The sequence below is a fragment of the Hydrogenophaga sp. RAC07 genome, from assembly GCF_001713375.1.
In the GTDB taxonomy this organism is placed as follows: Bacteria; Pseudomonadota; Gammaproteobacteria; order Burkholderiales; family Burkholderiaceae_C; genus Hydrogenophaga.
The window spans coordinates 57,672-114,407 of the sequence record NZ_CP016449.1 but is presented as its reverse complement, the minus strand read 5'-3'; the positions used below and the strand labels follow the sequence as shown (position 1 = coordinate 114,407).

Sequence of the window (56,736 nt, the reverse complement as noted above, 5' to 3'; positions counted from 1 at the left end):
TCGATGGCGTGCTCCGGCGCGCTGCCGTGTGCGCCCATCATGGACTCGTAGATGCGGTCGGTGCAGACCACGCCACCCAGCGGGAACACGCCGTTGGTCACGGCCTTGGCGAAGTTCAACATGTCGGGCTGCACGCCGTAGTAGTCCGACGCGAAGGCCGTGCCCAGACGGCCGAAGCCGGTGATGACCTCGTCGAAGATCAGCAGGATGCCGTGCTTGTCGCAGATCTCGCGCAGCCGTTTCAGGTAGCCCTGCGGCGGCACGTACCAGCCCGCGCTGCCGGCCACCGGCTCGACGATCACGGCCGCGATGTTGCTCGGATCGTGCAGCGGCAGGATGCGGTTCTCCAGCTCCAGCAGCAGGTCTTCGTCCCACACCGGTTCGGTGTTGTGGATGTAGGCGTGCTTGACCGGGTCGTGGATGAAACGCAGGTGGTCCACGCGCGGCAGCAGGCTGGTGCCGTAGACCTTGCGGTTGGCCGGAATGCCCCCCACCGACATGCCGCCGAAGCCCACACCGTGGTAGCCGCGCTCGCGGCCGATGAAGATGTTGCGGTGGCCTTCGCCGCGCGCGCGGTGGTAGGCCAGAGCCACCTTCATCGAGGTGTCGGCCGCCTCCGAGCCCGAATTGCAGAACAGCACCTTGTTGAGGTCGCCCGGCGCCATGGCGGCGATCATTTCAGCCGCGCGAAAGGCCTTGTCGTTGCTCACGCTGAAGGCGGTGGCGTAGTCCAGCGTGTCGAGCTGCTTCTTGATCGCTTCGTTGATGGGCTTGCGGTTGTGGCCCGCGCCCACGCACCACAGGCTGGAAATGCCGTCGATGACCTGGCGGCCGTCGTGCGTGGTGAAGTGCATGCCGTCGGCCGCCACGAAGATGCGTGGATCCTTGGCGAAGCTGCGGTTGGGGGTGAAGGGCAACCACTGGTTGTCCATGCGAAGGTCGTTGTAGGCCATGGCGGCATCTCCGGCACTGATGAGAAGCCGGAATTGTGGCACCGGCTTCGTCCCGCAGGGGCTCCACTGCCAAGGCCCCGCGCAGGCCCACCGCTGCCCTTGCTGCGACAATCGCCCGGCCATGAACCACACCTATGTCCTCACCCTGTCCTGCCAGGACCGCCCCGGCATCGTGCACGCCGTCTCCGGTTTCTTGTTCGAGCACGGCGGCAACATCGAAGAAGCCGCGCAGTACAACGACCACGACACCGGCCTGTTCTTCATGCGCGTGCAGTTCGCCTGCGCCCAGCTCACACAAGACGATCTGCGGCTGCGCCTGAAGCTGTTTGCCGAGCCCTTCGGCATGCAGTGGAGCCTGCACCCGCTGGCCGAGCCGGTGCGCACCGTGATCTTCGTCAGCAAGGAAGGCCACTGCCTCAACGATCTGATGTTCCGCTGGAAAAGCGGCCTGCTGCCGCTGGACATCCGCGCCATCATCAGCAACCACCGCGAGTTCTACCAACTCGCCGCCAGCTACAACGTGCCGTTCCACCACATCCCGGTGACCGCGTCCACCAAGGCGCAGGCCGAAGCGAAGCAGCTCGACATCATCCGCAGCGAAGGCGCCGAACTCGTGGTGCTGGCGCGCTACATGCAGGTGCTGAGCAACGAGCTGTGCCGCGAACTCGCGGGCAAGGCGATCAACATCCACCACAGCTTCCTGCCCAGCTTCAAGGGCGCCAAGCCCTACTACCAGGCGCACGACCGTGGCGTGAAACTGATCGGCGCCACCGCCCACTACGTCACGGCCGACCTCGACGAAGGTCCGATCATCGAACAGGACGTGGCCCGCGTGGACCACACCGACACGGTGGAAGACCTCACCGCGCGCGGCCGCGACACCGAGAGCCAGGTGCTGGCGCGGGCGGTGAAGTGGCACAGCGAGCACCGGGTTTTGCTCAACGGACACAAGACCGTCGTCTTCAAATGAACATGGCCCCCACGCTCCGCCGCTGCGCGGGTCGCTGCCCCCCGGGGGGGCTGAGCCGCCTTGGGAGCGGCCCGGCGGCGTCTCGCCCGTCTCGCCGCCTGCAGCGTCGACGCACATGACCATCCGGATCCCGCCGATCCAGTGCCTGCTCACCTTCGAGGCGCTGGCGCGCCTGCGCAGCGTGACGCAGACGGCGGACGAATTGAATGTGACGCCCAGCGCGGTGAGCCACCGCATCAAGCAGCTGGAGCAGATCCTGGGCACCAAGCTCTTCGGGCGAGCCGATTTTTCCCTCACCACCGAAGGCAGTGAGTACCTGGCCCATGTGCGCGACGGCCTGGCCACACTTCAGAAGTTTCCAAGCAACGCCGCCACGCCCGGGCGGCGCAAGCTGCGGGTGGCGGTCACGCCCACGTTTGCGCGCTCGGTGTTGCTGCCGCGCCTCAAGCAGTTCAGCGATGCCTATCCCGAGATCGACCTCACGCTGCAGGTGAGCATTCCGCTGCTGGACGTGGTGGCCGAAGATGCCGAACTCATGGTGCGTTTCGGCACCGGGCGCTACGCCGACGTGGAACACGTCTGCCTCATGAAAGACGAGGTGACGCCGCTGGCCTCACCGGCCTTCGTGCGCGAGCATGGGCCGTTCGACACGGCGCAAGACCTCGAAGGCGTGCCGCTGCTGCGCAGCCCGCTCGAACCCTGGCGCACCTGGTTCGCAGCGCACGACCTCGACTGGCCCGAACCCAACGAGGGCTCGCAGTTCAACGACATCGGCCTCATGTGCGACGGCGCCGCCGCCGGCATGGGCGTGGCCCTGGTGCGGCTCAAGCTGGCCGCACCGTGGCTGGAACACGGCACGCTCGTGCCGCTGTACAGCCGCCACGTGCCCAGCCCGCACGCGCACTACCTGTGCTGGCGCACCGGCACCATGGACCGCTGGGAGTGCGCGGCGTTCACCGAGTGGCTCAAGAAGGCCGTCAGTTGATCACTCGATGGTCAAGCGCTGGCCTGCAGCCGGCAGTTTTTTCGGCAGTGTCAGCTGCAACACACCGTTCTCGTACTTCGCCTTCGACGTCGCGTTGTCGATGTCCTGCGGCAGCTGGAAGCTGCGCGACACGGCGCCGTAGTAGCGCTCGCTGCGCAGCAGCTTTTCGCCCTCGGACTGGCTGTCCTGCTGGCGAATCTCGGCGCGCAGAGTGACCACCGGGCCGTCGATGGTGACCTCGATGTCCTCACGCGACACGCCTGGCACCTCGGCTTCCACCGCATAAGCCTCGGGCGTTTCCTTCACGTCGATCCTGATCTGCGCGGGCAAGCCCTCGCCGTGCAGGGGCTTGACGTAAAAGCCGGGCGCGACGTCCTTGAAAAAGTCATCGAACAGGTTGCTGCGGGCAATCAAACGGTTCATGGCAGATGCTCCTGAAAAGGGATTGAACAGGTCCGCCGCTGGGCGGTTCCGGGTACGCATCAATTGATGTTGGCCGCCGGAAATTTCAAGGGGGCTGCAAGTTTCTTCAAACCACCCGGGGAGCGTTGTCCTAAACTGGACCTGCCACCTTGCAGACACCCCGAGCCCGCCATGAACGCACCCTCCTCCCCCGCCCAGGTCACCCAGCTCCAGCGCGCAACACGCCAGGCCGAGGTGGTGCGCGCCCTGCAGGCCGTGGTGCCGGCCCACGCGCTGCTCTGGCAGGCGGAAGACACGGTGCCCTACGAATGCGACGGCCTCACGGCCTACCGCGAGCGCCCGCTGGTGGTCGTCTTGCCCGAGACCGAAGCGCAGGTGGCCGCCGTGCTCAGGGCCTGCCATGCGCTCGATGTGCCGGTGGTGGCGCGTGGCGCTGGCACGGGTTTGTCGGGGGGCGCCATGCCGCACGCGCTGGGTGTGACGATGTCGCTGGCCAAGTTCAACCGCATCCTCGACATCGACCCGCGCTCCCGCACCGCCGTCGTTCAGGCCGGTGTGCGCAACCTCGCCATTTCCGAAGCTGCCGCGCCGCACGGCCTGTACTACGCGCCCGACCCGAGCAGCCAGATCGCCTGCACCATCGGCGGCAACGTGGCGGAAAACTCCGGCGGTGTGCACTGCCTGAAATACGGCCTGACGGTGCACAACGTGCTGCAGGTGCGCGGCTTCACCGTGGAAGGTGAGCCCGTCACCTTTGGTGGCGAGGCGCTCGATGTGCCCGGCTTCGACCTGCTCTCGCTCGTCATCGGCAGCGAAGGCATGCTGGCCGTGACCACCGAAGTCACGGTGAAGCTGGTACCCAAGCCGCTGCTGGCGCGCTGCATCATGGCCAGCTTCGACGACATCCGCAAAGCCGGCGACGCGGTGGCGAGTGTCATTGCCGCCGGCATCATCCCGGCCGGCCTGGAAATGATGGACAAACCCATGACCGCTGCGGTGGAAGACTTCGTGCACGCGGGCTACGACCTCAACGCCGAGGCCATCCTGCTCTGCGAGAGCGATGGCACACCCGAGGAGGTGGAAGAAGAAATCGGCCGCATGAGCGACGTGCTGCGGCGCTGCGGCGCCACCGCCATCGCCGTGAGCCAGAACGAAGCCGAGCGCCTGCGGTTCTGGAGCGGGCGCAAGAACGCGTTTCCGGCCAGCGGGCGCATCAGCCCGGACTACATGTGCATGGACTCGACCATCCCGCGCAAGCGCCTGGCCGACATCCTGCTGGCGATTGCCGAAATGGAAAAGAAGTACGGCCTGCGCTGCGCCAACGTGTTCCACGCGGGCGACGGCAACCTGCACCCGCTGATCCTGTTTGACGCCAACGACGCCGACCAGCTCCACCGCTGCGAACTCTTCGGCGCCGACATCCTGGAGACCAGCGTGGCCATGGGCGGCACGGTCACGGGCGAGCATGGCGTGGGTGTGGAGAAGCTCAACAGCATGTGCGTGCAGTTCTCGCCTGAGGAAAACGAGCAGATGTTCAGCGTCAAGCGGGCTTTTGATACCAAATCGCTACTCAACCCTGGCAAGGTCATTCCCACCCTGCAACGTTGTGCTGAGTACGGAAAAATGCTGGTGCGCGGAGGGCAATTGGCGCACCCGGAACTGCCACGGTTCTGAGGGGCAAATATCACGGTCAACACAGTGCCCCCTAGGGTACAGTTGATCGATGAGCGCTCTCTTCCCTCCGAAAGACAGCCGTCTTGAAGCCAACCGACCCGAGGCAACGATCTCGGCTCGCGAACGGGCGCTGCTGTTGGAGATCGAGACCCTCAAGGCCGAAAACCTGCACCTGCGACGCAACTACGCCCAGCACATGGGTGGCAGCCTGCACGAGGGCTCTTCCAGCGATCTGAATTTTCACGCCGAGCTGCCGCTCTCGCTCGAGCTGGCGCTTGAAGCCGACCGAGGCTCACCGGTGGCCGCGGCGCAACTCGAATACGAGGCGCTGTTCGCAGCGCTGGGCAGCGCATTTCCCATCGGCATCTTCCGCACCGACCAGGCCGGCCTGCTCACGCACGTGGACACCCGGCTGCAAGAGATCTTCGGGCTCGACAAACGCGAATTTCCCAACTTCGGCTGGCTCGACCGCGTACACCCCGACGACCTGCCCCGCGTGCAGGAGCATTGGATCCGCGGCATCGCCACCGGCGAGAGCCTGAGCGTGGAGTTCCGGCTGGTCCGGCCAGGCAACGAGATCGTGCATGTGCTCGCGCGCAATTCCCCGCTGCGCGACAAGGACGGCAACGTCACCAGCCAACTCGGCTTCATCCAGGACATCACGCCCATGCGCGTGCTGGAAGCCGAGGCGCGCATCAAGGACGAGCTCAACCGCCAGATCATCGCCAGCAGCCCCGACTGCACCAAGGTGCTGGATCTTGAAGGTCGCGTGGTGCAGATGACGGCACAAGGTTGCCGCCTGGTGGAGGTGGACGATTTCGAACAGGTGCGCCTGGGCGCGTGGACCGACTGGTGGCCCGACGATGGCGTGCAGCTGGCCGTGAGCGCGATCGCCTCGGCCCGGCGAGGGGAAAGCGCGCGCTTCGTGGCCTATGGCCCCACCTTCAAGGGCACCCCAAAGTGGTGGGACACCATGGTGACGCCCATCTGCGACACCCATGGCCAACCGGTGATGCTGCTGGCGGTTTCGCGCGACATCACCGAGCATCACCAGCAGCAGGAAAGCATCCAGCGCTTCAATGCCGAACTGGAAAGCGCCGTGCAACAACGCACCGAAGAACTGGCCGAAGCCAAGAACCGGATTCAATCCGCCTTGCGTGAAGCCCAGATCGCCTACAACCAGGCGCCTTGCGGCTACCACTCGGTGGATGCCAGCGGCCTGTATGTGCTGATCAACCAGACCGAACTCACCTGGCTGGGCTACGAGAACCGCAACGAAGTGGTCGGCAAAAAACACTTCCGCGACCACGTGCAGCCGGCCTACCTGGACGAGGTCCTGCAGCGCCTGCAGCGTCTGAAGCGTGGCGAGACGCTGGAGGCGGCGGAGATCGGCATGCTGCGGCGCGACGGGACCGGCTTCATCGGCCTGCTCAACACCACCGCGGTGCTGGACGACCAGGGCCGGTTCCTGCGCACGAACAACACGCTGGTCGACATCACCGGGCGCAAGGCGGCCGAGGTGGCCCTGGCGGCGCAACGCAATTTCCTTCAGACCATCACCAGCAGCGTGCCGGTGCAACTGGCGTTCTTCGACACCCAACTGATCTGCCGCTTTGCCAACGCGAGCTACGCACGTTGGCTCAACGGCACGCCGGAGCAGCTCGTGGGCCTGCACCTGAGCCAGATCGCGCGCCCGCAGGACTTTGAAGCCGCGCGCCCGCGCCTGGAAGGTGCGCTGGCCGGTGTGGCCCAGCGTTTCGAGGGCGAACGTGTGTTCCCCGACGGCACGGCGTTCTACGCCAGCATCGACTACACCCCTTACCGGCTCAACGGCGAGGTCACCGGACTGTTCATCCAGATGCTGGACATCACCGAGCGCAAAGCCTCGGAAGACCTGGTCAGCCATGCCAACGGCCAACTCAACGAAGCCCTGAGTCAGGCGCGGGCGCTCTACAACCAGGCGCCTTGCGGCTACCACTCGCTGGACATCAACGGTATCTTTGTGTCGGTCAACGACACCGAGCTGGGGTGGTTGGGTTACAGCCGTGACGAGGTCGTGGGCAAGCTGAGCTTTCGCGACGTCATTCCGGCCGCCGACATCCCCCTGCTTGAAGGCCGCATGCGCAAGATCCTGCAGGACGATGCGCTGGAGGGTGTGGAATACCGCATGCGCCGGCGCGATGGCAGCACCTTCCATGCGCTGCTCTCTTCGTCGGCGGTTCGCGACGCGGACGGGCAATTTCTGCGCAGCAACACCACGGTGGTGGACATCACGCGCCGCAAGGCGGCCGAGATTTCCCTGCGCGACAACCAGCGTTTTCTGCAGACCATCACCGACCATGTGCCGGGCCTGATCGCCTACCTCGACGCCGGCCTGCGCTTCCGGTTTGCCAACGCCGAACACCTGCGTGTCTACGACATGGACCCGGTGCGCATCATGGGCCAGCACATCAGCCAGTGCGTGCGGCCCGAGGTCTGGAACGACATCCAGCCGCGCATGGCCGCGGCCCTGGCCGGTGAAGAGCAGAACTTCACCACCTGGCGGCCCGCCGTGGGTGGCAAGCACATTTTTGTGAGCGCGCGCTACCTGCCCGATGTGCAGGACGGCCAGGTCAAGGGCCTGTTCGTCCAGATCATCGACATCACCGAACGCAAGCTGATCGAAGAACGCGTGAGCAACCTCAACGAAGAGCTGGAGGAACGCATCCGCGAGCGTTCGGCCGAGTTGCTGGAGGCAGAACAGCGCTTCCGCCTGATGGTGGACAACCTGCGCGACTACTGCATCTTCTTCATGGATGCCGACGGCCTGATCACCGACTGGACCGACAGCGCCCAACGCATGGACGGCTACTCGCCCACGCAGATGCTGGGCCGCCACTACGGTGTGCTGTTCGACCCGGCCAACCCGGAACACGGCAAGGTGCGTGCCGACCAGATGCTGCGCCTGGCCGCATCACGCGGTCAGCACGAGCTGCACAACTGGCACATGCGCAAGGACGGCACGCAGTACTGGTCGCACTCGGTGCTGATCGCCTTGCGCGACGACAGCGGCGAGCTGCGCGGCTTTGCCAAGATCAACCGCGACATGACCGACGCCAAGCGGCTCGACGACCTGATGCGCAACATCAACGACGAGCTGGAAAACCGGGTCGTGGAGCGCACCGAACAACTGCTCGCCGCCAACAAGGACCTGGAGTCCTTTTCGTATTCGGTCTCGCACGACCTGCGCTCGCCGCTGCGCCACATCTCCAGCTTTGTGAGCCTGCTCGAAGAACACATGGGCAGCCAGTGCGACGAGGTGAGTGCGCGCTACCTCAACACCATTGGCAATTCGGCCCGCCACATGAGCCAGCTCATCGACGGCCTGCTGGCGTTCTCGCGCCTGGGCCGGGCCGCGGTCAATGTGACGCCGGTGGACTTTCAACTGCTGGTGGAAGCGGTGGTGGCCCAGATCGGCCACGACACCGAAGGCCGCGTGGTGGACTGGGTGGTCGCCTCCGACCTGCCGGTGGTGCAGGGCGACGCCCTGTTGCTGCGCGAGGTGTGGGCCAACCTGTTGGGGAATGCCTACAAATACAGCCGGCCACGTGAACGATCGCGCATCGAGGTGGGCTGGAGCGTCGACCCGGTGGTGGGCTACACCTTCTTTGTCCGTGACAATGGTGTGGGTTTCGACACAAAATACGCGCAGAAGCTGTTTGGCGTGTTCCAGCGATTGCACCGGGCCTCGGAATTTGAAGGCACAGGCATCGGACTTGCACTCACACGGCGCATCATCGAGCGGCACAGCGGCAGCATCTGGGCCGAAAGCGAACTCGGTATCGGCAGCGTTTTCTACTTCTCCCTACCTTTTGAGGGCCCTGGTTTTTCGGACGCCACCCTGGATTCGATGCCTGCCCCCCTGGAATCATGAGCAAAAATGCCGACGCGATTCTCCTGGTCGAAGACAACCCCGACGACGCCGAGCTGACAAAACTGGCGCTCTCGCGCCACGGGCTGGACGGCCGCGTCACCCACGTGTCCGACGGCATGCAGGCGCTGGACTACCTGCACCGGCGCAACGGTTTCACCAACCGCTCCGGCAGCAACCCCGTGCTGGTCCTGCTTGATCTCAAAATGCCTTTGCTCGACGGCATCGGTGTGCTCAAGGAAATCAAGGGCAGCGATCTGCTGCACAACATTCCGGTGGTGGTGCTCACCTCGTCCACCGAGCCCAGCGACCTGCTGCGCGCCTACGACGCCGGCACCAACGCCTACATCGCGAAGCCCACCGAGTTCTCGCAGTTCCTCAGCGCCATGAAGCACGTGTGCGAGTTCTGGATCAACATCAACCAGACCGCGCCACAGACCGTCAACGCCACGGTGCGCAACACCGGCTTCGGCGACCTCATCTGAGGCGACCGCCGACCCTGTTCACCACGTGTCGATGAAGCGGGTGGCCGATGGCTCACCCAGCTTCGCGCCCGCCAGCCCCTGCACCAGCCAATGCCGCGTGTGAGCCGGGTCGATCACCGCGTCGATCTCCAGCGTCGTGGCCATCTGCTCGGCCGATCCTTTGGCGTATTGCTCGGCCAGCAGGCCGTCAAACAGCGCATCGCGCTCCGCACCTTCGGCAGCCGCCTGCAACTCCTTGCGATAGCCCAGGCGCACCGCGCCCTCCAGGCCCATGGCACCAAACTCTCCGGTGGGCCAGGCCACGGTGAACACAGGCGCATGAAACCCACCGGCCGTCATGCCCATGGCGCCCAGTCCATAGCCCTTGCGCAGCACCACGGCGAAGAACGGCACGCGCAGTTTTGCGGCCGTCACGAACAGGCGGCTCACATGCCGCACCTGCGCTTGCGCCTCGGCCGCCGGCCCCACCATGAAACCGGGGGTGTCCACGAGGCTCACGATGGGCAGGCCATGGGCATTGCACAGCTGCATGAAGCGCGCCGCCTTGTCGGCCGCGTCGGCATCGATGGCACCACCCAGGTGCAGCGGGTTGTTGGCCATCACCCCGACCGCGCGCCCCTCGATGCGTGCCAGTGCGGTGTGGATGCCCAGGCCAAAGCCGGTGCGCAGTGGCAGCAGGCTGCCCTCGTCCACAAGACCCTGCATGACAGTGCGTGTGTCGTAGCTGCGCAGGCGGTTCTCTGGCACGGCGTCTCGCAGTGCGGCGTTGTCGGGTGCCGTCCAGGTGGCCAGCCGCCCCTGGAAAAACGACAAGCAGTGCCGGGCGGCCGCAACGGCCTGGGCTTCGTCGTCCACCAGCACGTCGATCACCCCGTTGGCGTGCTGCACATCGCCCGGACCGATGTCCTCGGGCCGGAAGGTCCCCAGCCCCCCTCCCTCGACCATGGCCGGGCCACCCATGCCGATGTTGCTGCCGCGCGTGGCGATGATCACGTCGCTGCAGCCCAGCAACGCGGCATTGCCCGCAAAGCAGCGCCCGGCCGCGATGCCCACCACCGGCACCTCGCCCGAGAGCCGGGCCAGGGCGGCGAAGGTGCCCACGTGCAGTCCCGCCACGATGGGCATGTCGGTGTCGCCCGGCCGACCACCTCCTCCTTCGGCCAACAGGATCACCGGCAGCTTTTGCGCCAGCGCAATGCCCAGCAGGCGATCGGTCTTCTGGTGGTTGCGCATGCCTTGCGTGCCGGCCAGCACCGTTGCATCGTAGGCCAGCACCACAGTACGCGCCCGCTCGGGACCGAAGAGCGCGCCATTGACGGAGCCGATGCCGGTGACCATTCCATCGGCGGGCGTGTTCGTGATCAGATCCTGTTCGCTGCGGCGGCTGCGCTGCGCTGCCACCGCGAGGGCACCGTATTCAAGGTAGCTGTCCGGGTCGCACAGGTCGGCGATGTTCTCGCGCGCCGTTCGCAGACCCAGCGCATGGCGGCGTGCCACGGCCTCCGGCCGGGCCGCGTCCCGGGTGAACGCCTGTCGCTCCCGCATGGCCTGCAGATCGGGACGCACCTCGGCGCTGCTGCGCTCCGAGGCCACAGTGGGTGCAGCGCTGGCATCAACAGAATGCGCCAGCGGCGCCAGATGCAGCAACCCTTCGTTCAGCTGCACAGGCTCGCCCGAGGCCAGCAGCAGTTCCAGAACGCGCCCGTCGGCTTCAGCGCGCAGCTCGTGTTCCATCTTCATGGCTTCGAGCACCACCAGCACATCGCCCCGGCGCACCACATCGCCAGGGGCCACCAGCCATTCAACAATTCGGGCCTGCAAAGGAGCGCGCAAGGTGTTCATGGCCGGATTCTGCGCCGCGTGGGTCTCGATCACGGTCGATGGCGCGACAGGTCGGCACCCAAAAAAACAGGCCCTGAAAAGGGCCTGCGCGGGGGAAGGGAAAAGCCTTCAGTAGATGTCGGAGTCGGCCCATTGGGACGAAGGACCGAAATCATCGGCCGTCACCGGGGTGTTGAGGTTCAGCACAAAGACGACCTCGCCGCCAAAACGGCCCACTCCGAGGCTCTTCATGAGCAGCTGCTCCTGTTCAGGGCGCTCCATGCGAAGAAAGCAGATGGCCTGCTTCGTGCCTTCGTGCATGGCGGTCAGGATGTCCAGGCGCGTGATGCGACCGAACTCGCTGCACAGCTGGTGCAGCGCGGATTTCAAGCTCGGCACATCGTTGTGTTGCCTGAGTTCTGCAAGTGTGCTCACAATCGACTCTCCCAGTTCGTTTCCATCATCGCCTTCCTGCACCGCGGCGGGCATGGGATCCCCGCAACGGAACGCCATGGTAGAACAGAAGTAACCAGATTCCAGCGCTTTGTTACAAATTCACGGACTCACCGCCGCTCTCGTGATCTTGATCACAAGTCAAGAGTGAAGCATGCCCGCACAGTGTGTGCATTGCGTGACAACACGCCCTTTTGCCGACCACCCAACCACCGGGCCCGACCTCCATGCGAAACGGAACTCCCACACCGCGCAGCGCGCTGATCAAAGAAACCGACTTCGAGGCCACAGGCACGTGGTCGAGCTCCAGGGACTTCTCGGGCTTCCATCAGCTGGCGCAACTCGCCGCCCAATGCGGCGGCTGCGCCGCAGCCCTGGTGCTGGACACCACCCAATGGCCACCGGTGGTGCTGGGCACCCACGGCGTCTCGGGCGAGACCGCGGCCAGTGCGGCCCACTACAGCGCCACGGCGTTCGCGGACCGCAGCCGTGAAGCGCTGGTGGACAACCTGAGCGCGCAGCACGGGTGCGGCGCCATGGCAGGTACCGAGTGGGAAAGCATGCAACGCGCACACTGGTTGCCGGTGTCCTTGTCGAGCGGTCAGGCCGGCGTCGCCCTGCTGTTGCTGGACACCTCGGTTCAAGCCCACAGGCCCCCGGCCGACGCCACGCTGCAGCTGTTGACCGCACACGCGGCCGAGGTGCTGGCGCTGTGGCGCCGCTGCGAAGTGAGCGAGCAGTACAACGTGAACGTGCTGCGCGAAAGCGAAAGCCGCCTCAACCTCACCGAGCACACGGCGGGCGCGGGCAGCTGGTCGATGCAGGTGTCCAGCGGCCTGGTCACGCACTCGGACGAGTTCGCCACCATCCTGGGCCTGCCGGACCACCGACATGTGGTCTCGCTCGACACCATGGTGCAGCGCTACAACCCGGAATGGCGCAGCGGCATCCGCCAGCGCCTGGAGCGTTGCGCGGTCAGCGGCGAGGGTTTCGACGAAGAGATCCAGATCATGGTGGAGGGCGGCACGCCCAAATGGGTGCGCACGGTGGGCACGGCGGTGCGCAACTCGGCCGGCGACATCTTGCGCATCCAGGGCGCGATTCAGGACATCTCGGCGCAGAAACAGGCGCAACAGGACACGCTGCGCCTGGCGATGCGCCTGACCACCACGCTGGCCAGCATCACCGAAGCCTTCGTCACGCTGGACCGGCAGTGCTGCTTCACCTACCTCAACCAGGAGAGTGAACGCCTGCTGCAGAAGACCACCGCCGACCTGCTGGGCGAAGAGGTCTGGAAAGATTTCAGTGGCGGCCTGGCCGAGCGCCTCAAGGACAAGCTCACCCGCTCGCTCAACACCAACCGCCGGGTGGAACTGGAGGACTTTTTCCCGTCGCTGGGCAAGTGGCTGGAGGTGCGCGCCTACCCGTTTGCCGAGGGCCTGGCGGTCTACTTCCGCGACGTGACCGAGCGCCGGCGCTCGCAAGAACAGCTGATGCTGCTGGAGACCAGCGTGTCCCGGCTCAACGACATCGTGGCCATCGCCGAGACCGGCGCCAACGCGCAGGAGCCGCGCATCGTCTTCGTCAATGACGCCTTCGAGCAGCACACCGGCTACACGCGCGCCGAGGTGCTGGGCCAGACGCCGCGGATGCTGCTCGAACTCGACCCGGCCATCACCAAGCTCAAGGCCCTGGCCGCGGGCCTGCAGCAAAACCAGCAGGCGCGAACCGAGCTGATGGTGCGGCGCAAGAACGGCGCGCTGTTCTGGGTCGAGCTGGAGGTGGTGTCGGTGCAGGCCAACGCCGAAGAGGTGACGCACTGGGTGGCGGTGGGGCGCGACATCACGCAGCGCAAGACCGCCGAAGACATGATCCGCCACCTGGCCTTCTACGACGCGCTGACCGACCTGCCCAACCGCCAGCTGCTGCTGGACCGGCTGCAGCAGGCGCTGGCGGCCAGTGCGCGCTCCGGCCAGCACGGCGCGCTGATGTTCATCGACCTGGACAACTTCAAGGTGCTCAACGACACGCTGGGGCACCACATGGGCGACCAGCTGCTGCAAAAGGTGGCTTCGCGCCTCACGCGCAGCGTGCGCAAGACCGACATGGTCGCGCGCCTGGGCGGAGACGAATTCGTGGTGATGGTGGACGACCTGAGCACCGACCCCGAAGCCGCCGCCTACAAGGCGCGTGCGCTGGCCGAGAAGGTGCTGCACACACTGCGCGAACCGTTCCAGCTCACCGGGCACCAGCAGTTCGCCACCCCGAGCATCGGTGTGACCTCGTTCAACGGTGACCACAACGACGTGGGCGAGTTGCTCAAGCAGGCCGACCTGGCGATGTACCAGGCCAAGTCGCTGGGCCGCAACACCGTGTGTTTTTTCGACCCCGGCATGCAGGCCACGGTCAGCGCCAATGCCACGGTGAGCTCCGACCTGCGCGTGGCGTTGCGCGAGGCGCAGTTCGTGGTGCACTACCAGCCACAGGTGGACCGGGTCGGTGTGATCACCGGCGTGGAGGCCCTGGTGCGCTGGCAGCACCCGGAGCGCGGTCTGGTGTTTCCGGCCGACTTCATTCCCGTGGCCGAGGACACCGGCCTCATCCTGCCGCTGGGGCAGTGGGTGCTGGAGACCGCCTGCGAACAACTCGCGGCCTGGGCGGACCGGCCACAGACCGCCAGCCTGAGCATCGCGGTGAACGTGAGCGTGCGCCAGTTCCGCCACCCCGATTTTGTGGACATGGTGATGGCCGCCATCCAGCGCACCGGCATCCGGCCGCACCGCCTCAAGCTGGAACTCACCGAGAGCCTGCTGGCCGACCGCATGGAAATCACGATCGGCAAGATGGGCATGCTCAAGGCACTGGGCGTCACGCTGTCGCTCGACGACTTCGGCGTGGGCTACTCCTCACTCTCGGTTCTCAAGCGCCTGCCGCTGGACCAGCTCAAGATCGACAAGGGCTTTGTGGCCGACGTGCTGACCGACCCCAACGACGCCGCCATCTCGCGCGCCATCATCTCGCTGGCCCAGAGTTTGAGCCTGCAGGTGGTGGCCGAAGGTGTGGAAACGCAGGAGCAGCGCGACTTTCTGGCCTACCAGGGCTGCGACCAGTTCCAGGGGCACCTGTTCTCGAAACCGCTGCCCATCGAGGCGCTGGACGCGATGCTGGAGAACCCGACCTCCGGCATGCTGGTGCTGAGTTGACACCTCCCGCGTCGCCTTCGGCGCCTCCCCCCTCTCTCGCCTTCGGCGGGAGGGGGGGGCGACAGCTGGGGCCGGCGGAGCCGGACCCTCGCTGTCCCTGAGTTGGCGTCCGCGCTCTCGATGCGCGTCTACACATGCAGGAGCAGAAAGCGCCGCTCCCACGGACTGATCACGTCGAAGAACTCGCGGTACTCGGTTTCCTTGATCGCGCTGTAGGTCTGGATGAAGTGTTCGCCGAACAGGTCCACCAGCGGCGCGCAGCCCATGAGTTTTTCGATCGCGTCGTCCAGGTGGCGCGGCAGCTGGTGGGGTTGTTCGTAGGCGCTGCCCTTGAGCGGCTCGCTCGGCTTCAAGCCCTGCTTCATGCCCAGGTAACCGCAGGCCAGGCTGGCCGCAATCGCCAGGTAGGGGTTCACGTCCACGCCGGCCAGGCGGTTTTCCACGCGCCGGTCTTGCGGGCCGGAGTGCGGCACGCGCAGGCCGCAGGTGCGGTTGTCATAACCCCAGCTCAGGTTGATCGGCGCCGACGTGAAACGCGAGAGCCGGCGGTAGGAATTGACGTAGGGCGCAAAGAACGCGGTGGCCGCGGGCAGGTAGGTCTGCAGGCCGCCGATGTAGTGGAAGAACGCCTCTGACGGTTCACCGTCGGGCTTGCTGAAGATGTTCTGCCCGCCGTCGATGCCGACCACGCTCTGGTGGATGTGCATGGCGCTGCCGGGTTGGCCCTGCATGGGCTTGGCCATGAAGGTGGCGTACATCTCGTGGCGGATCGCCACCTCGCGGATGGTGCGTTTGAACAGGAACACCTGGTCGGCCAGCGGCAACGGGTCGCCGTGGTCGATGTTGATCTCCATCTGCGCCGTGCCCATCTCGTGGATCAGCGTGTCGAGCTGGATGCCCTCGGCCTCGCACCAGTCGTACATCACATCGAAGATGTCGTCATACTCGTTGATCGCATCCATCGAGAAGCTCTGCATGCCGGCCTCGGTGCGCTTGGTGCGGCCCACCGGCGGCTTGAGCGGAATGTCCTCGTTCGGCTCCACCTGCACCAGGTAGAACTCCATCTCGGGCGCCACCACCGGCTTCCAGCCTTCGTCTTCGTAGAGCTTGAGCACGCGGCGCAACACGTTGCGCGGCGACAGTGCAAACGGCGTGCCGTCAAAGGCAAAACAGTAGTGGATGATCTGCGCCGTGGGCTCCTTGGCCCAGGGCACGGGACGCAGTGTGTTCGGGTCGGGCTTGAGCAGCATGTCCGGGTCGGCCACCGAAGTGAAGTCCTTCTCGGGATAGTCGCCGGTCACGGTCATGGCCAGCACCGCTTCGGGCAGGCGCAGGCCCACGGCCGGGTTGTACTTGTGGCGCGGCACGATCTTGCCGCGCGCCTGGCCCGCCATGTCGGGAATCAGGCATTCGACTTCGGTGATGCGGTGTTCGTCCAGCCATTGCTGGATGCGTTGGGCGTCGGCGGGGGAGGTGAGGTCGGCCATGGGCGTGCAGGAGTAGCAAAGGTGGCGCCACTGTAAGCCCGCGCCACGCCCACGCCCAGGCCGCTTCTCAAGCGGTGAACAGCGCCACGTTGCCGCCGGCGGCGGTGGTGTTGATGGTCAGGGTCTGCTCGGCACAGAAGCGCAGCAGGTAGTGGGGCCCCCCGGCCTTGGGGCCGGTGCCGCTCAGGCCTTCACCGCCGAAGGGCTGTACGCCCACGACGGCGCCGATCATGTTGCGGTTCACATAGACGTTGCCCACGCGCGCGGCGCCGGCCAGCGCGAGGGCGCGGCTGTCGATGCGGGTCTGGATGCCCAGCGTGAGGCCGTAGCCCAGTGCGTTGATCTGTTGCATGACGGCCATCGGGTCGCCGCCCCAACGCACCACCTGCAGCACCGGGCCGAAGATTTCCTGCGCCACCGCGCTGATCGAAGGCACTTCAAACATCTGCGGCGCGATCACATGCGGCAGGGCGGCTGCGGTGCGCTGATCACCCAGCAGGGGCCTGGCGTCGTTGTGCAGGCGCTGCACGTGGCGGCTGATGCCGTCAAACGCCTCGGCGTCGATCACCGGACCGAGGTCGGTCGCCAGATCGGACGGGTCACCAGCGACCAGTTCTTTCGCGGCGCCTTCGATCATTTCGATCACACCGTCGGCAATGGCTTCGTGCACACACAGCAGGCGCAGCGCCGAGCAGCGCTGGCCGGCACTGCGGAAGGCGCTCTGCACCACCGCGTCGGCCACCTGCTCGGGCAGCGCCGTGCTGTCCACCAGCATGGCGTTGATGCCGCCGGTCTCGGCGATCAGCGGGATGATGGGACCGTCCTTGGCGGCGAGTGCGCGCTGGATGATCTTGGCCACCTGGGTGGAGCCGGTGAACACCACACCGGCGATGCCGGGCTGGGCCACCAGCGACGCGCCCACGGTCTCGCCCGGGCCGTGCAGCAACTGCAAGGCACCCGCCGGCACGCCGGCGGCGTGCAGCAACTTCACGGCTTCGAGCGCGATGGCGGGCGTCTGCTCGGCCGGCTTGGCCAGCACCGTGTTACCGGTGGCCAGCGCCGCGGCCACCTGGCCGGCGAAGATGGCCAGCGGAAAGTTCCACGGACTGATGCAGACCCAGGCGCCGCGGCCTTCCATGCGCAGGGTGTTGCTCTCGCCGGTGGGGCCCGGCAGCGTCTGCGGGGCCATCACGCGCTCCGCGTCGTTCGCGTAGTAGCGCAGGAAGTCGATGGCCTCGCGCACCTCGGACACGGCGTCGTTCCAGCCCTTGTGCGCCTCCTTCACCAGCAGGGCACACAGGCGGGGCAACTGCTGCTGCATCGCGTCGGCGGCGCGCCGCAGCGTGGCGGCGCGCTCGGCCACCGGCGTGTGGTTCCAGCCGGTGAAAGCCTGGCTTGCTCTGTCGACAGCGGCCTGCGCATCGGCGGCGGTGGCCTCGGGCACCGTGGGCACCACCAGCCCGGCGTGCGCGGCCAGCAGCGGATCGCGGTGCACGATCACGGCGAGGTCCAGCCCCAGGCTGTTCGGGCGCTTCGAACCGTAGAGCTCGGGCGGCAACGGCAGCGTGGAGGTCATGGCCTCGGGCCTGGATTGCGCCAGTGGCGAGAGCAGCAGCTCGTCCATGCCCACCGACTCGTCGGCGAGCTGGTGCACAAACGACGAGTTGGCGCCGTTCTCCAGCAGGCGGCGCACCAGGTAAGCCAGCAGGTCGCGGTGCGCGCCCACAGGGGCGTAAACGCGGCACGACACGGCCGGGTTCTTGAGCACCTCGCGGTAGATGCCCTCGCCCATGCCGTGCAGGCGCTGCAGTTCAAAGGGCGCGGCGCAAACGGTACCCATCTGGAGAATCGCGGCGATGGTGCCGGCGTTGTGCGTGGCGAACTGCGGGTAGATGGCATCGGATGCGTTGAACAAGGCCTGCGCACACGCCAGGTAACTCACGTCCGTGTGCGGCTTTTGCGTGAACACCGGGTAGGCGGGCAGACCCAGCTCTTGTGCTCGCTTGATCTCGGCATCCCAATAAGCGCCCTTGACCAGGCGGCACATGAACTTGAGCTGGTATTGCCGCCCCAGTGCCGCCACGTGTTCGATGAGTTCAACCGCACGCGTCTGGTACGCCTGCAGCGCCAGACCAAAACCCTGCCATTGCGGGCAATGTTGCGCCACCAACTTCGCCAGCGCTTCGAACACCTCAAGCGAGAGTTCGAGCCGGTCGACCTCTTCCGCGTCGATGGTCAGGTTCAGGTTGGCAGCGGCAGCACCTTCGCACAAGGTCCACACGCGCGGCACGAGCTCGCGCATCACGCGATCGTGCTGTGCATCTTCATAGCGCGGGTGCAGCGCGCTGAGCTTGATGGAGATGCCGTCGTTCTGGCTCGGTGCGCGCTTCGGGTCGGCCGTGCGGGCGATGGCCGCGATCGCGTTCTGATAGCTCGCCAGGTAGCGCAGCGCATCGGCATCGGTGCGTGCGCCCTCGCCCAGCATGTCGAAACTGAAGCCCAGGTTGGCCTGGCGCTTGCGCGCAGACGCCGCTTCTTTCATGCCCTCTTCAATGGTCTGGCCCAGCACGAACTGACGGCCCAGCAACTGCACCGCGCGCAGCGTGGCGGCCACCACGGTCTTCGCGCCCAGCTTGGCCATCAGACCCGGCTCGTTGCCCGCCTGGGGCAGGAAGTGCTTGGACATGGCGATCGCGGTGGACGACAGGCGCGCCAATGTCGAGTCCGCCGCACCGTCGAAGTCCGCGCGGCCGAGCTGATCGGCGGTCAAGGCGATCGCCGTCTCGGCATCGGGCACACGCAGCAGCGCTTCGGCCAGCCGCATCAGGGCCAGGCCTTCGGCGCTGGAGATCGGGTACTCCTTGAGCAGGCTCTCCATGGCCCAGAACGGTGGCGGGTTCTCGCGCACGGCGCGCACCCACGGCGCGGCTTGCGTGGCGGCGGTGGCCCAGTCCAGCACACCCTGCAACGCAGCCAGGCGCTGGGCGAGCACACCGGCCTCGGAACGGTAGGGAAAAGGCAGGCGGTCGGTGGTGCGCGGCATGGGGGATTCCAGGAGGGAGTGGGGTTGTGAATGTGCGTATGTTCTCGCCATCAAAGCTGAATTTTTCTCCAAAACCTCAGCTTTGAACTGGATAATTCACCACCATGGACCCCCACCCAGCCGCGCCCGACCGCATCGACCTCAAGATCCTCAAGCTCTTGCAGGCCGACGGCCGCATCACCAACCTCAAACTCGCCGAGGCGGTGGCGCTCTCGCCCACCGCGGTGCTCGCGCGCACCCAGCGACTGCAGCGCGACGGATTCATCCTCGGGTACGAGGCCCGGCTGAATCCCCTGAGGCTGGGGCGCGGCATGATGGTGTTCGTCGAGGTGCTGCTCGACCGCACCACGCCCAACGTGTTCAACGAGTTCAAGGCCGCGGTGCAGGTGCGCGACGAGATCATGGAATGCCACATGGTCGCCGGCGGTTTTGACTACCTGCTCAAGACCCGCATGGCCGACATGGCCGCCTACCGCGAATTCGCCGGCAGCGTGCTGTGGCAGCTCCCGGGCGTGCGCGAAACGCGCACCTACGCGGTGATGGAAGAAGTGAAGAACAGCTCCCGGCTGCCTTTGTGATCCGTTGACACGGGCGTTGACACCCGGGGCCGCGTTCGCACAATGGGCGCACCACTTTCAGGAGCCACCATGTCACGCCTCCCGACCGCCTTGTTGCTGAGCGCCCTATCCTGCATCGGCGCTGTCCATGCCCAGTCCACCAAACCCGGTCTGTGGGAAATCAACCAGAAGATGGGTGGCAGCGCCGAGATGGACCAGGCCATGGCGCAGATGCAGCAGCAGATGGCGGGCATGTCGGCCGCCGAAAAAAAGATGATGCAGGACATGCTGGCCAAGCAGGGCATGTCGATGCCCACGACGGGTGCGGGTGGCGGCATGGCCATGAAGGTCTGCATCACGCCCGAGATGGCGGCGAAGCAGGACATGCCGGTGCAGACCGAAGGCGAGTGCACGACCACCATCACTTCGCGCAGCGCCAACACCCTCAAGATGAGCTTCGTCTGCAAGAAGCCACCGTCTTCGGGTGAAGGCACCTACACCTTCAGCGGCGACACCGCCTACACCATGAAGATGCTGATGAAGAGCACGCACCAGGGCAAACCGGTGAGCACCACATTGGACGGCCAGGGCAAGTGGCTCTCATCCAGTTGCGGCGCCGTCAAGCCACTGAAGTGAGTTTTTCGGGACGGCTGCCAAAAACGCCCCGCCCCACGCGAACCATGGTCGAGCCGGCGGCCACGGCGGCTTCCAGGTCGTCACTCATGCCCATGGACAAGGTGTCGAGCGCCAGGCCTTCTGCGTTGAGTTGATCGAACAGGACTTTGGCGCGCATGAACAAATCGCGCTGGGCCTCGAACGTCGGCGCGGGTTCGGGAATGCACATGAGCCCGCGCAGCTTCAGGCGCGGCAGACGCGAAACGGCCAAGGCCAGGGCACCCAACTCGACGGGGGCCACACCCGACTTGTTGGCCCCGCCGTCCACATTGACCTGCAGGCAGATCTGCAAGTCCGGCATGTCGGCCGGGCGCTGTTCACTCAAACGTTGCGCGATCTTGAGCCGGTCGACCGATTGAACCCAATCAAAACGCTCGGCCACCGGTCGCGTTTTGTTGCTTTGCAACGGTCCGATGCAATGCCATTGCAGCGCGGCAGAAGGTCTGAGCTTGCGCAGGGCCTCGATCTTTTCCGTGCCTTCCTGCACGTAGTTTTCGCCAAAAGCATGCTGACCGGCATCGAGCGCCAGACAGACGGCATCTGCGTCAAAGGTCTTGGAAACCGCGAGCAACGCAACCGCGTTCACATCGCGTCCGACTTGGGCACATGACCGCTTCAAGCGCTCGTGAACCTGTTGGAGATTGCGTTCAATGGTCGTCATAATCTGCCGTCATACCTCAACACCGCACGGGACCCCGGGATGGATATCACCCAATTGCTTGCCTTCAGTGTCAAGAACAAAGCATCCGATCTTCACCTCTCGGCCGGTCTTCCACCCATGATACGGGTGCATGGTGATGTGAGACGCATCAACGTCGAACCGCTGGACCACAAGCAGGTCCACGGCATGGTGTACGACATCATGAACGACAGCCAGCGCAAACAGTACGAAGAGTTTCTGGAGTGCGACTTCTCGTTTGAGATCGAAGGTCTGGCCCGCTTTCGCGTCAACGCCTTCAACCACAACCGTGGCGCGGGCGCGGTGTTCCGGACCATCCCGAGCAAGATCCTCACGCTCGAGCAGCTCAACGCGCCCAAGATCTTCGGCGACCTGGCCTTGCGCCCTCGCGGTCTGGTGCTGGTGACCGGCCCCACGGGTTCGGGCAAGTCGACCACGCTGGCGGGCATGGTCAACCACCTCAATGAGACCGAATACGGGCACATCCTCACGGTGGAAGACCCGGTGGAATTCGTGCACGAGTCCAAGAAATGCCTGGTGAACCAGCGCGAAGTGGGGCCGCACACCCTGAGTTTTTCCAATGCCTTGCGTTCGGCCCTGCGCGAAGACCCGGACGCGATCCTGGTGGGCGAGATGCGCGACCTGGAGACCATCCGCCTGGCCATGACGGCGGCCGAAACAGGCCACCTGGTGTTCGGCACGCTGCACACCTCGAGCGCCGCCAAGACCATCGACCGCATCATCGACGTGTTCCCGGCCGAAGAGAAAGACATGGTTCGTGCCATGTTGTCCGAATCGCTGGTGGCCGTGATTTCCCAAACTTTGTGCAAGACCAAAGATGGTGCGGGCCGCGTGGCCGCACACGAGATCATGCTGGGCACCAGCGCCATCCGAAATTTGATCCGCGAGGCCAAGGTGGCACAGATGTACTCGGCCATCCAGACCGGCAGCAACGTGGGCATGCAGACGCTCGACCAGAACCTCTCGGAGCTGGTCAAGCGCAACGTGATCAGCCCCGCCGAGGCGCGCGGCAAAGCCAAGATCCCGGAAAACTTCCCCGGTTGAGCACAAGAAGGCAGGACACATGGAACGCGACCAGGCATCGAAATTCGTCAACGACCTGCTGCGCCTGATGCTCAGCCGCAGCGGCAGCGACCTCTTCCTCACCGCCGACTTTCCGCCGGCCATCAAGGTGGACGGCTCGGTGGTCAAGGTGTCGCCGCAACCGCTGAACGCTTCGCACACGCTGGCGCTGGCGCGCGCCATCATGAACGACAAGCAGGCAGCCGAGTTCGAGCGCACCAAGGAGTGCAACTTCGCGATCTCGCCGCCCGCCATTGGCCGTTTCCGCGTGAGCGCCTTCATTCAACAGGGCAAGGTCGGCATGGTCATGCGGACCATTCCCGCCGTGCTGCCCACCATCGACAAGCTGGGCCTGCCGCAGGTGCTCAAGGACGTGGTGCTGGCCAAGCGTGGTTTGTGCATCCTGGTGGGTGCCACGGGTTCGGGCAAATCCACGTCGCTGGCGGCCATGGTCGACTGGCGCAACGAGAACACACACGGTCACATCATCACGATCGAAGACCCGGTGGAGTTCGTGCACCCGCACAAGAACTGCGTGGTGACGCAACGCGAAGTGGGCCTGGACACCGACAGTTGGGAGGCCGCACTCAAGAACACGCTGCGGCAGGCGCCCGACGTGATCCTGATGGGCGAAATTCGCGACCGCGAGACGATGGAGCACGCGATCCAGTTCAGCGAAACCGGCCACCTGTGCCTGGCCACGCTGCACGCCAACAGCTCCAACCAGGCACTGGACCGCATCATCAACTTCTTCCCCGAAGAGCGACGCACCCAACTGCTGATGGACCTCTCGCTCAACCTGCGCGCGCTGGTGTCGCAGCGTCTGATTCCGCGCCAGGACAACAAGGGTCGCCACGCCGCGGTGGAGATCATGTTGAACTCACCGCTGATTTCCGATCTGATCTTCAAGGGCGATGTGGCCGAGATCAAGGAGATCATGAAGAAGAGCAACCAGATGGGCATGCAGACCTTCGACCAGGCGCTCTTCAACGCGTTTGAGGCCAACCTGATCACGTTTGAAGACGCGCTGCGCAACGCCGACTCGATCAACGACCTGCGCCTGCAGATCAAGCTCAACAGCCAGCGGGCAAAGACCCTCGACCTGGCTGCCGGGACCGAGCACCTTACGATCGTTTGACCTCCACGCGCGCGCCGCGCCTTGCGGCGCGTCACCCCCCAGGGGGCAATGCCTGCGGCCTGGCAAAGCCAGTTCCGCGGCATTCTTGAAAAAACCAAAGAGACCACCTCATGAGCAACATTGCAGAGAAAACCTACGAATCCGCGCCTGCCCGCAAAGTAGCCTTCATCGGCCTGGGTGTCATGGGCTATCCCATGGCGGGGCACCTGGCGCGTGCCGGGCATTCGGTGACTGTCTACAACCGGTCGAGTGCCAAGGCTGCGGCCTGGGTGGCTGAGTTTGGTGGTGCGCACCAGCCCACGCCGCGCGAGGCGGCCGCGGGTGCCGACATCGTGTTTGCCTGCGTGGGCAACGACGACGACCTGCGCTCCATCACCCAGGGTGCCGACGGTGCGTTCGCCGGCATGTCCTCTGGTGCGATCTTCGTGGACCACACCACGGCTTCGGCCGATGTGGCACGCGAGCTGTACCAGGCGGCCAAAACACGGGGGCTGTCGTTTGTGGATGCGCCGGTGTCGGGCGGTCAGGCAGGTGCGGTCAATGGTTTGCTGACCGTGATGTGTGGTGGTGACACGGCGGCCTTCGATGCGGTGAAGCCCGTGGCCATGGCGTTCTCGCGTGCCTTCACGCTGCTGGGAGAAACCGGTGCCGGCCAGCTCACCAAGATGGTCAACCAGATCTGCATCGCCGGGCTGGTGCAAGGCCTGTCGGAAGCGATTGCCTTCGGCCAGAAGGCAGGGCTGGACATGAACCAGGTGCTGGATGTGATCGGCAAGGGTGCGGCGCAGAGCTGGCAACTCGACAACCGCGGCAAGACCATGGTGGCCGACAAGTTCGATTTCGGTTTTGCGGTGGACTGGATGCGCAAGGATCTGGGCCTGGTGCTCGACGAGGCCAAGCGCAACGGCGCACGGCTGCCGGTCACCGCGCTGGTGGACCAGTTCTACGCCGACGTGCAGGCCATGGGCGGCCACCGCCTGGACACCTCCAGCCTGATCAAACGCCTGAAATAAGGCTCCCCCCGCGCCACGCCTTCGGCGTGTCACCCCCCAGGGGGCAACACCCGCGGCCTGGCAAAGCCAGTCCCGCGGTGTTCTTGCCTGAGACTGTTACCTGGCAGGCGCAGGCTGCATGTTGGCGAGTTCCTGCTCGGTGATGATCTCGAAGGTGCGCACCACACGCGACACACCCGGGATGTTGCGCGCGAGGTCGGTGACGCGGTCGGCTTCACGCTGTGTCACGCGGCCCATCAGGTACACCGTGCCGCGCTCCGTGACCACCTTGAACGCGTTGGCCGCGAGGTCCTTGGCGTCCACCAGGGAAGCCTTGAGGCGGCCGGTGATCAGCGTGTCGGTGGCGCGCTCCTTGAGCGTCGGACTGTTGGTCACATCCAGTTCGTTGATGACCTCACGCACGCTGGGCACCGCCGAGACGATCTGCGTGATCTGTGTCTTGACCGCCTCGCTGGCGGCTTCGCCGGTGAGCAAGACGCGGCGGTTGTAGCTCGTCACGGCCACGCGCGCGCGCGCATCGCCCAGCTCGTCTTTCAGGCGGTTGTTCGATCGCAATTCAATGCCCTGGTCATCCAGTTGGGCACCCGACGTGCGGCGGTCCACCGCCACCAGGGCGCCGACAGCGGCACCGCCGACCACCAGCGGAGCGCATGCGCTCAGTGTGGCGCCGAGCGCGGCCACCAGCAGAGTGGCCGTGGTGATGCGTTGCAAACGGGCAGATGAGCTTGGTTTCATGAGTCACTTTCGATGTGAGGGGTTGACACGTCGGGCAGGCCCAGCAGCTGGGCGTCCACACCGTCGCAAATGCAGTGCAACACCAGGTGGTGCACCTCCAGAATCCGGGCCGCCAGATCGTGCGGCACACAAATGTGCACATCGGTGTCGCGCAGCAGCAGCGCGAGCTGGCCGCCCCGTGCGCCGGTGAGCGCCACCACCGTCATGTCGCGTTCGTGCGCGGCCTGCACCGCAGCCAGCACGTTGGGCGAATTGCCCGAGGTGGTGAGCGCCAGCAACACGTCACCTGCCTGGCCGAGCGCGCGCACCTGGCGGGCGTAGACGGAACTCACGTCGAAGTCGTTGGCGATGCCGGTGAGCACCGCAGCGTCGGCCGAGAGCGAAAAGGCCGCCAGCTCGGGCCGCTCGCGGTCGTAGCGGCCAATGAAGCTTGCAGCGAAATGCTGCGCGGCCGCGGCCGAGGCGCCGTTGCCGCAGGTGAGCACCTTGCCGCCGCCGGTGACGCTGGCCAGCACCGCGTTGGTGGCGGCTTCGACCACCGGCGCGAGCGCTTGTGCGCACTGGTACTTCAGGTCGGCACTGTCGATGAACTGTTGCTGGATGCGTTGCAGAAGCATGGGGCGATCATAGCGGTGGGGTCTGTATCCAAATGCTCAGGATGCATCGAAGGCGGCGCGCAACCAGTCGATCTGCCCGCGGCCTCCGTCGATGAGCACCACGTCGAAGCGGCACGGAGGTTCCGAGCCGAACCGGAGCAAAAAGTGCCGCGCGGCAAACACGATGCGTCGCTGCTTGAGCCCGGTGATGCTGGCACCCGCGCCACCCTGGCGCTGGCTGGCGCGCTGTCGCACTTCAATGAAGACCAGCGTGCCGTCGGGCTCACGCATAATCAAATCGATCTCGCCGCCGCCCCGGCCGGGTGTCTTGAAATTGCGCTGGACGAGCCGCAAACCCTGGCGCTGCAGGTGCATGAGCGCGGCGTCTTCGGCCGCATCCCCCCGGGCCTTCGTGGTCGGTGCAGGCGCCACCGGCGCCCCCTGTTTTGGCGTCGCCACCGGCGCCCCTTGCTTCTTGGAACTCCACATTGTCTGCAAGCTCTCCATCCCTGTTGGCGGCCGCGCGCGACGCGGCGGCGCACCAGCATTATCCGCAGGGCGCGCTCTACATGGTCGCCACACCCATCGGCAACCTGGCCGACATCGGCCTGCGCGCGCTGCAGGTGCTCTCCATCGTGGACACCGTGGCTTGCGAAGACACGCGACACACCGCTGCTCTGCTGCAAGGCTACGGCCTGCACAAGCCGCTGCTGGCCCTGCACGAACACAACGAAGCCGAGGCCGCGCTGACCGTGGTGCAGCGGCTGCAAGCCGGCCAGCGCGTGGCCTATGTGAGCGACGCCGGCACGCCCGGCGTGAGCGACCCGGGCGCGCGCCTGGTGGCGGCCGTGAACGCTGCGGGCCTTCGATGCGTGCCGATTCCGGGCGCCAGCAGCATCACGGCCTTGCTCAGCGTCTCGGGCACAGTGGCGGGCATGGGTGGGTGGGACGGCCGTTTCGTGTTCGCCGGCTTTCTCGCCAGCAAGGCGGCCGAGCGGCAGCGCGAGGTGCAGTTGATCGGTGCCGACGTGCGGGGTTGCGTGTTGCTCGAAGCGCCGCACCGCATCGAAGCGCTGGCCAAGGACCTGGGCGCTCTTGGCGAGCGCATGTTGACCGTGGGCCGTGAGCTCACCAAACAGTTCGAGGAAGTGGCGCACCTCAAGGCGCAGGATTTCAGCGCCTGGCTGCAGGCCAACGCCAACCGCACGCGCGGTGAATTCGTGTTGCTGGTGCATCCCCAGCCGGCCATGGCGGAGGTCGAGGGGAGCGTGGACGCAGCGGCCTTGCGAACGCTGGATGTGCTGCTGAAAGAGCTGCCCCTGAAAACCGCGGTGAAGCTGTGCGCCGAGATCACCGGCCAGCCGCGCAACGCACTGTATGACGCTGCGCTGGCGCGCCGACAGGGCGTGGGCGATTCAGACGACTGAACTCAGCGGATCACGCGCGCCATCGGGTCACCACCCGAGCGGGGAGCCGCTTCGCGCGGCGTGGGTGCATCGGGCACCTCGTGCGCCTGCACATCGACCACATCACCCATGGACTGGGCAGGACCACGGCCCGGCCACACGCCTTGCGTGTAGCGCTGCGAGGTCTGGCGGAAACGGTTGAACACCACAAAAGGCGCGGGCTTGCGCCCGGTGACCAGCGCCCAGAGCGACATGCCCAGCACCACCACCAGCGTGGCCAGCAGCAGGCTGAGCACAAACACCAATGCAGCGACGCCGAGCGCCAGTTTGAGGATGCCGCGCACCAGGCGCGCAAAGAAGTCGAATAAACCGTTCATGGATGACTGAGCCCCAAGGGTCGGTGTTGGTTCCGCGGGCAGGCTGTGCACCGATCCAGCCCCCACCGGTTGTCGGGCCAAACGTTGCACACGTGGGGCCATTGTCCCCGGATGCAAGGTGGGCGGGCGCACCGACGGTCGTCACACTGCCCGGTGAGACTGACTGCTATGCTGCCCCTTGCTCGCGTGAACAGACCGCGCGAGGACCCTCCAAGGCCCCCCATGAAACCGATCACCCAGTACTTTTTCCGCGGCCTCATCACCTTCCTGCCGCTCGCCCTCACGGTCTACGTGCTCTACCTCACCGTGGCCTGGATCGAGTCGATCGCCATCTGGCTGGTCCGGCCCTTCATCGGCGACTTCTACCTGCCCGGCCTGGGCATCGTGCTGGGCGCGGGCCTCATCCTCGGGCTGGGTTTCCTGATCTCGCAGCCCAATGTGGCGCGCTGGCTCTCGTGGATCGAACTGCCCTTCACCAACCTGCCGGTGGTCAAGAGCATCTACTCCTCGCTCAAGAGTTTTGCGGACTATTTTTCGCCCCACAAGGAAGCGCAGCAGCAGGCCGTGGTGGTGTTGCGCATGCCGGGCAACGACCTGTCCATCGTCGGCCTGGTCACGCGCCAGAACATGCAGGGTCTGCCCTCCGCGCTGGCCGAGCTGGACCAGGTGGCCGTGTACCTGCCCATGGGTTACATGATCGGCGGCTACACCGTGTTTGTGCCGCGCAGCTGGATCACGCCCATCGACATGTCGGTGGAGGAGGCCATGCGCTCTTCGTTGCTGGCCTGGATGGCGGCGAACCGCACCAGCGGCGCTTCGACCGACCCCGTTCAACCCACCGAACTCAACCGCCCCATGCCATGAGCATCCGCCACCTCGACGCCCTCTTCTCGCCCGCCTCCGTGGCGGTGATCGGGGCCTCGATGCGGCCCTCCAGCGTGGGCGGCACCGTGTGGCGCAACCTGAACAACGGCAACTTCAAGGGCCAGCTCTACGCGGTCAACCCCAAACACGCCGAACTCGGTGGCGTGAAGGTCTGGGCCTCGGTGGCGGAGTTGCCTGCGGCACCCGAGCTGGCGGTGTTGTGCACGCCGGCGGCCAGCGTCGTACAGCTGATCACCGAACTCGGCGCGCGCGGCACCCGCGCGGCCATCGTGCTCACCGCCGGGCTGAGCGCCGCACACAAGCAGGCCATGCTCGAGGCCGCGCGTGTGCACACCCTGCGCATCCTCGGGCCCAACTGCATCGGCATGCTGGTGCCACATCTCGGACTCAACGCCAGTTTCGCGCACACCGGCGCGCTGCCGGGTGAGCTCGCCTTCGTGTCCCAGTCGGGCGCACTGGTCACCGCCATGCTCGACTGGGCCGGCTCGCGCGGCATCGGCTTCTCGCATTTCGTCTCGCTCGGCGAGCGCGCCGATGTGGACTTCGGCGACATGCTCGACTTTCTCGGCAGCGATTCAAGAACACGCGCCATCCTGCTCTACATCGAGAGCATCGAAGAGCCGCGCAAGTTCATGTCGGCCGCGCGCGCCGCCGCGCGCAACAAACCGGTGATCGTGGTCAAGGCCGGGCGCTCGGCCGCCGGGCAGCAGGCTGCCGCCTCGCACACCGGTGCGCTGGCCGGGTCGGACGCGGTGTTCGACGCAGCGATCGCGCGCGCCGGCATGCTGCGCGTGGGCAGCTTGCAAGACCTGTTTCTCGCGGCCGAGACGCTCTCGCGCTTCAACGGCAACCGTGCCGACCAGCTGATCGTGCTCACCAACGGCGGCGGCGCAGGCGTGATGGCGGCCGACGCCGCCGCCACCGAAGGCGTTCCCCTGACCGCACTGAGCGACGAACTGAAAGACCGGCTCGACGCGGTGCTGCCCGCCAACTGGTCGCACGCCAACCCGGTGGACATCATTGGTGACGCACCGGCCACGCGCTATGTGCAGGCGCTGGAAGCGCTGGCACACGACACCGAGAGCGCGGTGCTGTTCATCCACGCGCCCACCGCGATCGTGCCCAGCCTCGAGATTGCGCAAGCCTTGCTCCCGCTGGCCAGCGCGAGCCCGAAGCGCGTGTTGGGCTGCTGGCTCGGCGACGCTGCGGTGGCGCAGGCCCGTGCGCTGTTTCGCGGTGCGGGCGTGCCCGACTTCAACACGCCCGAAGACGCGGTGCGCGCCTTCTCGCTGCTGCGCACCTACCGCGAGCACCAGACCGAATTGCTGCAGACGCCGCCGGCACGGAGCGCGGTGCATGCGGTGGACCTGCCGCGCATCCGCGCCATCGTGAACGGCGTGCTCACCAGCGGGCGCGAATTGCTCACCGAGCCCGAGGCCAAAGACCTGCTGAAAGCCGCCGGCCTGCCGGTCGTGGCCACACGCGTCGTGGGACCCCGTGCGCAAGAAGCGCAATCAGCCGCCGATGCACTGGGCTATCCGGTGGCGCTCAAGATCCTGTCGTTCGACATCTCGCACAAGTCCGACGTGGGCGGCGTGCGGCTGAACCTGGGCAGCGCGGCCGAGGTGGGCGAGGCCTGCGCGACCATGCTGGCGCGCGTGCGCGAACAGCGGCCGGACGCCCAGGTGGAAGGCTTCACCGTGCAGACCATGGTGCGCAAGAAGCACGCGCACGAACTCATCGTGGGCGCCAGCGTGGACCCGGTGTTCGGCCCGACCCTCCTGTTCGGCCAGGGCGGTGTGGCGGTGGAGGTGCTGGCCGACACCGCGCTGGCGCTGCCACCGCTGAACACCACCCTGGCACTCGCGCAGATCGCGCGCACCCGCGTGGCGAAGCTGCTGCGCGGCTACCGCGACGAACCCGCCGCCGACCTGGACGCCATCGCGCAGGTGCTGGTGAGCGTGTCGCAGCTGCTGGCCGACGTGCCCGAACTCGCCGAGCTCGACATCAACCCCCTGCTGGCCAACCACGAAGGCGCGGTGGCGCTGGACGCGCGCGTGCGGGTTTCATCGAAGCGACCCGCAGGGGCGGCGAACTTCGCCATCCAGCCCTACCCGCAGGCGCTGGTGGAAACCTGGGAATGGCAAGGCAATGCCATCACGCTGCGCCCGATCCGCCCCGAAGACGAGGCGCAGCACCGCCGCTTTCTGGAGCAGCTCGACCCGGAAGACATCCGACTGCGCGTGTTCTACAGCCGCCGCCACATCGAACACAGCGAGCTGGCCCGGCTCACGCAGATCGACTACGCGCGCGAGATGGCCTTCATCGCCACCCGCCCGGGGCCCGACGGTGTGGAAGAAACCCTGGGCGCGGTGCGGGTGGCGATCGATCCCGACAACATCGGCGCCGAGTTCGGCGTGATCGTGCGCTCCGATCTCAAGGGCAGCGGCCTGGGCCACAAGCTCATGAGCAAGATCATCGAGCACCTGCGCGCGCGAGGCACGCAGCGCATCTTTGGCACGGTGCTGCGCATCAACCGCGGCATGCTGGAACTTGCACGGGCCCTGGGCTTCCAAGAAACGACCAACCCCAGCGATCCCGGCGACCATGAAACGCGTTTCGTCGCGCTGGACCTGCAAACGCCTGCCGGACCGCCGCCATGAAACAGCCATCCAACCGCCGCCACCTGTTGATCGCCAGCGCCGCCGCCCTCGCGGCCCCCGCCTGGTTGACCTCTGCCCTGGCGCAGACCAGGAACCTGCGCCCCACCCCCAGCCAGACCGAAGGCCCGTTCTACCCCGTGGCGCTGCCCGCCGACAGCGACGCCGACCTGCTCAAGAACGGCCAGGTGAACTACGGGAAGGGCCAGCCGGCCTGGGTCGAAGGCACGGTGGTCGATCTGGCCGGTGTGCCGGTGTCGGGCGCGGTGGTCGAGATCTGGCAGTGCGACCACGCGGGCCACTACCACCACCCCGGCGACGGCGGCCGCGCCGACCCGGCGTTCCAGGGTTTCGGCAAGGTGACCGTGGGGCGCGACGGGCGCTACCGCTTCCGCACCATCCGACCGGTGCAGTACAGCGGGCGCACGCCGCACATCCATGTGAAGGTGCGGCTGGACCGCATGGAGTTGCTGACCACGCAGCTCTACGTGGCGGGCGATCCGGGCAACGAGCGCGACTTCCTGTGGCGCCGGCTCGATGAAGGGAGTCGAGCCGCGCTCACGGTGCCATTCACCGCGGGCAACGACGGCATCAAGGCCAGTTTCCCCATCGTTGTTCAAGCCTAGATTCAGGCCTGGAAAGACCGGAGGCATCCGGGGGTTCTGGCTGCACGCTTAAGCTCGCGCCCATGGATTCACTCTCTCAAATTGCCCTGGGCTCCGCCGTCGGCGTGGCCGTGATGGGCCGGCGCACGGCGGTGTGGAAAGCCGCGCTGTGGGGCGCCATCGGCGGCACCCTGCCCGACTTGGACGCCTTCGTCGACCACGGCGACGCCATCCTCAACATGACGCGCCACCGCGCCGAGACCCACGCGCTGTTCATCCTCACGCTGGCCGCGCCAGTGATGGCGTGGATCGTCTCGCGCATCCACGGCGAAGCTGCACTGTTCAAACGCTGGTGGCTGGCCCTGTGGCTGGTGCTCATCACGCACCCGCTGCTCGACACCATGACGGTCTATGGCACGCAGCTGCTGCAGCCCTTCACCGACCACCCCTTCGGCGTGGGCAGCATCTTCATCATCGATCCGCTCTACACCCTGCCGCTGATCGTGGGTGTGGTCGCTGCGCTGCGGCTGAAAAACCCGCGAGGTTTGAACTGGAACCTGGCGGGTCTGGTGCTCAGCACGCTCTACCTCGCCTGGGGCGTGGGGGCCCAGCAGCACGCCACGCAGGTGGCGCGCGCGTCGCTGGAACAAGAGGGCATGGCCACCTCGGGCCTGCTGGTGACACCTTCGCCGTTCAACACCGTGCTGTGGCGCCTGGTGGCCACCACGCCCACGCACTACCTGGAAGGCCACTACTCGCTGTTCGATGACGACCGGCCGATCACCTGGACACGCCACGAGCGCGGCGCCGGCCTGCTGGAGCGCCACGCCGACGAGCCCTCGGTGGCGCGCATGGCGGCGTTCACCCACGGCTTCTACAGCGTGTCGGAAACCGGCGGGCGGCTGTTCGTGACCGACCTGCGCATGGGTCAGGAACCGAGCTACACCTTCCACTTCAACCTGGGCACCGAAGCGGCGCGCGCCAACGGCGGGCACCGTCCCACGCTCGAAGGCCGGCGGCCCGACATCGGCGCATCGCTCGGCTGGTTGTGGCGGCGCATGTGGGGCGAGCGCGTTCCCGCGCCCGGGGTCTGATCAGGAGCCCAGCTGGGCCAGCAGGTCCGGCTGCACGATCTCGATCCAGTAGCCGTCCGGGTCCTTGATGAAGGCCACGTTTTTCATCTTGCCCTGGTCGGGCCGCTTCACGTAGGGCACCTGGTTCTCGTCGAACCACGCCACGGCCGCGGCCAGGTCGGGCACCGAAAAACAGATGTGGCCAAAACCCTGTGGCTGGGCGTTGCCGTCGTGGTACTTGAAATCGGCCTGGGTCTCGGTGCCCCAGTTGTGCGTGAGTTCGAGCACGCCGCGCTGGCTGAAGGTCCAGCTGGTGCGAGCCCCCACGTCGTCGGGTGCGGCGCCGTCTTCGGGCCGCGCCAGGAAATACAGCGAGAAGGACATCTCGGGAAAGTCGAGCTTGCGCAGCAGGCGCATGCCCATGACGCGGGTGTAGAAGTCCAGCGCCACGGCCGGGTCTTTCACGCGCAGCATGCTGTGGTTGAACACGAAACCACGCGAAGCGTCGCTGGGCTGGGCGCAGACGCCGGGTTGGTGCTCGGTGGTGAAGCTCATCAAGGGTCCTTGGAAAAAACAAAAAGTTTCAACGGGCGCGGATCGGCGAGACCACCGGCGAGAAGCTCGGGCGCACGGTTCCGCGCCCATCGGTGCCGTTGCCTTGCAGCGGCGTGGAGAGGGCCTCGGCGGCGGCCACCTGCAGGGGCTGCGCGCGCAAGCCCGCGTCGCTCTGCTGCTTCTCCAGCGCCATCATGCGTCGACGCATGTAGCGCATGCAGGTCACGCGCAGGAAGGACGCGAAGTTGGGCACCTCGCCCCGGTGGGCGAGGATTTCATCATGGAACTGCGCGATCAACGCGTTGGTGGTGCAGCCCTCGTCTTCGGCCATCTCGGCCAGCAGGTCCCACACCATGTTCTCCAGCCGGATGCTGGTGAGCACACCGTGCACACGCACCGTGCGCGAGCGCTGCTCGTACTGGATCGGGTCGGCCTTGACGAAAAATTCGCACATGGTGGGTCTCCTGCGGTGTGAGGGAGCGGAAAACAATCCGGAAAGCGACGCTGCGTGGGGGCCCGATCCGGCGCCGGGCCGCCCCAAGACGGATCAGCGCCCTCGGGGGGCAGCGGACCTCGCGCAGCGGGGGAGCGTGGGGGCCCTTTATATTGCTCTCGCCGTCATCTGCTGCGCAATGTAGTCTGCCTGGCGGATCGCCAACGTAACAATGGTGAGCGTGGGGTTTTCCGCGCCGCCGGTGGTGAACTGGCTGCCGTCGCTGATGAACAGGTTGGGGATGTCGTGCGTCTGGCCCCAGGCATTGCACACACCGTCCTGCTTGCGCGCGCTCATGCGGCAGGTGCCCATGTTGTGTGTGCTCGGGTAAGGCGGCGTGCGGAAGGTTTTGATGGCGCCGGCCGCCTGGTAGATGCGCTCGCCCTGCGTGAACGCGTGGTTGCGCATGGCGATGTCGTTGTCGTGGTCGTCGAAGTGCACGTTGGGCACGTAGTTGCCCCACTGGTCCTTGACCTTGTCGTTGAGCGTGACGCGGTTGGTCTCGCGCGGCATGTCCTCGCCCACCAGCCACATGCCGGCAAGCTGGGTGTAGCGCTCCATCCACCAGGCGAAGTCGGCGCCCCAACCGCCCGGGTTCAGGAAGGCCGCCATGAAAGGCACGCCCAGCGACAAGGTCTCGAGCTCATACCCGCCGGCAAAACCGCGCTTGGTGTCGTGTTTGGCCTCGTCGCGCACGATGCCGGCCATGGTGGTGCCGCGGTACATGTGCACCGGCTCCTTGAAGGCGGCGTAGACCGAGCCCGTCATGTGGCGCATGTAGTTGCGGCCCACCTGGCCCGAGCTGTTGGCCAGGCCGTCCTTGAACAGGCTGGACGCCGAGAGCAGCAGCAGGCGCGGCGTCTCGATGGAGTTGCCCGCCACGCAGACGATGCGGGCCTTCTGGCGCTGCTCCTTCTTGTCCTTGTCGAAGTACACGACGCCGGTCACCTTGCCTGCGGGGTTGTGCTCGATGCGGGTCACGTGCGCTTCGGTGCGCAGCTCGAAGTTGCCGGTGGCGTCGGCCTTGGGCAGCTCGGTGTAGAGCGTGCTCCACTTGGCGCCGCTCTTGCAGCCCTGGAAACAGAAGCCCAACTGCAGGCAGCGGCCGCGACCATCGCGCGGCTGGCTGTTGATGGCCATGTTGCCGGTGTGCACGTCTTTGTAGCCGAGCTTGGAGGCGCCGTTGTACATCACCTTGAAGTTGTTGTTGCCCGGCAGGCCTGGAATGCCGTTGGTGCGCGTCACGCCCATCTTGTCTTCGGCCTTGGCGTAGTACGGCTCCAGGTCCTTGAGCGTGATGGGCCAATCGAGCAGGTTGGCGCCCTTGATCTCGCCGTACACGGTCTTGGTGCGGAACTCGTGTTCCTGGAAGCGCAGCGAGGCGCCCGCCCAGTGGGTGGTGGTGCCGCCCACGGTCTTGCAGATCCAGGCCGGCAGGCCGGCGAAGTCTTTGGCCACGCGCCAGCTCCCCGAGGTGGTGCGCGTGTCCAGCCAGGCCAGCTGGCTGAACGACTTCCACTCGTCGTTGATGAAGCTGGCGTTGCTCTGCGCAGCGCCGGCCTCCAGCACCACGACCTTGATGCCCTTTTGACAGAGTTCGTTGGCCAGCGTGCCGCCGCCCGCGCCCGAACCGATGATGACGACGACCGAGTCGTCGCTGTGTGCAAACGTTGTCATGTGTGTCTCCTGGAGCGTCCCGGTGCTCTGCGGCCCGGTCGCCTCTTGTTGAACTCGTGGGGAAATGCCCGGGGGTCGTGGGTCAGAGATCGGCGGCAGGGCTGGCTTGCGCGGTGGGCGCCGGCAACCATTTCAGGTCCTGGAAGCCGCGCGTGATGTAGCCGCCCTTCTCCCAGGCCGAGCCGGGGTAGCCGAAGGTGGCGTAGGCCATGTCGTTGTCGTAGAGCGAGGTCACGCACTGGCCGCGCACCGCGCCAAAGAAAGACTGGCCTTCCATGGCCTTGACCACCTGCAGTTTCTTGGCCGATCCACCTTTGTTGAAGTTGCCGTTGGCCGCCGAGTTCAGGGCGGCAATGCCGTCCTTGAGCATCTTGGCCGCGCCGGCATCGCCTGCCGCTTTGGCATCAAGGTCTTTGGCCAGCAACGCGTACACCGCATCGGGCAGCTTCTTGTGCGGATAGAGCACGCGCCCCATCGCCATGAGGGTCTCACCCTCGGCCTTGCTCAACACCTTGAGCTCGACCGCCCACACCGGCGAGGGCGCGAGGCTGGCAAGCAAGCTGCCGGTGACCAGGGTGCCCATGAGCACACCCGATCCCTTGAGGAATTCGCGCCGCGCCAGCGGCAGGTTCATCTTGGGCACTTCGCCCACGTCTTCGTTGCAAGCGCTGGCCGTGGCAACGGCGGGGGTGGCCCCCTGGATGGCTATGACGCGCATGTTGTCTCCTGCTTTTTTTGGGTCTCGCACCCGCAGGGCTTGCGGGTGTGAAAAGCAGTATTGCGCGCCCGGCCGGCGGGCGGGTGGTAGCTCGCTACCTACAGGGAAAACCCGGGCTGTTCGAACTGCGTTCAGGCCTGTTTCGAATGCCGGTGCACATACCGCTGCAACACCCCGTCCATGCGGGACTGCCAGCCATCACCCGTCGACTTGAAATACGCCACGACCTCGGGGCTGTAACGAACAGATACCAACAGCTTCTTGTTGTCCGACTTCGGGCGCCCACGCAATGCCTTCATGGGAACCATGGCCTTGAGTTGGGCAGGGGTCAGTGGCTGGGCATCCTTGTCAGCGCGCGCCGCCGCCGTGATGGCCTTGTCTTCTGCCAAGCTGGGCATGCGGACCGCAGGCCGCTTGCCAGCGCCTGCCTCAGGGATCGTTGTTTTGGGATTGATCGTTTTGGACATAGTGCTTCACCTCACGTCGGTTGGCTCTGCGCAAACTGATGATCCTGCGCGCGGTTCCTCGATCCACAAACGCCACGAAATACAGAATGCCGGTATCCGGGGCCAAAGCGATCATGCGGCACTCTCCGTACTCAAACCGACTGTCGACCCAGACCAGAGCATCCTGCCATTCCAATCGCGATGCGAGCGACAGCGACAGGCCGTGCTTCTCCAGGTTGGATGTGTCTTTTGCAGGATCGAACTCGAACCGCATTTTAATGTAGCTACATTAAATCAACTGGTCAACGTGGGCTTTGTGCCCACAGGCTGTTCAACCCAGCAACAGCGTCGCGGCAATGGTCGCCACGCCCAGAATCAGGTTGACGCCAACCCAGATGCGGATCGAGCCCAGCGCGGCGCCGCCGGCGGGCCAGTCGCTGGCGCTCACGGCGCGCGAGAGGCGCTTGAATAGCGCGAAGCGGATGTGACCGAAGACCACGATCATCAGGATGCCCAGCGTGGCCATCACGGTCCAGCCCAGCGGCATGTTGAACGGCAGTCCGGCCTGCACGGTTTCCTTGGCCACGCGGCCGATCATCCACAGCCCCGAGAACAGCACCAGCAAGACCACCACCTGCACGGTGGTGAAAAAGCGTTTGAGCACGTCGTGCATGAGGCGGATGCGCACTGGCGGCTCCAGCGATTGCACGGCAGGGCGCAGGAAGGCGTGTGCGAAGAACATGCCCCCGATCCACAGGACGATGGACAGGACGTGGATGAGTTTGAGGCTGGCGTAGATCATGGGCTGTGGGATGGAGAGGGTGGGGGAAAGGTTCAACGGCGCTCACGCCATCGGGTGCCGGGCGGATGGTATCGCGAGCGCCGATGCATAGAGTGAAGCCGTCCCTTTTCCTTTGCAGGAACACCCCATGACTCACCCCATCGGCATGGCCATCGTCGCGTTGACAACCGGCCTGCTCACCGCATGCGGCGGCACAGACGACGGTCCCCCGGCCCTGTTGAGCGTCTCCGCTCCGACCATGGCACTGGCCGTTTCGGGCACGGCCCGCATGGTCACCGTGACCAACCTCGGCCCTGAACAGGCCGAGGCACTGACGACCAGCGCCACGGGCCTCCCCACGGGCAGCTGGATGCGGTCGACCTGCCCCACCCAGCTCATGCCGGGTGCGTCCTGCCTGGTGCTGGTCACGCCCGGCGCATTCCCCTCGTCCACACCGGGTGATCTCGCGCCCGTGCCGGTGCCGCTCGCCGTGAGCGGCAACAACACCAATGCCCTCACCGTGGCCGTGTCGGTGCTCACGCACGGCAACGTGCACCAGGGTGGTTACGTCTTCGGGCTGGACGACCGGACCCCCGTCACGGGCAGCGTCGGCGGCAAGGTGCTGACCACGCGCGATGAGGAGGGCGCCGTCTGGAGTCCATCGAACACCGCCGTCGCCGGTGTCAACGACGACTCGACGGCCGCCCAGGGCGGCTGCAACGGCGCCCTCGATGGCCGTTGCAACACGGCCCGCATCCTGGCGCAGTACCCGACGGACCACCGCAACTTTGCCGCAGCGCGGTGCGCCGACAGCCGCCAGGGCGGCTTCGATGACTGGTACCTGCCGGCGGTGTGCGAACTGGGCTACGACCCCGGGGTCACGCCCGTTCCCCTGTGCGGCACGCAGGCCGCGCCGCGCCTGCCCGACAACGCCACCTCACGGCTGTACGACCAAGGCCCCATCGGCGGCTTCGCTGTGGGCTACTGGAGTTCCACCCAGTCGTCGCAGGACCCGGTGAACGATGCCCGCTACATGGTGTTCGGGCTGGACAACCCCAACGCGGTGACACACAAACAGCTCGGCACCCTGCCGATCAAGTGCGCGCGCGCCATGACTCCATGAGTCGTCTCATCGCCCTGGCCACCCTCGCCTTGGCGGCCAGCCTGCTCGCCGCCTGCGGTGGTGGAGGGCCCGTCCCGTCGGCCCTGCTGACCACGACGGCCCCCACCCTGGTGTTGGCGGCATCGGGCACCGCGCGCCTCATCTCGGTGACCAACCAGGGGCCGAACGCCACCGAGGCACTGCAGGCCAGCGCCACCGGCCTGCCCACGGGCAGCTGGATGCGGTCAACCTGTCCCGCCCAGCTCATGCCGGGTGCGTCCTGCCTGCTGCTGGTCACGCCAGGGGCCGTGCCGACAGCGGCGCCGGGTGATCTCGCACCGGACCCTGCAACGGTCACGGTGACGGGCGCCAACAGCAACGCCGCCGAGGTGCGCGTTACCGTGCTTGGCCACGGCAGCGTGCACCAGGGCGGCTATGTGTTTGCGCTGGACGACACCCCGCCGCTCACAGAAAGCGTGGGCGGCAAGGTCCTGGCCACCGCCGAGTCGGCTCCGATGCACTGGAGCCCCACCGCCACCCCGGTGCCCGGCATCTACATCGACTCGACGGTCGCCGAAGGCGGCTGCGAGGGCGCCATCGATGGGCAGTGCAACACCCGCCGCATCCTGGCGCAGTACCCAACAGACAGCCGCGACTTTGCCGCGGCCGCGTGCGAGGACAGCCGCCATGGCGGCTACGCGGGCTGGTACTTGCCGGCGCTGTGTGAACTGAGCTACGACAACGGCGTCACGCGCACCCTGTGCGGCACCCAGGCAGCGCCACGGTTGCCGGACAACGCCCGCTCGCGGCTGCACGACACCGGGCTGACCAGCATCTTCGATTTTGTCTACTGGAGCTCCACGCAGAACGACCTCAATGGAGGCAGCGTCGCCTACCTCGCGGTCTTCGGGCGGAGTTTTTTCACGGGCAATGGTGAAAAGAGAGAGTCCCCGGTGCCGTTCAAGTGCGCGCGCGCCATCACCCCTTGAACGCCCGGCTTCAAACGTCGGTGGTCACACCACCCACACGCCGCTGCAAGCGGTACGGCGGCAGGCCTTGCAGCATGCGGCGGCCGTAGCTCTGGCGCAGCAGGCGTGCGTCGTAGCAGACCACCACGGCCTCATCGGTCTCGCTGCGCAGGGCGCGACCAGTCCACTGCAGCAGGCGTGCGCCGGTGGCGGGCACCACGAGTTCGCTGAACGGGTCGCGGCCCTGGCTCTTGAGCCAGTCGGCGCGTGCCTGGCCCACCGGGTCGCTCGGTGAAGCAAACGGCAGCTTGGTGATGAACACCCACTCGCACAACTCACCCGGCAGATCGAGCCCTTCGCCGAAGGACTGCAAGCCAAACAGGATGGAGGCCTCGCCGTCGGCCACGCGCTCGGCGTGGCGGCGCAGCAGCACGGTGCGCGAGGCTTCGCCCTGCACCAGCACCCGGTCGCGCAGCGCACCGTGTTCGCCGCGTTCCAGCAGGCCCTGCGCCTGGCGCATCTGCGCCCTGGAGGTGAACAACACCAGGGCGCCACGTTTCACTTCACGCAGATCTTCCATGAGCGAAGCGAGCATCTCGCGCGTGTAGCCCTCCACGTCCTTGGGGTCGGCCACGGTCTGCACCACCACCAGGCGGCCCTGGCTTTGATGATCGAACGGACTTTGCACCTCGCGCGTGGCCACCGCATCGTCCCAGGCCAGGCCCGACTCGTGCAGGAAATGGTCGAAGTTGCCGCAGGTCACCAGCGAGGCCGAGGTGACCACCGCCGCGCGCACCTTGTTCCACAAGTGGTTGCGCAGCAGGCTGCCCGGTTGCAGCGGGCAGGCGTGCGCGGTGAGCGTGACGAGGCCGTGGTGGATGCCGGCCTCCAGCCACTTGGCCAGCGGCGCCTGGCCGTCGGTGGGCGCCTGCATCCACAACGTGGCGGTTTCCTGCGCGCTCTGCAGGCGCGGCGCGAGCACGCCCAGGCGGCTGTAGAGCTTGGCGCAGCGCGCGGCGTCGCCGGGGTTCTCGCGCGCGTTCGCCTTGAGTTGCGTGGCCAGGGCTTCAAACACCTTGAGCAGCGCACTGGCGTTGGCGTGCATCTGTGACACCACCTCGGTCCAGTCGGGCGGCAGCGCGCCGCCGTCGAAGCGGTCGACGATGGGCGGCGCGTTGTCGGTGAAACCGCCGCGTGCGGGCGTCCGGCCCGGCGCGCGCCCGGTGAGGTCGAGCCACGCCGGCAGTGCACCGATGCGCTGCATGGCCAGGCGCGCGAGTTCGCCCTGCGCGGTCTTCAAATCCTTGGCGAGCTGCGCCACGTCCGACGTGGGCCGCGCGTCCAGCGCGCCGGCCACCTCGTCCACCGCGCGCGGCAGCTTGTCGAGCCAGTTGCTGCGCATGAGGTCCATGGAGGCGGTGAACTGGCCTTGCGCCACCGAGCCCAGGTGGTGCGCCTCGTCGAACACCACATAACAGTCTTGCGGCGCGGGCAAGGCGTGCAGGCCCAGCGTGGAGAGCAGCAGGTCGTGGTTGACCACGATCACCTGGGCTTGTGCTAGCCTGGCGCGCGCCTGGTAGTAGCTGCAGCTGTTGTAGCTGGGGCAGTGGCGCGCGGTGCAGGTGTGGCGCTCGGCGGCCACGGGGCCCCACAGGCTGCCCTCGGGGGGGTTGTCGAGCCGGTCGCGGTCGCCGTCCCAGCTGCCGCCGTCCAGCGCGTTGGCCCAGGCGGTGTACTGCACGCCACGCTCCTGCCAGCGGGCCGCGGCGGACGCCGAGGCCACGGCGCGCGCTGCCACACCCGATGCGCTGGTGTCGGTGGGGCCGTCGTCGCTCTCGAACAGGTCGGCGCTGGCCGCATCACCGCCGCTGAGCTGGTCGAGCTTCAGGCGGCACACATAACGCCCGCGCCCTTTGGCCAGCGCAAAGCTGAACGGCTGCGGCAGCGTGGCTGCCAGGGCCGGCAGGTCCTTGGCGATCAGCTGTTCCTGCAGCGCCACGGTGGCGGTGGAGATGATCACGCGCTTCTGCTGCGCCAGCGCCAGCGGAATGACGGTGGACGCATAAGCAGCCGACTTGCCCACGCCGGTGCCGGCCTGCACCACCGCGATGCCGCGCGCGGGCAGGGCCGCGTCGCTGGCCACCGAATCGTCGCCCGGTGTCACCCCCGAGAGCGTGTGCGCGATGTGCGCCGCCATCTCGCGCTGGCCGGGCCGGGCGCGGTAACCGCTGGCATGCGCCACCACATGGTCGAAGGCCGCCAGCGCCAACGCCTCGCGCGCCAGCGCACCGGTGGGCAGCGCGGGGGATTCTTCGGCGGTGGGCTCGATGGTGGTGGTGGACATGCGGGGCGGATGGGCCAGAGGGCAAAGCGCAATTGTCCCAGACGGCCAGGGCGGCATCGGGAACATGGTGCAATGCACAAGACCGACCTTGGATGCCACCCATGACCACCCGACCCCGCACGAAACGCAAGTCCGCCCCCCGCACCGCCAGCGGCAAACTCCCGATCGACCTCGCCCTGCAAGGCGGCGGCTCGCACGGCGCCTTCACCTGGGGCGTGCTCGACCGCCTGCTGCAGGAAGACTGGCTGGAGATCGCGGCCATCAGCGGCACCAGCGCCGGCGCCATGAACGCGGTGGCGCTGGCCGCCGGCCTCATGGACGGTGGTCGCGAGGGCGCGCGGCGCGTGCTGCGCCAGTTCTGGACGCGGGTGGCCGAGATCTCGCCGTTCCACACGCTGCAGAGTGGCCCGCTGGGCGCGGCGTTCGGGCCGGTGCAGGCGCTCATGGCGCCCTGGCTGGCGCCCTACAAACAGTTCAACGCGGCGCTGGGCAGTCAGCTCTCGCCCTACCAGCTCAACCCGCTCAACCTCAACCCGCTGCGCGACGTGCTCGTGGAAACGGTGGATTTCAAGCGGGTGTGCGCCTGCCACAAGACCCAGCTCTTCATTGCCGCCACCCAGGTGCGCACCGGGCAGCTGCGCGTGTTCGGCCAGCACGAACTCACCGCCGACATGGTGATGGCCTCGGCCTGCCTGCCGCTGCTGTTCCAGGCGGTGGAGATCGATGGCGAGGCCTACTGGGACGGCGGCTACGCGGGCAACCCGTCGCTGCTGCCGCTGATCACCGACAGCCCGGCCGACGATCTGCTGCTGGTGCAGATCAATCCAGTGCAACGTGAGACCGTGCCGAAGAAGGCCGGCGACATCCTGGACCGCATCAACGAAGTGACCTTCAACGCCAGCCTGCTCAAGGAAATGCGCACGCTGGCGCTCATGCAGCAACTGGTGGGCACCGAACGCCAACCCGGCGGCCCGCCCCTGTTCCAGCGGGTGCAGGACCTGCGCGTGCACATGATCGACGGCGGCGAGTCGCTCGCGCCCCTGGGGGCCGAGAGCAAGACCAACACGCAGTGGACCTTTCTGTCGCAATTGCACGAGCTTGGCGTGGACGCGGCCGAGCGCTGGCTCGCGGCCAACCGGCAAGACGTCGGCCAGCGCAGCAGCTTTGACCTGTCCAGCGTGCTGCAGGCCTGAGGCGCGTCGCCGGGGTCAGACGCGGGGGTCAGTGGCGTTTTTGCAGGCGCTGGTCGTAGCCGCGGCGGGCGCTGCGTTCGATGTGCTCCAGAAACACCGCGGCCACGGGTGACAGGCGCTTGCCGCGCGGGTAGAGCGTCCACCAGTTGGACTGCACCGGGAAACCCGCCACCGGCAGCTCGACCAGGCGCGCGTCGGCCAGCGGCGTGGCCAGCGCATGGCGCGACACCACCGCCAGGCCCATGCCGGCGGCCACCGCTTCCTTGATGGCTTCGTTGCTGCCCAGCTCCAGCCGCACCCGGGGCACGAAGCCCTGCGCGGCGAAATGCGCGTCGCACGCCAGACGCGTGCCCGAACCCCGCTCGCGCATGATGAAGCGTTCCGCCGCCAGGTCCGCGAGCACCAGCCGGCGCCGTTGCGCCCAGCGGTGCGAGGCGGCGGCGATCACCACCAGCGGGTTGGGCAGAAAGGCGTGCTTCTCCAGATCGATGTCCTCAGGCGGCATGGACATGATGTAGAGGTCGTCGCGGTTGTGCCGAAGCCGCTCCACCACCGCGTCGCGGTTGAGCAGCTCCAGCGCGATGTCGATCTCCGGGTGCGCGTCGCAAAAGCTGCCCAGCAGGCTCGGCACGAAATACTTGGCCGTGCTCACCACCGCCAGCCGCAAGCGCCCGCGCGTGAGGCCCTTCATGGCGTCGATGCGCTGTTCGAACGCCGCCCAATCGTCTTCCATCAGCCGCGCCGTCTCCACCAGGGCCTCGCCGGCCTCGGTGAGAAACAGCCGTTTGCCGATCTGCTCGTACAGCGGCAGGCCCACGGCATCGGCCAGCTCCTTGAGCTGCATGGACACCGTGGGCTGCGTGACGTGGCAGGCCCGCGCCGCCGCCGTGATGCTCTTGTGTTCGGCCAGCGCCAGAAAGAGCCGCAATTGTCTGAACGTGAAGTTCATAGTCTTTGCTCGATGAAATCCATCAAAAGAATTGATTTTTGATTATCGATGAACGCACCTAGGATCGCGGCCATGCCCAACCTGCTCGATCCCGCCATCCTCTTCTTCGTCTTCGGCGTGCTCGCCGGCACCGTCAAATCCAACCTGGAGATTCCGCCCCAGATTTCGCGCTTTCTCTCGCTCTACCTGCTGATGGCCCTGGGCCTCAAGGGCGGCTTTTCGCTCGCGACATCGGGACTCACCGCCGAGGTGGCCACCACGCTGGGGCTGGCCGTGCTGCTCGCGGTCGTTGTGCCGGCCATCAGCTACCAGCTGCTCAAGCGGCGCCTGGGCGGTTTTGATGCCGCCGCGATCGCCGCCACCTACGGATCGGTGAGCGCGGTGACCTTCATTGCCACGGTGCAATACCTGGAGAACCAGGGCACCGCGTTCGGCGGCCACATGGCCGCGGCCATGGCGCTCATGGAATCGCCCGCGATCATCATGGCCGTGCTGTTCGCCAACAGCCTGCGCCAGCCAGCGGCGGTCGGCGCAGCCGGTGGCGGCACGCTCGCCCTGGGCGCGGGCACTGGCGCCCCGCTGCGGCTGGGCAAGATCCTGCACGAGTCGTTCACCGACGGCGCCCAGTTGCTGCTGCTCGGCGCCATGGTCATCGGCATGGTGACGGGCGAGGCCGGCGAGGCGGTGATGGCGCCGTTTTCTACCGACCTGTTCAAGGGCATGCTGGCCTTCTTCCTGCTCGACATGGGCCTGCTGGCCGCACGCAATCTGGGCGAGCTCAAAGGAAAACCGCTCTGGCTGCTGGCCTACGCGGTGCTGGCGCCGCTGGCCCACGCAACGCTGGCACTGGGCCTGGCTGCGGCAGCCGGGGTGGGCGCGGGCAACGCAGCGCTGCTCATGGTGCTGGCCGCCAGCGCTTCGTACATCGCCGTGCCCGCCGTGTTGCGCCACGCCATCCCCGAGGCGCAACCTGCGCTGTACTTCGGCCTGTCGTTGGGCGTTACCTTCCCGTTCAACATCGTGGTGGGCATTCCGCTGTACGTCGGACTGGCCGAGCGCATTCTGGGCTGAGCGTGTGCGTTTCGGTACACTCGCCGGCCCACACGAACACTGCTCGCGCCATGCCCTATTCCGTCTCCCACCACAAACTCACCCAGATCCTGTCGGCCCATGGCCTGAAAACCGGTGACGCCGGTGGCATCGACAAGCTTTTCGGCGGCAACGACGGCTACTACTGGTTCGGCACCGTGCGCGACCTCTGCCCACCCGGCAAGACCCTGGTGTGGGAGACGCAGTACGACATGGTCAACGCCATCCAGGCCCACGAAAACGCCACCGCCGCCGAAGACGAGATGAAACCGCAGGTGCCCAGCGCGGCCAACATCGCGGCCCTGTCCAAAGCCCTGCACGACCCGCTCTGAGTGAGCGCGCCCAACTTGCAGGGGATCTGGCGCCGGGTCGTCTACATCAGCCTCTACGAGGTGCTGGCCATCGCCCTCGCAGGGTTCGGGCTGATGCTGATGTCGGGCGAAAGCCTGCTGGCCAGCGGCGCACTGGCCACCGCCACATCGGCCGTGGCCGTGGTGTGGAACCTGGTCTTCAACAGCCTTTTTGAACGCTGGGAAGCACGCCAGACGGTGAAGGGCCGCAGCGTGAAGCGCCGCGTGGCGCACGCCGTGGTGTTCGAGACCGGCCTCGTGCTGATGCTGGTGCCGCTGATCGCCTGGTGGCTCGGCATCGGCCTGTGGCAAGCCCTGGTGATGGACCTGGCCCTGGTGGTCTTTTTCCTCGTCTACACCTTCGCCTTCAACTGGGCGTTCGACGCGTTCTTCGGGCTGCCGGCCTCGGCCCGCGCGGCCTAGGTTTTCGGGAAACTGAAGAAGAACGCGGCACCGCGGCCCACCGCGCCTTCGCCGCGCACCCGCCCGCCGTGGCGTTCGATCACCCGGTGCACCGTGGCCAGACCCACACCCGAACCTTCGAATTCGTGGTGCGCGTGCAGGCGCTTGAATGGCTCGAACAGCTGGCTGGCGTACACCATGTCGAAGCCGGCGCCGTTGTCGCGCACGCAGAATTCCACGGTGCCGTCGGGCAGCGTGGACTGCGTGAACGTGATCTCGGCGTGTGGCGTCTGACCGGTGTACTTCCAGGCGTTTCCCAGCAGGTTCTGCAGCACCACGCGCACCAGCCCGCGGTCGGCCCACACCTGCATGCCGTCGTCGATGTGCCACTGCACCTGGCGCGCCGGGTCGGTGGCCTCCAGCTCCCGGCAGATGGATCGCGCGGTGCGCGTGAGGTCCACCGACTCCAGCCGCAGCTCGGCGCGGTTCAGGTGCGCCAGCGCCAGCAGATCGGAGATGAGCCGCCCCATGCGCCGTGACGAGGTGCGGATGCGGTTGACGTAGTCCCGGCCTGCGTCGTCGAGCAGCACACCACACTCCTCTTCCAGCAAACTGGCAAAGCCGTCGATGCTGCGCAGCGGCGTTCGCAGGTCGTGCGACACGCTGTAGGCAAAGGCCTCCAGTTCGCGGTTGAGCACCGACATCTCGCGCGTGCGCTCGGCCACGCGCTGCTCCAGTTCTTCGTTCAGGCGCTTGAGCGCCTCTTCCGCCGTGTGCACCTCGGTGATGTCCTGCACGGTCCCCACGCTGCGCAGCGCAACATCGCCGGCAAACTCGGTGAAGCCCGAGACCCGCACGTGTTTGATGCGCCCGTCCGGCATGCGCAGGCGGTGCACCCGTTCGTAGGCTTCGCGCGTGTCCACCGAGTGCTGGTAGGTGCTGGTCACCTGCTCGCGGTCGTCGGGGTGCACGCGGGTGATGAAGGTCTTGTACGTGGGTTTGACCGACGGGTCCACCTCGAAGATGCGAAAGATCTCGTCGGACCAGGTCAGCTCTTCGTTGGTGAGGTCACGTTTCCAGCTGCCCACGCGGGCCAGCCGCTGCGCTTCCTTGAGCCGCGCCTCGCTCTCCTGCAGGGCGGCCTCGGTGCGCTTGCGCTCGGTGATGTCCTGCATGGTGAACTGCACCAGCCGTCGCCCGTTCAGCTCGAACGCCATCAGGTGGCCTTCACCGTCCCACTCGCTGCCGTCCGGTCGCCGATGGCGCCATTCGAACAGCACCGCGCCCGATTGCTGTGCCTGCTGGACGTAGGCAGATCCCTTTTTCAGGGACGAGGTCCCGTCCGGCTGCAAGCGCGTCGAAATGTCCATCGGTTGCTTGCTCAGCAAGGCTTCGCGGGTTGGAAAGCCATAGATGTGCAGCGCCGCTTCGTTGCAATCCACGAAACGGGTGGTGGCGGTGTCCATCACCAGCATGCCCAGCGGTGAACTCTCGAACTGCCGCAACCTCAGCACCTCGCTGGCCTCCAGCGCCGAGGCCTTGCGTTCCAGGTGCACGAGCAACGCAATGATCAGGCCGCCACTGATCAGCAGCAGCGCGATGAGCGCCGCCGTCACCTGCCGGTTGCTCTCGAATGCGGGCTCCAGAGGCGCCAGCACCGCCTGGTCGGCGATGCCGATGGCCACGACCAGGCCGGTGGTTGGCAGGCGGTACCAACCGTAGGTGCGGGCGATGCCGTCGACCAGTCCCTCGGTGTGAAAGCTGCCACTGCGGGCGGTGCGGTCGGTCAGGAACGGCCGATGTGCCGGCACGCTCGTGCCCATGGACTCTTCATGGTCCCGGCTGCGGGCCACGAAGGTGCCGTCGGGCGAGATCAAGGCCACCACATCTTGCCCGGAGAGCTGCAAGGCGCCCAGTCTGCGCGCGATGAGTGCAGTGGAGACCATCATCTGCACCGTGCCCACAAAGCGCCCGTCCAGCAAGATCGAGCGGTTGACCACCACCACCCAGCCCTCGGCAATGCGCGACTTCACCGGATTGCCAATCACAAGGCGATCTTCGGTCGCCGCGTCGCGCTGGGCCTGAAAGTGCGGCCGGTCGCCAATGTAGGTGGCTTCCTTGTTGTCCAGGCTGTCGTAGATCACGTAGCCGTCGGCATTGGCCACCGAGATGTGGGTCACGAAGCCGCCGGGCAGGGCCTCGATGACCCCCAGGGCAGCCTCGTTGAACCCACCCGGGTCGCGCACCCACTCGCGGCGCAGGCCGCGCAACTGCACGTCCAGTGTGGTGATGAGGCCGCTGACCTGACCGCCCATGGCGTCGGCCAGGTGGATGCTGCGCTTTTCGGCCTGCAGCAGCACCTGCTGTTGCAGCATGGCCTGCGAGCGTTCCGACTGCCACCACAGGAACGCCGCCGCCAGCACCGTGAACAGTGCCACCAGAGCCGGCATGAGGCGCGCGCGGGTGCTCACGCGACAGGCTCGGACGCTGAACAGGTCGACACGGCGCTGTGAACGCTGAGGGCCATGGGTGGAGGGTGAAAGTCCTCGGCAGTGGCCGATGTGACAAAAATGTAACCCGGGGAGCTCCGCTTGAGCAGCGGATTCACCCTATGTCCGACCCCGCCACCGGCTCAAGGCAACAAGCCCCGCAACAACTCGCTCAGGCCGTCCCACACGATCTGCACGCCCAGGCACAGCAGGATGAAGGCCGACAGGCGCAAAAAGATCACGCTGCCGGCTTCGCCCAGCGGCCTGAGCAGCTGCTGGGCGTAGCGAAACGCCAGGTACAGCAACAGGCCGATGGTGAGCAGGGCCAGCACCCCGCCACCCATGCGGGCCAGCGACAGGGCCAGGCGTGTGTCGTTGAGCGCCACCCCCACGGTGATGGCCGCGGCGATCGAACCCGGCCCGCAGCTGATGGGAAAGGTGAGCGGGTAAAAGGCTTGGCGGCGCGCCTGCTCGGGCGTGAACGACTCGGCCAGCACGGTGCGGCGGTCGTCGCTGGCGTGGCTGGCGTTGAGCAGGCGCCACGCGGCCGCGGCCACGATGAGCCCACCGCCCACACGCACGATGGGCAGCGAGATGCCGAAGAACTCCAGCACGTAGGAGCCCACCAGCATCGAGCCCACCATGAGGGCAAACATGTTGCGCGCGATGCGCCGCGCCAGCAGGGCCCGCGTGCTGGGCGAAGCGCCCTCGGTGAGGCCCAGGAAGATCGGCGCAGTGGCCGCCGGGTTCAGGATGGGCAGGATGGCGGCGAACACGAACAGATAGCTCTTGCCCACCGCCAGCAGCAACTCGGCGGTCATGGACCGGCCTTCGTCATGCCACCGTCGTCTGTGGCTGGTCGAGCAGGTTCTTCATGCGCCGGCGCAGGGCCTTGTCGCGCTTCTGTTCGTCGTCCCAGTCTTCACGCACACCGCGCCACAGCGCCACGGCCATGAGCACGATGACCAGCGTGAACGGCAGGGCAAACACGATGGTGGCGGTCTGTACCGCTTTCACACCGCCGGCCAGCAGCAGGCTGATGGCGATGCCCGAGACCAGCACGCCCCAGATGATCTTCACGCGCGCGCTCGGGTTGGCCTGGCCTCCGGTGCTCATCATGCCCAGCACCAGCGTGGCGGAGTCGCCCGAGGTGACGAAGAACACCAGCACCAGGATGGTGGCCACGCCGCTGAGCAGGCCGCTCATGGGCAGGGTTTCAAACATGGCGAACATGGCGGTGGACACATCGGCGCCCACGGCCTCGGCCATCGGCAGGCCCTGCATGATTTCCTGGTTGAGCGCGGTGCCACCGAACACCGAGAACCACACAAAGGCCGCCAGCGTGGGCGCCAGCACCGTGCCCAGAATGAATTCACGGATGGTGCGGCCGCGCGACACGCGCGCAATGAACAGGCCCACGAATGGCGACCAGCTCACCCACCAGGCCCAGTAAAAGACGGTCCAGCCGCTGACCCAGCCGCTGTCACGGAACGGCGTCATGCGCAGGCTCATGCGAACGAAATCGCTCGCGTAGCTGCCCAGGGTGCTGGTGAAGGTGTCGATGATGGCCACGGTCGGCCCCATCACGAAGATCGCCAGCGTGAGCAGCGCGGCCAGGATGAGGTTGATGTTGGAGAGCCACTTGATGCCCTTGGTCACACCGGTGATGGCCGAGGCCAGGAACAGCACCGTGGTCACCACGATGATGCCGACCTGAGAGGCCTCACCCACCGGCAGGCCCATCAGCGAGTTCAGGCCGCTGTTGATCTGCAGTGCTCCCATGCCCAGCGATGCCGCCACGCCAAAGGCGGTGGCGATCACGGCCAGCACGTTGACCACCGGGCCCAGCTTCTTGAGCGGCGCCCACGGCAAGGATTCGACCGCGGTGCTCACCAGCGCCGAACCACCCTTGCGGAACTGGAAGAAGGCGATGGCCAGCGCCACGATGCTGTAGACCGCCCAGGGGTGCAGACCCCAGTGGAAGAAGCTGTAGCGCATGGCGGCGTTGGCCGCCTCGGGTGTGTTGGGTGCAATGCCGGGCGGCGGCGCGCCGTAGTGCGAGATCGGCTCGGCCACACCCCAGAACACCAGGCCGATGCCCATGCCGGCGGCAAACAGCATGGCGAACCACGAGCCCAGCGAGAACTCGGGCTCATCGTCTTCAGCGCCCAGCTTCAGATCGCCGTAGCGGCTGAAGGCCAGCACCATCGCCAGCACCACCAGACCCAGGACCACCCACAGGTAGAGCCAGCCGAAGTCGCGCGTGATCACGGCCAGCAGCGTGTCGAACACCCCGCCGAGGGAATCGGGCGCAATGACGCCCCACAGGACGATGGCCAGGATGAGTCCGGCCGAGACGATGAGTTGCATGGGAAATGTCCTCCAGTGATGGTGTTCGCGCAGGTGTGCGCCACAGCGCCGAAAAAGTCTGTCTGGCCAGACACACAAGGTGTGGCCGCTGCAGGGACAGAAGGGCGGTGGAACGTGGGACGGCGGCGGTGGTCCGATGTGTCAGGAACTCCGCCATCACCCCGCGAAGGAGGCTGGAACATCGACCGCAGGGGGTCGTGCGTTGCGGGACTGTCAGCAAGGACCGGCACCGCCAGCGCCATGATGGGGCGCCGGCCATGCCGTCGGTGAGGGGACAGATTTTCGGTCATCGCCGCGCCTGAGAGGGGTCCAATGCCGGCACAGCAGAGGGGCCCAAAGTGGGCCGGAAGCTCATTCGCCGCCGTCTTGCGGCAGCGGTGCCCCGGGCGAAGCCGCCACCATCCGGCCGGCCTGGGCCTGCAGTGCGTCCACCATCGCGTCCAGTTGAACACGTTGGGCGGGTGACAGGCCCGAAACCAGCTCGCGGTTGATCGCCGCCACGCGCGGGTAGATCGCACCATAGAGCCTGCGCCCCTCGTCGCTGAGAAACACGTGCACCTCGCGCCGGTCCGATGGCCTGGGCTGGCGCACCACGAGTTTCTTGGTCGCCAACGACGTCAAGGTGCGCGAGGTGCGCGCACGGTCCAGCATGGCGTGCTCGGCCAGTTGCGACGACAGCGCCCCTTCGCGTTCGGCCAGGAACGACAGGATGCGCCACTCGCGACGGGTGATGCCGAACTCCGACTCGCACATGTGCACCACCAGCCGGCCGGCGGTGATGTGGATGCGGTAGAGCCGGTAGAGCAGCAGGTCGGCCTGGTGCTGCGGGTCGGCGAGGCGATCTTGGGTTGCCATGGATTGGGGAAAACACCCGCAATGATTGATTTCTGCAATTGATTGTCCCTACATAGCATGGTGAGGTGCACCGGGAAACACCCGGGGCCACCAGGAGACACACCATGACCACACGCCGCCAGCTCCTCTCCGTCTCCGCTGCACTCGCTGCCGCCGCAGCCTTGCCAGCCCCTGCGCAGACCCTCGAGGGCCCGCTGCGCATCGTGGTCCCCTTTGCCCCCGGTGGGGCCTCCGACCGTGTGGCCCGTCTGGTCGGCGACAAGCTGGGCCCGGCGCTGGGCGTCACGGTGGTGGTGGAGAACCGCACCGGTGGCGGTGGGCGCATTGCAGCGCAGCAGGTGAAGAGCACGCCGGCCAACCAGCCTGTGCTGCTGCTGGGCAACCCGGCGCTGATGCTGGTCGCGCCTCTGGTGTTCAAGGACGCCGGCTACGACCCCGACAAGGATTTCCAGGCGGTGTCGCAGGCGAGCACCTATGAATTTGCGGTGGCCGTGGGCGCGGGCGTTCCGGTGCGTGAACTCAACCACCTGCTGGCCTGGCTGCGCGCCAACCCCGAGCAGGCCAACTTCGGCGTGCCCGCCACCGGCAGCCTGCCGCACTTCTTTGGTCTCATGGTGGGCGAGAAGGCCGGCGTGAAGGCGCAGGTGGTGGGCTACCGCGGCTCGGGCCCCCTGGTCACCGACCTCATGGGCGGCCAGATTCCCGTGGCCTTCGACACCTTCGACTCGCTGCTGCCACAACACGAGGCGGGCAAGGTCCGCATCCTTGCGGTGTCCAGCCCCAGGCGCTCGCCGTTTGCGCCCAACATCCCCACGTTCCGTGAAGCGGGCCTGGACGTCGACGCCATCGGCTGGAACACCTTCTTCGCGCCCGCCAGCATGCCGGCGGCACGGGTGGAGCAACTGGGCCTGGCGATCCGCAACATCATGCAGGAGCCGGAGATGGTGCGCCGCTTCACCGAAGCCCGCATGGGCCCGGTGGCCAGCACGCCCGCGCAAACCAGCCGCATGCTCGCGGCCTACCGCGCGCAATGGGCCCCCGTGGTCCAGAAATCGGGCTACCAGCCCTGACCCCCTCTTTCTTTCCTTCTTTCTTTCCTTCCTTCCCCCGACAGAGATCCTCATGAACGCCACCGCCCTGCACCTGTCCCTCGCCCTCTTCGCCGCCACCACCGCACCCCTGGCCACTGCACAGGACAGCTTTCCGAACAAGCCGGTGCGCTTCGTCAACAACTTCCCCGCCGGCGGTCCGTCGGACCTGCTCGCACGCTCGGTGGCCGCGGTGTTGCAGGAGACCCTCAAACAAACCTTCGTGGTGGAGAACAAGGCCGGTGCGGCCGGCAACATCGGCGCTGCCGACGTGGCCAAGAGCGCACCCGATGGCCACACGGTGCTGTTCGGCATCGACACGATCTTCACGGTCAACCCTTACCTCTACAACAACATGACCTTCAAGACCACCGACTTCAGGCCGGTGGTGGTGATGGCGTCCTCGGGGCTGCTGGTGGGTGTGCACCCCGGCACCGGCATCAAGACACTGGCCGGCATGATCGAGGCCGGCAAGACCAAGGGCCTGAATTTCAGTTCGGCCGGCAGCGGCAGCCCGGGCCACCTCGCGGTCGAGGTGATCAAGGAAGCCACGCAGGCGAAGATCACGCACATCCCTTACCGCGGCAACACGCCCGCCGTGACGGCCGTGCTCTCGGGCGAGGTGGATGGCGGCGTGCTCGCCACCCCGGGCATGCTGCCCCACGTGCAGGCCGGCAAGATCACCGCGCTGGCCGTCACCAGCCGCCAGCGTTCACGCCTGGCGCCCGACCTGCCCACGGTGAGCGAGGCCGGTCTCAAGACCCTGGAGCAGGAAGTGCTCTACCTGGTGATGGCGCCCGCCGCCACGCCCGACGCGGTGGTTCAGACGCTGCAGAAGCACATCATCGACGCACTCAAGCGACCCGACATTCAGACCCGCATGGCCACGCTCGACCTGTTCTACGAGGGCCTCACCGGCGCGCAGGCGAGTCAGCGCATCGAGGCGCTGCACACGCGCTACGGCCCGATCGTGAAAGCCACCGGGATGAAGGTGGAGTGAGCGACGCATGAGCCAGCGCCCCAACATCATCTACATCGTCTGCGACGACCTCGGCTACGCCGACCTCGGCTGCTACGGTGGACGCGAGGCAGACTTTGGTGCCGTCTCGCCCAACATCGACCGCCTCGCCGCCGGCGGCGTGAAGTTCACCCAGGGTTATGCCAATTCGCCGGTGTGTTCGCCCACGCGGTTTGCGCTCATCACCATGCGCTACCAGTACCGCTTGCGCGGCGCGATGGAAGAGCCCATCAACAGCCGCAGCAAGGGCAGCACCACGCTGGGCCTGCCGCCCGAGGTGCCCACCCTGCCCTCGCTGCTGAAAGAGGCCGGGTACCACACCGCCCTCATCGGCAAGTGGCACCTGGGCTACCCACCCAGCTTCGGGCCGCGCCGCTCGGGCTACGACGAGTTCTTCGGCATCATGGCCGGGGGCGTCGACTACTTCACCCACTGCGCGTCCAGCGGGGAGCACGACCTCTACATCGACGAGGACGAGCACCACGAGGTGGGCTACCTCACCGATGTGCTCTCGCAGCGCGCCGTAGACCACGTGCACGCGCGCGCGGCCGATGCCAGGGCCGGCCATCCCTTCATGCTCAGCCTGCACTACACCGCGCCGCACTGGCCCTGGGAAACCCGCGACGACGCCCACGTTGCGCCGGATGTGGCGAAAAACCTCTTCCATCTGCACGGCGGCGACGTGCAGACCTACCGCCGCATGATCCACCACATGGACGAAGGCATCGGCCGTTTGATGACCGCCTTGCGCGAAGAGGGACTGGAAGAGAACACGCTGGTGGTCTTCACCAGCGACAACGGCGGCGAGCGCTTCTCGGACAACTGGCCGCTGGTGGGCGGCAAGATGGACCTCACCGAAGGCGGCATCCGCGTGCCGTGGATCGCGCACTGGCCCGCCACCATTGCCGCCGGCACCGTGAGCACACAGCATTGCATGACCATGGACTGGTCGGCCACGCTGCTGCAGGCGGGGGGTGGCAAGCCGCACCCGGACTGGCCGATCGATGGCGTGAGCTTGTTGCCTGTGTTGCGCGACCCGGCGCTGCGCTTCGAGCGCGCGCTGTACTGGCGCATGAACCACCGCGGCCAACGTGCACTGCGCGAAGGCGACTGGAAGTACCTGCAGGTCGACGGCAACGAGTACCTGTTCAACATCGCCAAGGACGAGCGCGAGCGCGCCAACCACGCCACGCGCGAGCCCGAGCGGCTGGCGCGCATGCGCTCGCAATGGCTGGCCTGGAACGAAAGCGTGCCGCCGATTCCCGCGGACGCCACCGTGAGCCTGGGGTTTTCCGTCAAGGACATGCCCCAAAGGTAGAGAACACCCCCCTGCGCCGGCGGAGCCGGACCCTGGATGCCTCTGGATGGAGACACCTCCACCATAGCCACCACAACCTACCCCGGTACGATCGGTGCATGTCCCGCCTGAAACGCCTGCTGCCCTTCCTCAACTGGCCGCGTCCCGACGCTGCCCTGCTGCGCGGCGAGGCCATGGCCGGTCTCACGGTCGGGCTGATGGTGGTGCCGCAAGGGGTGGCCTATGCCGCGCTGGCGGGCATGCCGCTGATCACCGGCATCTACGCCTCGCTGCTGCCGGCACTCATCGCGGTGCTGTTCAGCTCGTCGGTGCGCCTGTCGGTCGGGCCCACCGCGCTCACCTGCCTGCTCATCAGCGCATCGCTCAGCGGCCTGGCCGTGCCGGGCAGCGCGCAGTGGATCGCGCTGGCCGTGTGGCTGGCCCTGCTCAGCGGCCTGCTGCAGATCGTGCTGGGCTTTGCGCGCTTTGGCTGGCTGCTCAACCTGGTGAACTCGCCGGTGCTGATGGCCTTCACCCAGGCCGCGGCGGTGCTCATCATCGCGTCGCAGCTGCCTGCCTTGCTGGGCCTGGGCGGCTGGGACAGCCTCGTCTGGCCGGCGCAGGTGCACCTGCCATCGCTGGCCTTCGGGCTGGGCAGCCTGGCCGCGCTCATGCTGGCGCGCCGCTGGCGCCCGGGCTTTCCCACCGTGCTGGCGGTGGTGGTGGCCAGCGCCGGCATCAGCCAGCTCACCGGTTTTGAGGCCGCGGGTGGTGAGGTGATCGGCGCCCTGCCCCAGGGCCTGCCCATGCCCTACCTGCCGGGTTGGCCGGGCTGGAGTGTGCTCGGCCAGCTGGTGCTGCCCACGCTGGTGATCACGCTGGTGAGCTTTCTGGAAACAGCCTCCAGCGCCAAGGTGGACAGCGGACAGCGCGGACAGCGCTGGGACCAGGACCAGGACCTGATCGGACAGGGCCTGGCCAAGCTGGCGTCGGGTTTCAGCGGCGCCTTCCCCACCAGCTCCTCGTTCTCCCGCTCGGCGCTCAACCTCTACGCAGGTGCCCGCACCGGCTGGGCCACGGCGTTCTCGGTGGTGGTGGTGCTGGTGGCCCTGCTGGTGCTCACGCCGCTGCTGCACCACGTGCCCCTGGCGGTGCTCGCGGCCATCGTGCTGGTGGCCATTCTGGGTCTCATCAAGCCAAACGCCTTTGTGCACCTGTGGCGCATTTCACGGGTGGAGGCGGGTATTGCAGGCGCGACTTTCGCCGTGACTTTGCTGGCCGCGCCGCGCCTGTACTGGGGCGTGCTGGCGGGCGTGCTGATGGCCCTCTCCCACTTTCTCTACCTGCGGCTGCACCCGCGCATCATCGAGGTGGGGCTGCACCCCGACGGCAGTCTGCGCGACCGCCACCTCTGGCTGTTGCCGCCGCTGGCGCCCCACCTGTACGCACTGCGCATGGACGCCGCCCTCGATTTCGCCACCGCCAACGGCTTTGAACGCGCGGTGGCCGAACACATCACCGCGCACTCGGACACGCGCCACGTGATGCTGATCGCGCACCCCATCAACTGGATCGATGCCACCGGCGTGGAGGCCTTTGGTCGCCTGCGTGAGCAACTCGACGATCAGCGCATCGAACTGCACCTCGTGGGCATCAAACTGCC

Annotated in this window: 50 protein-coding genes (2 of these 50 running past the window's edge); 26 read left to right on the top strand and 24 right to left on the bottom strand. The window is 66.7% G+C overall.

Going from position 1 to position 56,736, the window contains the following annotated elements; translation table 11 throughout:
• Nucleotides 1-953, bottom strand: partial view of an aminotransferase class III-fold pyridoxal phosphate-dependent enzyme gene (locus tag BSY239_RS00445; protein ID WP_069045102.1) — the 5' portion only. It extends 388 nt beyond the left edge of the window; the window shows 953 of its 1,341 coding nt (coding positions 1-953); it begins with the start codon at nt 951-953; the stop codon falls past the left edge of the window.
• 121 nt (nt 954-1,074) lie between these two features.
• Between BSY239_RS00445 and purU the strand changes: the two genes are divergently transcribed.
• Together purU and BSY239_RS00435 are read left to right on the top strand one after the other, a co-directional pair.
• Nucleotides 1,075-1,923 carry a formyltetrahydrofolate deformylase gene (gene purU, locus BSY239_RS00440; protein ID WP_069045101.1) on the top strand — a complete coding sequence of 283 codons (849 nt, stop codon included), beginning with the start codon at nt 1,075-1,077 and terminating at the stop codon, nt 1,921-1,923.
• A gap of 115 nt (nt 1,924-2,038) precedes the next feature.
• Complete coding sequence (locus BSY239_RS00435; RefSeq protein ID WP_069045100.1) at nt 2,039-2,908, top strand: LysR substrate-binding domain-containing protein; 870 nt, start codon at nt 2,039-2,041, stop codon at nt 2,906-2,908.
• Here BSY239_RS00435 and BSY239_RS00430 read toward each other — a convergent pair whose 3' ends face one another.
• Nucleotides 2,909-3,331, bottom strand: coding sequence for an Hsp20/alpha crystallin family protein (locus tag BSY239_RS00430; RefSeq protein WP_069045099.1), 423 nt, complete (start codon nt 3,329-3,331; stop codon nt 2,909-2,911). It lies immediately after the preceding gene.
• A gap of 171 nt (nt 3,332-3,502) precedes the next feature.
• Between BSY239_RS00430 and BSY239_RS00425 the strand changes: the two genes are divergently transcribed.
• The 3 genes from BSY239_RS00425 to BSY239_RS00415 are packed head-to-tail and all read left to right on the top strand — an operon-like array spanning nt 3,503 to nt 9,400.
• On the top strand, nt 3,503-5,005 hold the full coding sequence (locus tag BSY239_RS00425; protein WP_069045098.1) for an FAD-linked oxidase C-terminal domain-containing protein: 1,503 nt from the start codon (nt 3,503-3,505) through the stop codon (nt 5,003-5,005).
• 49 nt (nt 5,006-5,054) lie between these two features.
• Nucleotides 5,055-8,918, top strand: a complete 3,864-nt coding sequence (locus BSY239_RS00420) for a PAS domain-containing sensor histidine kinase (RefSeq protein ID WP_069045097.1) — start codon at nt 5,055-5,057, stop codon at nt 8,916-8,918.
• Nucleotides 8,915-9,400 carry a response regulator gene (locus BSY239_RS00415; protein WP_069045096.1) on the top strand — a complete coding sequence of 162 codons (486 nt, stop codon included), beginning with the start codon at nt 8,915-8,917 and terminating at the stop codon, nt 9,398-9,400. The genes BSY239_RS00420 and BSY239_RS00415 overlap by 4 nt, the downstream gene beginning before the upstream one ends.
• Nucleotides 9,401-9,418: 18 nt before the next feature.
• On the opposite strand, the gene BSY239_RS00410 is transcribed toward BSY239_RS00415, so the two are convergent.
• Nucleotides 9,419-11,233, bottom strand: a complete 1,815-nt coding sequence (locus tag BSY239_RS00410) for a carboxyl transferase domain-containing protein (RefSeq protein WP_236944223.1) — start codon at nt 11,231-11,233, stop codon at nt 9,419-9,421.
• A 117-nt stretch (nt 11,234-11,350) separates the two neighbouring features.
• Nucleotides 11,351-11,710 (bottom strand): RNA recognition motif domain-containing protein, encoded by a 360-nt coding sequence (locus BSY239_RS00405; RefSeq protein ID WP_083239727.1) that lies wholly within the window; start codon nt 11,708-11,710, stop codon nt 11,351-11,353.
• Nucleotides 11,711-11,901: 191 nt separating this feature from the next.
• Between BSY239_RS00405 and BSY239_RS00400 the strand changes: the two genes are divergently transcribed.
• On the top strand, nt 11,902-14,877 hold the full coding sequence (locus tag BSY239_RS00400; protein WP_083239726.1) for a sensor domain-containing protein: 2,976 nt from the start codon (nt 11,902-11,904) through the stop codon (nt 14,875-14,877).
• A 128-nt stretch (nt 14,878-15,005) separates the two neighbouring features.
• Here BSY239_RS00400 and BSY239_RS00395 read toward each other — a convergent pair whose 3' ends face one another.
• The gene (locus BSY239_RS00395; RefSeq protein WP_069045095.1) at nt 15,006-16,364 is read right to left on the bottom strand and encodes a glutamine synthetase family protein; all 1,359 of its coding nucleotides are present in this window, start codon (nt 16,362-16,364) and stop codon (nt 15,006-15,008) included.
• Nucleotides 16,365-16,431: 67 nt separating this feature from the next.
• Nucleotides 16,432-19,407, bottom strand: a complete 2,976-nt coding sequence (locus tag BSY239_RS00390; protein WP_069045094.1) for an L-glutamate gamma-semialdehyde dehydrogenase — start codon at nt 19,405-19,407, stop codon at nt 16,432-16,434.
• A gap of 104 nt (nt 19,408-19,511) precedes the next feature.
• On the opposite strand from BSY239_RS00390, the gene BSY239_RS00385 reads away from it, so the two are divergent.
• Both BSY239_RS00385 and BSY239_RS00380 read left to right on the top strand, forming a co-directional pair.
• Complete coding sequence (locus BSY239_RS00385; RefSeq protein WP_069045093.1) at nt 19,512-19,985, top strand: Lrp/AsnC ligand binding domain-containing protein; 474 nt, start codon at nt 19,512-19,514, stop codon at nt 19,983-19,985.
• Between the two features lie 69 nt (nt 19,986-20,054).
• Entirely contained in the window at nt 20,055-20,600 is a 546-nt protein-coding gene (locus BSY239_RS00380; RefSeq protein WP_069045092.1) for a DUF3617 domain-containing protein, read from the top strand.
• On the opposite strand, the gene BSY239_RS00375 is transcribed toward BSY239_RS00380, so the two are convergent.
• Nucleotides 20,584-21,300 carry a YggS family pyridoxal phosphate-dependent enzyme gene (locus tag BSY239_RS00375; RefSeq protein WP_069045091.1) on the bottom strand — a complete coding sequence of 239 codons (717 nt, stop codon included), beginning with the start codon at nt 21,298-21,300 and terminating at the stop codon, nt 20,584-20,586. The genes BSY239_RS00380 and BSY239_RS00375 overlap by 17 nt on opposite strands.
• A 39-nt stretch (nt 21,301-21,339) precedes the next feature.
• Here BSY239_RS00375 and BSY239_RS00370 point away from each other — a divergent pair, with 39 nt between their 5' ends.
• The 3 genes from BSY239_RS00370 to BSY239_RS00360 all read left to right on the top strand — a co-directional run bounded on the left by BSY239_RS00370 (nt 21,340) and on the right by BSY239_RS00360 (nt 24,552).
• Nucleotides 21,340-22,383, top strand: a complete 1,044-nt coding sequence (locus tag BSY239_RS00370; RefSeq protein WP_069045090.1) for a type IV pilus twitching motility protein PilT — start codon at nt 21,340-21,342, stop codon at nt 22,381-22,383.
• Between the two features lie 19 nt (nt 22,384-22,402).
• Complete coding sequence (locus BSY239_RS00365; RefSeq protein WP_069045089.1) at nt 22,403-23,539, top strand: PilT/PilU family type 4a pilus ATPase; 1,137 nt, start codon at nt 22,403-22,405, stop codon at nt 23,537-23,539.
• A 110-nt stretch (nt 23,540-23,649) separates the two neighbouring features.
• Nucleotides 23,650-24,552, top strand: coding sequence for an NAD(P)-dependent oxidoreductase (locus BSY239_RS00360; protein ID WP_069045088.1), 903 nt, complete (start codon nt 23,650-23,652; stop codon nt 24,550-24,552).
• A 96-nt stretch (nt 24,553-24,648) separates the two neighbouring features.
• Here the strand turns inward: BSY239_RS00360 and BSY239_RS00355 are convergent, their stop codons facing one another.
• From BSY239_RS00355 to BSY239_RS00345, 3 genes are read right to left on the bottom strand one after another with little or no spacing between them, the layout of a single operon-like run.
• Nucleotides 24,649-25,287: a BON domain-containing protein gene (locus tag BSY239_RS00355; RefSeq protein WP_069045087.1), complete on the bottom strand. Its 639-nt coding sequence runs from the start codon at nt 25,285-25,287 to the stop codon at nt 24,649-24,651.
• Nucleotides 25,284-25,904, bottom strand: coding sequence for an SIS domain-containing protein (locus BSY239_RS00350; protein ID WP_069045086.1), 621 nt, complete (start codon nt 25,902-25,904; stop codon nt 25,284-25,286). Before BSY239_RS00350 ends, BSY239_RS00355 begins: the two co-directional genes overlap by 4 nt.
• Before the next feature lie 36 nt (nt 25,905-25,940).
• Nucleotides 25,941-26,372 (bottom strand): YraN family protein, encoded by a 432-nt coding sequence (locus tag BSY239_RS00345; RefSeq protein ID WP_069045085.1) that lies wholly within the window; start codon nt 26,370-26,372, stop codon nt 25,941-25,943.
• Between BSY239_RS00345 and rsmI the strand changes: the two genes are divergently transcribed.
• The gene (rsmI, locus tag BSY239_RS00340; RefSeq protein WP_069045084.1) at nt 26,372-27,310 is read left to right on the top strand and encodes a 16S rRNA (cytidine(1402)-2'-O)-methyltransferase; all 939 of its coding nucleotides are present in this window, start codon (nt 26,372-26,374) and stop codon (nt 27,308-27,310) included. The genes BSY239_RS00345 and rsmI overlap by 1 nt on opposite strands.
• Before the next feature lie 2 nt (nt 27,311-27,312).
• On the opposite strand, the gene BSY239_RS00335 is transcribed toward rsmI, so the two are convergent.
• The gene (locus BSY239_RS00335; protein ID WP_069045083.1) at nt 27,313-27,666 is read right to left on the bottom strand and encodes a hypothetical protein; all 354 of its coding nucleotides are present in this window, start codon (nt 27,664-27,666) and stop codon (nt 27,313-27,315) included.
• Nucleotides 27,667-27,888: 222 nt separating this feature from the next.
• On the opposite strand from BSY239_RS00335, the gene BSY239_RS00330 reads away from it, so the two are divergent.
• The 4 genes from BSY239_RS00330 to BSY239_RS00315 all read left to right on the top strand — a co-directional run bounded on the left by BSY239_RS00330 (nt 27,889) and on the right by BSY239_RS00315 (nt 32,910).
• Nucleotides 27,889-28,530 carry a DUF502 domain-containing protein gene (locus BSY239_RS00330; RefSeq protein WP_069045082.1) on the top strand — a complete coding sequence of 214 codons (642 nt, stop codon included), beginning with the start codon at nt 27,889-27,891 and terminating at the stop codon, nt 28,528-28,530.
• Nucleotides 28,527-31,214, top strand: a complete 2,688-nt coding sequence (locus BSY239_RS00325; protein WP_069045081.1) for a bifunctional acetate--CoA ligase family protein/GNAT family N-acetyltransferase — start codon at nt 28,527-28,529, stop codon at nt 31,212-31,214. The genes BSY239_RS00330 and BSY239_RS00325 overlap by 4 nt, the downstream gene beginning before the upstream one ends.
• Nucleotides 31,211-31,837 (top strand): dioxygenase family protein, encoded by a 627-nt coding sequence (locus tag BSY239_RS00320; RefSeq protein WP_083239725.1) that lies wholly within the window; start codon nt 31,211-31,213, stop codon nt 31,835-31,837. Before BSY239_RS00325 ends, BSY239_RS00320 begins: the two co-directional genes overlap by 4 nt.
• Before the next feature lie 62 nt (nt 31,838-31,899).
• Nucleotides 31,900-32,910, top strand: coding sequence for a metal-dependent hydrolase (locus BSY239_RS00315; protein ID WP_069045080.1), 1,011 nt, complete (start codon nt 31,900-31,902; stop codon nt 32,908-32,910).
• Here the strand turns inward: BSY239_RS00315 and gloA are convergent, their stop codons facing one another.
• The 7 genes from gloA to BSY239_RS00280 all read right to left on the bottom strand — a co-directional run bounded on the left by gloA (nt 32,911) and on the right by BSY239_RS00280 (nt 37,580).
• Complete coding sequence (gloA, locus tag BSY239_RS00310) at nt 32,911-33,444, bottom strand: lactoylglutathione lyase (RefSeq protein ID WP_069045079.1); 534 nt, start codon at nt 33,442-33,444, stop codon at nt 32,911-32,913. It lies immediately after the preceding gene.
• A 28-nt stretch (nt 33,445-33,472) separates the two neighbouring features.
• Entirely contained in the window at nt 33,473-33,898 is a 426-nt protein-coding gene (locus BSY239_RS00305) for a ribbon-helix-helix domain-containing protein (RefSeq protein WP_083239724.1), read from the bottom strand.
• Between the two features lie 147 nt (nt 33,899-34,045).
• Nucleotides 34,046-35,614, bottom strand: coding sequence for a GMC family oxidoreductase (locus BSY239_RS00300; RefSeq protein ID WP_069045078.1), 1,569 nt, complete (start codon nt 35,612-35,614; stop codon nt 34,046-34,048).
• An 82-nt stretch (nt 35,615-35,696) separates the two neighbouring features.
• Nucleotides 35,697-36,332, bottom strand: coding sequence for a twin-arginine translocation signal domain-containing protein (locus BSY239_RS00295; RefSeq protein ID WP_083239723.1), 636 nt, complete (start codon nt 36,330-36,332; stop codon nt 35,697-35,699).
• A 131-nt stretch (nt 36,333-36,463) separates the two neighbouring features.
• Nucleotides 36,464-36,799, bottom strand: a complete 336-nt coding sequence (locus BSY239_RS00290; protein ID WP_083239722.1) for a BrnA antitoxin family protein — start codon at nt 36,797-36,799, stop codon at nt 36,464-36,466.
• Nucleotides 36,762-37,052, bottom strand: coding sequence for a BrnT family toxin (locus tag BSY239_RS00285; RefSeq protein WP_069045076.1), 291 nt, complete (start codon nt 37,050-37,052; stop codon nt 36,762-36,764). Before BSY239_RS00285 ends, BSY239_RS00290 begins: the two co-directional genes overlap by 38 nt.
• Before the next feature lie 57 nt (nt 37,053-37,109).
• Entirely contained in the window at nt 37,110-37,580 is a 471-nt protein-coding gene (locus BSY239_RS00280; protein WP_069045075.1) for a CopD family protein, read from the bottom strand.
• Between the two features lie 127 nt (nt 37,581-37,707).
• On the opposite strand from BSY239_RS00280, the gene BSY239_RS00275 reads away from it, so the two are divergent.
• Nucleotides 37,708-38,682, top strand: coding sequence for a hypothetical protein (locus tag BSY239_RS00275; RefSeq protein WP_069045074.1), 975 nt, complete (start codon nt 37,708-37,710; stop codon nt 38,680-38,682).
• Nucleotides 38,679-39,650, top strand: coding sequence for a hypothetical protein (locus tag BSY239_RS00270; RefSeq protein ID WP_069045073.1), 972 nt, complete (start codon nt 38,679-38,681; stop codon nt 39,648-39,650). The genes BSY239_RS00275 and BSY239_RS00270 overlap by 4 nt, the downstream gene beginning before the upstream one ends.
• 10 nt (nt 39,651-39,660) lie before the next feature.
• Here BSY239_RS00270 and dinG read toward each other — a convergent pair whose 3' ends face one another.
• Entirely contained in the window at nt 39,661-41,973 is a 2,313-nt protein-coding gene (gene dinG, locus BSY239_RS00265; protein ID WP_172823049.1) for an ATP-dependent DNA helicase DinG, read from the bottom strand.
• A gap of 101 nt (nt 41,974-42,074) precedes the next feature.
• On the opposite strand from dinG, the gene BSY239_RS00260 reads away from it, so the two are divergent.
• The gene (locus BSY239_RS00260) at nt 42,075-43,166 is read left to right on the top strand and encodes a patatin-like phospholipase family protein (protein WP_156775382.1); all 1,092 of its coding nucleotides are present in this window, start codon (nt 42,075-42,077) and stop codon (nt 43,164-43,166) included.
• A 28-nt stretch (nt 43,167-43,194) separates the two neighbouring features.
• Here BSY239_RS00260 and BSY239_RS00255 read toward each other — a convergent pair whose 3' ends face one another.
• Nucleotides 43,195-44,115, bottom strand: coding sequence for a LysR family transcriptional regulator (locus tag BSY239_RS00255; protein ID WP_069045071.1), 921 nt, complete (start codon nt 44,113-44,115; stop codon nt 43,195-43,197).
• A 72-nt stretch (nt 44,116-44,187) separates the two neighbouring features.
• Here BSY239_RS00255 and BSY239_RS00250 point away from each other — a divergent pair, with 72 nt between their 5' ends.
• Genes BSY239_RS00250 through BSY239_RS00240 form a run of 3 tightly spaced genes read left to right on the top strand, consistent with a single transcriptional unit; the run spans nt 44,188 to nt 45,977 of the window.
• On the top strand, nt 44,188-45,186 hold the full coding sequence (locus tag BSY239_RS00250) for a sodium-dependent bicarbonate transport family permease (RefSeq protein WP_069045070.1): 999 nt from the start codon (nt 44,188-44,190) through the stop codon (nt 45,184-45,186).
• A 50-nt stretch (nt 45,187-45,236) separates the two neighbouring features.
• Nucleotides 45,237-45,536 carry a hypothetical protein gene (locus BSY239_RS00245; protein ID WP_069045069.1) on the top strand — a complete coding sequence of 100 codons (300 nt, stop codon included), beginning with the start codon at nt 45,237-45,239 and terminating at the stop codon, nt 45,534-45,536.
• A gap of 15 nt (nt 45,537-45,551) precedes the next feature.
• Complete coding sequence (locus BSY239_RS00240) at nt 45,552-45,977, top strand: PACE efflux transporter (RefSeq protein WP_069048675.1); 426 nt, start codon at nt 45,552-45,554, stop codon at nt 45,975-45,977.
• On the opposite strand, the gene BSY239_RS00235 is transcribed toward BSY239_RS00240, so the two are convergent.
• From BSY239_RS00235 to BSY239_RS00220, 4 genes are all read right to left on the bottom strand, one after another.
• Nucleotides 45,974-48,427, bottom strand: coding sequence for an ATP-binding protein (locus BSY239_RS00235; protein ID WP_069045068.1), 2,454 nt, complete (start codon nt 48,425-48,427; stop codon nt 45,974-45,976). The two genes, BSY239_RS00240 and BSY239_RS00235, sit on opposite strands and share 4 nt — an antisense overlap.
• A gap of 161 nt (nt 48,428-48,588) precedes the next feature.
• Nucleotides 48,589-49,266: a MarC family protein gene (locus BSY239_RS00230; protein ID WP_069045067.1), complete on the bottom strand. Its 678-nt coding sequence runs from the start codon at nt 49,264-49,266 to the stop codon at nt 48,589-48,591.
• A gap of 13 nt (nt 49,267-49,279) precedes the next feature.
• Nucleotides 49,280-50,815: a BCCT family transporter gene (locus tag BSY239_RS00225; RefSeq protein ID WP_069045066.1), complete on the bottom strand. Its 1,536-nt coding sequence runs from the start codon at nt 50,813-50,815 to the stop codon at nt 49,280-49,282.
• Between the two features lie 351 nt (nt 50,816-51,166).
• Entirely contained in the window at nt 51,167-51,670 is a 504-nt protein-coding gene (locus BSY239_RS00220; RefSeq protein WP_069045065.1) for a MarR family winged helix-turn-helix transcriptional regulator, read from the bottom strand.
• A 104-nt stretch (nt 51,671-51,774) separates the two neighbouring features.
• Here BSY239_RS00220 and BSY239_RS00215 point away from each other — a divergent pair, with 104 nt between their 5' ends.
• The 4 genes from BSY239_RS00215 to BSY239_RS00200 all read left to right on the top strand — a co-directional run.
• Complete coding sequence (locus tag BSY239_RS00215; protein ID WP_069045064.1) at nt 51,775-52,740, top strand: Bug family tripartite tricarboxylate transporter substrate binding protein; 966 nt, start codon at nt 51,775-51,777, stop codon at nt 52,738-52,740.
• 52 nt (nt 52,741-52,792) lie between these two features.
• Complete coding sequence (locus BSY239_RS00210; protein WP_069045063.1) at nt 52,793-53,758, top strand: Bug family tripartite tricarboxylate transporter substrate binding protein; 966 nt, start codon at nt 52,793-52,795, stop codon at nt 53,756-53,758.
• 7 nt (nt 53,759-53,765) lie between these two features.
• Nucleotides 53,766-55,094, top strand: coding sequence for a sulfatase family protein (locus BSY239_RS00205; RefSeq protein ID WP_069045062.1), 1,329 nt, complete (start codon nt 53,766-53,768; stop codon nt 55,092-55,094).
• Between the two features lie 98 nt (nt 55,095-55,192).
• Nucleotides 55,193-56,736 carry the 5' portion of a SulP family inorganic anion transporter gene (locus BSY239_RS00200; RefSeq protein ID WP_069045061.1) on the top strand. The gene runs 118 nt beyond the window's last position, so 1,544 of the gene's 1,662 nt are visible here — the first part of the coding sequence; its start codon is at nt 55,193-55,195; its stop codon lies off the right edge, out of view.

Coding starts and splice junctions, on each gene's coding strand:
- purU (WP_069045101.1), top strand. CDS start 1,075: ATGAACCACACCTATGTCCTCACCCTGTCCTGCCAGGACCGCCCCGGC.
- BSY239_RS00435 (WP_069045100.1), top strand. CDS start 2,039: ATGACCATCCGGATCCCGCCGATCCAGTGCCTGCTCACCTTCGAGGCG.
- BSY239_RS00430 (WP_069045099.1), bottom strand. CDS start 3,331: ATGAACCGTTTGATTGCCCGCAGCAACCTGTTCGATGACTTTTTCAAG.
- BSY239_RS00425 (WP_069045098.1), top strand. CDS start 3,503: ATGAACGCACCCTCCTCCCCCGCCCAGGTCACCCAGCTCCAGCGCGCA.
- BSY239_RS00420 (WP_069045097.1), top strand. CDS start 5,055: ATGAGCGCTCTCTTCCCTCCGAAAGACAGCCGTCTTGAAGCCAACCGA.
- BSY239_RS00415 (WP_069045096.1), top strand. CDS start 8,915: ATGAGCAAAAATGCCGACGCGATTCTCCTGGTCGAAGACAACCCCGAC.
- BSY239_RS00405 (WP_083239727.1), bottom strand. CDS start 11,710: ATGCCCGCCGCGGTGCAGGAAGGCGATGATGGAAACGAACTGGGAGAG.
- BSY239_RS00400 (WP_083239726.1), top strand. CDS start 11,902: ATGCGAAACGGAACTCCCACACCGCGCAGCGCGCTGATCAAAGAAACC.
- BSY239_RS00395 (WP_069045095.1), bottom strand. CDS start 16,364: ATGGCCGACCTCACCTCCCCCGCCGACGCCCAACGCATCCAGCAATGG.
- BSY239_RS00390 (WP_069045094.1), bottom strand. CDS start 19,407: ATGCCGCGCACCACCGACCGCCTGCCTTTTCCCTACCGTTCCGAGGCC.
- BSY239_RS00385 (WP_069045093.1), top strand. CDS start 19,512: ATGGACCCCCACCCAGCCGCGCCCGACCGCATCGACCTCAAGATCCTC.
- BSY239_RS00380 (WP_069045092.1), top strand. CDS start 20,055: ATGTCACGCCTCCCGACCGCCTTGTTGCTGAGCGCCCTATCCTGCATC.
- BSY239_RS00375 (WP_069045091.1), bottom strand. CDS start 21,300: ATGACGACCATTGAACGCAATCTCCAACAGGTTCACGAGCGCTTGAAG.
- BSY239_RS00370 (WP_069045090.1), top strand. CDS start 21,340: ATGGATATCACCCAATTGCTTGCCTTCAGTGTCAAGAACAAAGCATCC.
- BSY239_RS00365 (WP_069045089.1), top strand. CDS start 22,403: ATGGAACGCGACCAGGCATCGAAATTCGTCAACGACCTGCTGCGCCTG.
- BSY239_RS00360 (WP_069045088.1), top strand. CDS start 23,650: ATGAGCAACATTGCAGAGAAAACCTACGAATCCGCGCCTGCCCGCAAA.
- BSY239_RS00355 (WP_069045087.1), bottom strand. CDS start 25,287: ATGAAACCAAGCTCATCTGCCCGTTTGCAACGCATCACCACGGCCACT.
- BSY239_RS00350 (WP_069045086.1), bottom strand. CDS start 25,904: ATGCTTCTGCAACGCATCCAGCAACAGTTCATCGACAGTGCCGACCTG.
- BSY239_RS00345 (WP_069045085.1), bottom strand. CDS start 26,372: ATGTGGAGTTCCAAGAAGCAAGGGGCGCCGGTGGCGACGCCAAAACAG.
- BSY239_RS00335 (WP_069045083.1), bottom strand. CDS start 27,666: ATGAACGGTTTATTCGACTTCTTTGCGCGCCTGGTGCGCGGCATCCTC.
- BSY239_RS00330 (WP_069045082.1), top strand. CDS start 27,889: ATGAAACCGATCACCCAGTACTTTTTCCGCGGCCTCATCACCTTCCTG.
- BSY239_RS00325 (WP_069045081.1), top strand. CDS start 28,527: ATGAGCATCCGCCACCTCGACGCCCTCTTCTCGCCCGCCTCCGTGGCG.
- BSY239_RS00320 (WP_083239725.1), top strand. CDS start 31,211: ATGAAACAGCCATCCAACCGCCGCCACCTGTTGATCGCCAGCGCCGCC.
- BSY239_RS00315 (WP_069045080.1), top strand. CDS start 31,900: ATGGATTCACTCTCTCAAATTGCCCTGGGCTCCGCCGTCGGCGTGGCC.
- gloA (WP_069045079.1), bottom strand. CDS start 33,444: ATGAGCTTCACCACCGAGCACCAACCCGGCGTCTGCGCCCAGCCCAGC.
- BSY239_RS00305 (WP_083239724.1), bottom strand. CDS start 33,898: ATGTGCGAATTTTTCGTCAAGGCCGACCCGATCCAGTACGAGCAGCGC.
- BSY239_RS00300 (WP_069045078.1), bottom strand. CDS start 35,614: ATGACAACGTTTGCACACAGCGACGACTCGGTCGTCGTCATCATCGGT.
- BSY239_RS00295 (WP_083239723.1), bottom strand. CDS start 36,332: ATGCGCGTCATAGCCATCCAGGGGGCCACCCCCGCCGTTGCCACGGCC.
- BSY239_RS00290 (WP_083239722.1), bottom strand. CDS start 36,799: ATGTCCAAAACGATCAATCCCAAAACAACGATCCCTGAGGCAGGCGCT.
- BSY239_RS00285 (WP_069045076.1), bottom strand. CDS start 37,052: ATGCGGTTCGAGTTCGATCCTGCAAAAGACACATCCAACCTGGAGAAG.
- BSY239_RS00280 (WP_069045075.1), bottom strand. CDS start 37,580: ATGATCTACGCCAGCCTCAAACTCATCCACGTCCTGTCCATCGTCCTG.
- BSY239_RS00275 (WP_069045074.1), top strand. CDS start 37,708: ATGACTCACCCCATCGGCATGGCCATCGTCGCGTTGACAACCGGCCTG.
- BSY239_RS00270 (WP_069045073.1), top strand. CDS start 38,679: ATGAGTCGTCTCATCGCCCTGGCCACCCTCGCCTTGGCGGCCAGCCTG.
- dinG (WP_172823049.1), bottom strand. CDS start 41,973: ATGTCCACCACCACCATCGAGCCCACCGCCGAAGAATCCCCCGCGCTG.
- BSY239_RS00260 (WP_156775382.1), top strand. CDS start 42,075: ATGACCACCCGACCCCGCACGAAACGCAAGTCCGCCCCCCGCACCGCC.
- BSY239_RS00255 (WP_069045071.1), bottom strand. CDS start 44,115: ATGAACTTCACGTTCAGACAATTGCGGCTCTTTCTGGCGCTGGCCGAA.
- BSY239_RS00250 (WP_069045070.1), top strand. CDS start 44,188: ATGCCCAACCTGCTCGATCCCGCCATCCTCTTCTTCGTCTTCGGCGTG.
- BSY239_RS00245 (WP_069045069.1), top strand. CDS start 45,237: ATGCCCTATTCCGTCTCCCACCACAAACTCACCCAGATCCTGTCGGCC.
- BSY239_RS00230 (WP_069045067.1), bottom strand. CDS start 49,266: ATGACCGCCGAGTTGCTGCTGGCGGTGGGCAAGAGCTATCTGTTCGTG.
- BSY239_RS00225 (WP_069045066.1), bottom strand. CDS start 50,815: ATGCAACTCATCGTCTCGGCCGGACTCATCCTGGCCATCGTCCTGTGG.
- BSY239_RS00220 (WP_069045065.1), bottom strand. CDS start 51,670: ATGGCAACCCAAGATCGCCTCGCCGACCCGCAGCACCAGGCCGACCTG.
- BSY239_RS00215 (WP_069045064.1), top strand. CDS start 51,775: ATGACCACACGCCGCCAGCTCCTCTCCGTCTCCGCTGCACTCGCTGCC.
- BSY239_RS00210 (WP_069045063.1), top strand. CDS start 52,793: ATGAACGCCACCGCCCTGCACCTGTCCCTCGCCCTCTTCGCCGCCACC.
- BSY239_RS00205 (WP_069045062.1), top strand. CDS start 53,766: ATGAGCCAGCGCCCCAACATCATCTACATCGTCTGCGACGACCTCGGC.